Origin of the sequence: Bacillus fungorum, from assembly GCF_002746455.1 — a bacterium.
Taxonomy (GTDB): domain Bacteria; phylum Bacillota; class Bacilli; order Bacillales; family Bacillaceae_G; genus Bacillus_A; species Bacillus_A fungorum.
Genome location: NZ_NWUW01000002.1, coordinates 230,687 through 288,357, shown reverse-complemented (window position 1 = coordinate 288,357; position 57,671 = coordinate 230,687). Strand labels below are relative to the sequence as shown.

The window sequence follows — 57,671 nt, the reverse complement described above, 5'->3', positions numbered from 1 at the left end:
ATGCGTCTATCATTGCAGATACCTCTTGAATGGTAAATCCCTTTAGTAAATTTTTAGGAACTTTCGGCAATTCCACCTTTTTTGCAATATTTTCTTTAAGGTATTCCTCTTTCTGACACCAACTAAAGAAAGCACGAACCATTTTAAACATAGACACTATTGATTGTGGCTGTAAACCGTCTTTATATTTCGTTCTAACGTATTGCTTTAAATGTAGTGTATTGACGGCTTCTAACTCGCTTATCCCCTTCTCATCCATTAGAAACCTTTTTAATTGCTTCATTTCTTGGCGTTTATTCTTCATTGTTTTTGAAGTGAACCCTTTTGCCAGACAGTGATACAAATACTCTTCAATTACATCTTCTAATTCCAAACAAAAAAACCACCTTTCCCATTGGTTGATATTCCAACAGAAAAAGTGGTTTTTAAGAAAAATAAAGCAAATTTCGTAAAAATTTCAGAGAAAGATAAACCAATCAATACATTGAGTTTATTCATTCACACGAAATTAATGCTTATATCAGAGCGATGAAACGCTTGTGGCTCTAAGGATTAGCCATGCGCTTATTTCATTTGTTGCTTGTTCATCGCGCTCATCATTTGATTGATTTTCTTTTGGGAAGGTTTTTGTCCCATTTGCATCATCATCATTTTTAACATTTGTTCGTTAATTGGTGGATTTTTTTGTAAGTAATTCATCATGTATTTGCGGGCAATGAAAAATCCTAACGCCACGCCTGCTACTAGTGCTACTACGCCCACTAGAATACCTAACCAAATTGGCATATATTTTCCTCCTTCATGTTGTCTACCTTACAGTGTACTAAAACCTTTTCAATAAGACAAGATACAATTCGACATTTTTTACACATATGTTCGTACTTGTTTTAGAGGATTCAGCCATCCGTACTTTGTATTTTCATAATCCATAGCTAAGAATGTTAATTCACACTTTCTCAACACCTCAAAGAAAGTCGTTTCCATAGAGACATTTCCAGAGGTATTCATGAGAATATAGTGTGGTTTCACCATTATTTCGCCATATTCCGCTCCAGTATAAAGTGTATGTGTATGATGTGTTCGATCATATTTACCAAGAACGCGCAAAGCTTGTTCTAATTTATGGTGAATTTTCATTACTTGTAATGGCATCGTTATATACATCATCTGTTTATATAACACTTTTTTCTCCGAAAGGGACCCAGATTCTGAAAATCGAGCAAATAAATCAAAAAACAAATATTCACGACCAAAGTAAGCTTTCGCAATATCCTCTTGAATTAAATACAATTCATACGTTTTCATCTTTTACCTCCCAATCTGGACAACCTTTTCTCTTCATTATATAGAAGAAATTTTGCAATGATTGTCTGACTACGGAGAGATAAAAAACTTTTTCTGTCGAAAAAACTCATTTACATAGAAAAATCTCTCCATGCCGGAGAGATTTTTCTAAAATCATTAAAGCATTTCTTTTACTTTACGAACAACGTTCTCTACAGTAAATCCATACTCTTCCATAATCTTCTCACCAGGAGCAGAAGCACCGAATGTATCGATACCTAACACATCTCCTTCAAGACCTACGTAACGGTGCCATCCGAATGTAGCACCCATTTCAATTGCGAAACGTTTTGTTACTGCTTTTGGTAATACAGATTCTTTGTACTCAGCAGTTTGAGCTTCAAAACGATCCATAGATGGCATGCTGACAACAGCTGCGTCAATGCCGTCTACTGCTAGAGCTTTTTGTGCTTCAATAGCTAGACTTACTTCAGATCCAGTTGCAAGTAAGATTACATCAGCTGTTTCTTTCTTGCTTGTAGAAACTACATATGCACCTTTTGCTACTTTTTCATACGTATCGTCTTTTGCGCCTTCTAATGTTGGAAGGTCTTGACGAGTTAATACTAAAGCAGTTGGTTTATTTGTAGATTCTAGAGCTAATCTCCAAGCTGCAACAGATTCGTTACCATCAGCTGGACGAATAACAGATACATTTGGCATTGCACGTAGCGCTGCTAATTGCTCGATTGGTTCATGTGTTGGACCATCTTCACCAACAGCGATACTGTCGTGTGTGAATACATACGTTACTGGCAATTGCATTAATGCTGCAAGACGAATTGCTGGACGTAAGTAGTCAGAGAATACGAAGAACGTACCACCGTAAGTTTTTAAACCGCCATGTAGTGCAATACCGTTCATTGCTGCACCCATTGCGAACTCACGTACACCGTACCAAATGTTTTTACCGCTGTAATCATCTCTTGTAAAGTCTTTTTCGTTATTCATGTATGTTTTGTTAGAACCAGCAAGGTCAGCAGATCCACCGAAGAATGATGGTACAGACTCTGCAATTGCATTAATTACAGCACCTGAAGAATTACGAGTTGCTGCTTTTGATCCTAATTCATAAGTTGGTAAGTTTTGCTCCCAACCTTCTGGAAGAAGACCGTTCATTGCCGCTTGCAGTTCGTTTGCTAATTCTGGGTATGCTTGTGCATATTCACCTAGCATAGTGTTCCACTCAGCTTGCGCAGTTTCACCAACATCTTGTACTGTTTTACGGAAGTTGTCATATACTTCTTCTGCTACATGGAAGTCTTTCTCAGCAGTCCAAGCGTATGCTTCTTTCGTTAACTTTGTTTCTTCTACACCAAGTGGAGAACCATGTGAAGCTGATTTTCCTGATTTGTTTGGAGAACCGAAACCAATTGTCGTTCTTACTTCAATTAGCGTTGGGCGTTTTTCGTCAGCTTTCGCTTCTTCGATTGCTTTCGCGATAGCTTCAATATCGTTTCCATCCTCAACACGGATTACTTGCCATCCGTATGCTTTGTAACGATCTTCTACACTTTCAGAGAATGAACGATTTAAATCGCCATCTAATGAAATATCGTTTGAATCGTAAAGCACAACAAGACGACCTAATTGTAAATGAGCAGCTAATGAAGATGCTTCAGCAGAAACGCCTTCCATTAAATCTCCATCACCACAAATAGCGTATGTATAATGATCTACTACATTATACGCATCACGGTTATATTTAGCAGCTAAATGTCTTTCAGCCATTGCCATACCTACAGCAGTTGCAATACCTTGTCCAAGTGGACCAGTAGTTGCGTCTACACCAGCTGTATGACCGTACTCAGGATGTCCTGGAGTTTTGCTTCCCCATTGACGGAAGTTCTTTAAGTCATCCATTGTTACATCATAACCAGATAGGTGAAGTAGGCTGTATAATAACATTGAACCATGACCTGCAGATAATACGAAACGATCACGGTTAAACCACGTTGGGTTATTTGGATTGTGTTTCATAAATTGAGTCCATAATGTATAAGCCATTGGTGCTGCACCCATTGGCATTCCTGGGTGACCAGAGTTTGCTTTTTCAATCGCATCGATGGATAATGTGCGAATCGTGTTGATAGAAAGTTGTTCGATTGAATGTGACATGCTATTCTTCCCTTCGCTTATATTAGTAAACGTTTTATACATTTATATGATAGCTTCCCACGCAAGATTATACAACATGTATCGACAAATATGTTGATGTTTTTTTGATTTTTTATAAAAAAACCAATGATTTCGGGAATGTATGGGCATTCAATATGACATACTTTTTCATTATTTTTATTTTAAAAAGAAAGGGAATTATCTGTATATTTATTCATCAATTTCAAATTCCATAATGCAAAATATATCCTTCCCCCTTTTTCACTCTCCGAAGCAAATGAATAAACGACTGTAAATCTTGGCATAATTTATCTCGATCAAATACATATCTTTCATATTCTCCATCAGTATTATTATCATTTTCCCATTGAAACTGTCCTGTCAGTTCGATTGTTTCTGGCGCTAAAGAAAACATGCTAACTAGCGAACAAAATAACTGTTCTGCTATCACTGCCCTTGCTGTTCAATTTTTGTAATACCATAATAATGAATTCCAAACCCTTCTGCTCTTTTCGCTGGATAATAGACCGGAATCCATTGGATAAAATCTAATAGATATACGATTAGGTCATCACTTAATACAATACACTCATCTATCGTTGCCTCTTCTTTATATAAAAAACAAAATTCAATCCAATCTACACCTTTAAAATCTAATCTTTTTTCATTTGATATAAATACGAACTCGTGTTGTAAAGCCAAAATCCCCCCCTATTGCCCACATTCATTATTCTTATTATATAAAAAGCACCTTTTATAGGTGCTTCTAAAATAAATTATACAATTTTCTTCCGAATCGAACTTGAAATAAAATCAATAATAATTACCATTAAAATAATGCCCAATAAAATAATCCCCACACGAGACCAATTGCGTGAACTCAGTGCAAAAATTAGAGGCGTGCCAATCCCCCCTGCTCCAATAACACCTAAAATGGCAGCGGATCGTACATTAATTTCGAACCTGTATAACGTATACGATAGAAAATCCGGTAATACTTGTGGCAATACTGCATACCACAGTATTTGAAAGCGATTCGCGCCTGTTGCTATTAACGCTTCCGTCGGTCCCTTATCTATATTTTCAATTCCTTCTGAATATAGTTTCCCTAACATTCCGATAGAGTGTAACCCTAAAGCTAGAACTCCGGCAAAAGAGCCCGGTCCAACAGCTTTTATAAATAATAGAGCCATAACTAATTCAGGAAATGTACGAACAAAACTAAGTACAAATTTCCCAGTTCCTGAAGTTAATTTTCCACTGCTCATATTGGTTGCTGCCCAAAAAGCGAATGGAACAGATAAAAAGGCAGAAATAAATGTACCTAATATCGCAATTGCCAACGTATCAATTAAACCATGTAGTAAATCTTCACCATCTGGTAAAGATACATACGACCAATCTGGATTCAATACCCCTGTCATAATTGCTTTTGTAATTTCTCCTGCCGTATCCTTTATTCCCTCTAGTGGTACTCCTGAAAAAGCCCATACATAAACAAATATAAGTGCTATAAAAATAAACCAGCGATACACACTCGGTTTTTTCGGTTTTGATACGATTATCGTCGTTTTACTCATTATAATTTCTCCCGCAACAATGTACTTACATAATCAATTAACAATACAACAATAAGGGTATAAATAATGATAGATGCAGTTTGTTGATATTGTAAAAATCCAAGTGTACGATCATAATACAATCCAATGCCACCTGCTCCTACTAACCCTAAAACAGCTGCTGCACGTACATTCACCTCAAATGTATAAAGTACATAGGAGACAAAATGCGCTTTCACTTGCGGAATTACCCCATAAACAATCCACTGCACCTTATTTGCTCCTACTGCTGTCATCGCTTCCAATGGACCTGGATCAATTGATTCAATTGACTCATACAACAATTTCGCCACGAGCCCAATTGAGAAAAAAGTAAGAGCCAAAATACCTGGAAGTGGTCCTATTCCAAAAATAGCTACGAAAATTGCCGCTAATAATAAATCTGGTATCGTTCGAATAAAATTTAAAATTAATCGAGCTGGACTGTACAAAAATGTACTAGTAAACACATTATTTGCCGCAAACAGCGCCAGTGGAATAGCTAAAATCGCTCCTAAAGTCGTCCCAATAATCGCCATACGTATTGTATCTAACATCGCTGTTGTAATAACTTGAAAATAACTCCAATCTGGTGGCACCATCTCTTTTAACAAATCCATCATATTAGGAAAACCAACTACTAGTTTTGAAAATGATGCGTCGACCTGTACACTACTTCCCCACAACAGTAAAATAATTAGGATAACCGTTAACATATGTTTCAACTTGCTCGGCGGCTTCGGTATCGATTTCGAATATATCGTCACGTCATTCATTTAGCTGCCACCTCTAATAATTCACTTTTCTGCGCTACATCACCATAAATTTCAGCAAATTTTTCATCCGTTGCCTCTTCTACTAAACCGTCAAAAACAATTTCTCCTGCATGTAATCCAATAATGCGTGTCGCATATTGCCTAGCTAAATCAATAGAATGTAAGTTTACAATTGTTGTAATTCCAAAATCTTCATTAATTTTTTTCAAATCATCTAATACTTGCTTTGTTGTTAGCGGATCTAACGACGCAACAGGTTCATCTGCCAATATGATTTTTGCTTCTTGCGCCAATGCTCTAGCAATCGATACACGTTGCTGTTGTCCTCCTGATAATTCATCAGCCCGCGTATATGCTTTTTCTAAAATATTTACCCTTTTTAACGATTGAAAGGCAAGCTCCAAATCTTCTTTTGGAAATAGACCTAACGTTGTACGCAATGTCGAATGATACCCAACACGCCCAGCTAATACATTCTTCAATACCGTTGATCGCTTTACAAGATTAAAACTTTGAAAAATCATACCAATATCCCGGCGCATGCGGCGTAATTCTTTTCCTTTCGCAGCAGTAATAGACTCACCTTCAATCATGATTTCGCCTTCTGTAATCTCATGAAGGCGATTTACCGATCTTAGAAGTGTAGACTTTCCAGCTCCGGACAGCCCTACCATTACAACAAACTCACCTTTTTGAATTTTTAAGTTTATATTATTCAATCCTTTTGTACCATTCGGATACACTTTAAAGACATTTCGAAACTCTATCACTCATCTTACCTACCTTCAATATATTATCAATAACCTAAAAACGGCAAACTAACCGAAATTACACACCTTCCAGTTAGTCACCATTTCCATATGTATTATTGTGTTTTTACTTTCTTTCCATATTCACGAACGATATCAAATTTACTATCATCAGATTTAACATACCCTTCATGCGAGTATACTTCTTTAATAATTTTGTGACCTTCTTCATTTTTTCCAATTTCAATGAAAGCATCTTGTAATTTTTTACTCCACTCTGCATCTAAATCAGAGCGTACCGAAATTGTATCGTTTGGAATTTTCTCTGTAAATTTCACTATTTTCGTTTGATCAAATATATTCGGATAATCTTTTTTCACAATATTACGTGCATCTTGAAATACAACAGCTGCATCTACATCACCATTTAAAAGAGCAATAAGAGACTGATCGTGACCTTTTAATGTAACAGGTTTCACATCTTTTAACGGGTCAACACCCTCTTTTAATAGTACAGCCGCAGGCCACACATATCCCGCTGATGACGTTACATCTTGATAACCAATTTTTTTGCCTTTTAAATCTTTTACACTATTAATATTTGAATCTTTCTTAACAACAAATTCAGATTTATAAAAGTCTACTAAATCCTTTGTAGGAGCTCCCGTTTCATCATCTACTCCAAAACGTTGTGCTTGTAAAATTACGTTTGCAGCCTTTTTCTCATGCGCTAGCACGTACGCTGTTGGGGGTAAAAATCCTACATCTACTTGCTTAGATGCCATCGCTTCTACAATTGTATTGTAATTCGTTGAAATACTAACTTTTACTGGAATATTTAACTTATCACTTAATAGCTTTTCCAATGGTTTTGCCTTCGCCTCTAACGTATCTGCATTTTGAGAAGGAACAAATTGAACATTTAAAGTCTTCGGTACATACCCTTTTTTCGTATCTTCATTTTTACTTGCGCTTGATTCCTTCGTTCCACAGCCACTTAATAATCCCGCTGCTAGTACAACTGTTGTGCTCATTGCAAAAACTTTTTTCAACATGTTAATGCCTCCATTTTTCATTGTTATAAAATAGCCTTTCGTAAACATGAAGAAATATATCACATATTTTTACAAATAATTGATTATTTACAGAATCTTTACACATTCTATACACTCACATTAAAATTCTCTTCATATATTTGATATGCTTAATTGGTAGATAACAATAGAAAAGGTGAATGATATTGAATCAAAATCAAATTGTAACTTTAAACATCTTATTAACAAGTGATATACATGGTACTGTTTATCCAATTCACTACCAAGATAACTCTCAAGCGGAAATTGGTTTAGCTAAAATTTCTACTCTTATAAAAAAAGAACGGTCCGAAAATACAAACGTTCTTTTAATTGATAACGGTGACTTCATACAAGGAACACCCTTTACTTATCACTACGCTACATACGAAAAAGATAAGAAAAATCCAATGTCTTTATTAGCGAACTATTTACGTTATGATGCTGCAGTTATTGGGAATCATGAATTTAATTATGGAATGGATGTATTAAACAATGCTATTTCTACTGCAAACTTCCCGTATCTATCAGCAAATATTTTAGACAAAAACAGAAAAGAATCTAATTTCGGGAAACCATATATAATAAAACATATTGAAGCGAATATAAAAATTGCTATTTTAGGGGTGACAACGCATTACATTCCCAATTGGGAACAACCCCACCACATTAAAGATTTACAATTTGAAGATGCATTAGAAACAGCAAAAAAGTGGGTTTCTTACATTCGCGAACACGAGAAACCAGATTTACTAGTCGTAGCGTATCACGGGGGATTTGAACGCGATTTACAAACCGGGGTACCGACTGAAGTTTTAACAGGTGAAAACCAAGGATATGCAATGTGCCATGAAATTGAAGGTATAGATATTTTGCTAACAGGCCACCAACACCGGGAAATTGCTCACACCGTAATAAATGATGTAACAGTTTTACAAACCGGATGCAATGGACACTTCGTTGGAAAAGTAACAGTAACATTCGAAAAAACAGAACAAAAATGGGTAAAAAAAGAGAGTTATTCACAATTATTGCCCGTGCAAGGAATTGTTGCGGACCAAGATATTCTTTCCTTGGTTACTGATTATGAAGAGAAAACACAAAATTGGCTCGATCAACCTATTGGACTAATCTATGGGGACATGCAAATTTCAGATGCTATGCAAACTCGTTTACAAGACCATCCTTTTATTGAATTCATAAATAAAATACAGATGGATATTGCCAATGTTTCCATTTCTTGTACAAGCTTATTCCATAATACATCTCCAGGTTTCCCGAAATTTGTAACAATGCGTGACATCGTTTCTAATTATATTTATCCAAATACATTAAAAGTAATTAGAATAACTGGAGCAGATATAAAAGATGCTCTCGAACTCTCCGCTTCTTATTTCACATTAAAAGGAGATGGAACCATCATCGTAAACCCTAGCTACATAGAACCAAAACCGCAACACTATAATTACGATATGTGGGAAGGAATTTCATACGTATTAAACATTTCTAAACCAATTGGCGAGAGAGTAGAATCTTTACAGTATAAAGGCGCCCCTCTAAATATTAAGGAAGAATATGACGTCGTTATGAATAATTATCGCGCAAGCGGCGGAGGGAACTTCTTTATGTTTCAAAATAAGCCAGTAATAAAAGACATACCAACAGATATGTCTGAACTTATCGCTAACTATATATTGAAGAATAAAAAGATAGAAGCAACAGTTAATAACAACTGGAAAGTTATTAAATAACGAATGTAATAAATAAAAAGATGGGCTTCGCCCATCTTTTAGTTTAATTTTGCATTATCTTGCTTTTTTAAAGCTTTTAATTTCGCCGGTGTAACATCAGTACCTTGTTCATTAACGACTTTAATTCCTTTAAGTTCGTTTAACATATTTTGACGAAATCCTTTTAAATATTGTTCACGTAGCGATTGACGCTCACGTTGTTCTTCTTCAGTTAAACCTTCAGCTTTTGCTTTTTTCGCTAAGAAGTTAATGCGTTCAACGAGTTCGTGACTAAGCATCTCGAATCCCCCTTCTAATCAAAACTGATTATTATCATACAATAGTTACTCTTCTTTATCAAGCAATTGCTTTGTATACTCTACATATCTACGATGTACAGTCGCTTTTGAAACATTATGTCCAAAGCCGCGAAGCGTTGCTGCAATTTCTTCGAAAGTAAGTTCACTCTTGCGCAAACGTACAATTTCCTCAATCGGCACTTCTTTCTTCTCTCGTCCTACGCTTAAATGACGATTCTTTAAATTATTTTCTGGGCGATAACCTTTTTCTACTGCGCGTTGCATACCACGTTTAATTTTCAAGTTATGAATCTTTCTTTGATACTCTTCAACAATACCAATAATATCTAAAACCATCGAATCAGAATCCGACAATTGTAATTCTCCATTATGCGTATGCGTATATACTTTTATTCCCTCTTTATGTAAACAGTGCATTAATGCAATCTTTGCATTTCCCCTACCAAGGCGCGTTTCATCTTGTATGAGTAGCACATCGATTTGTTCGTCTCGAATTGTATCTAGCACTTCTAATATGCCGTCACGTTCAATTGTATAGCCACTAGCCTGCTCTTCAATCACCTTAATAACATTCATTTGATAGCGCTCAGCTAAATGCAATAATTCATCTTTTTGACGTAATAATGATGTTTCTTGTGCTTCTTTTGTTGTACTCACACGCGCATAAATAATTGCATTCATTATGAACCCCTCTTTCTCACTATTATTTCCCTCCAGTGTAACATAAATTCGCCTTTTGTTCGAACTTATGTTTGTAGAATGTTTTTTCGCATGTTATACTTATTAATAAGAAAAATGAAAGAAAACGAGGTGTTAGAAAACATGGAAAAGTTAACGAAACGCCAGCAAGACATTCTCGACTTTATTAAGCTAAAAGTACAAGAAAAAGGATATCCACCTTCCGTACGTGAAATCGGTCAAGCAGTCGGCCTCGCTTCTAGTTCTACAGTGCACGGACATTTATCACGACTAGAAGAAAAAGGATATATTCGACGCGATCCAACAAAACCACGAGCAATTGAAATTTTAGGTGACGATCGAATGGATGCAGAAACACAATCTGTTATTCAAGTTCCTATCATCGGAAAAGTTACTGCTGGATTACCGATTACAGCAGTTGAAAGTGTAGAAGATCACTTCCCACTTCCAGCTAGCATTGTTGCTGGAGCAGATCAAGTGTTCATGTTACGTATTTCTGGAGATAGTATGATTGACGCCGGTATATTTGATGGTGACTTAGTTGTTGTTCGCCAACAACAGTCTGCATACAACGGTGAAATTGTAGTGGCTTTAACAGAAGACAACGAAGCAACGGTTAAACGCTTTTATAAAGAAAAAGACCACTTCCGTCTACAACCGGAAAACTCTTCATTAGAGCCTATCATTTTAAAACAAGTGTCAGTTATCGGAAAAGTAATTGGTGTATATCGTGATTTACATTAAAAAATAATAAAAAGAAGATAATCACCTTATTTATATAGGTGATTATCTTCTTTTTTGTATTTTGATAGATTTTCATACATTCTATTTCTTATGAACGAATTTCAATTGTCACATCGCCAGCAGTTGTTTTACCGCTAATCTTTTTACTACCATTTCCAATTGTTATATTTTTATTTTCTTCATTAAAAATCATCACGTCTCCAGCAGCGCTTTGCCCAGTTACAACTACATCTTGTGGTTTTTCCAATAAAGTAATATCTACATCCCCAGCAGTTGAACTTGCCTCCACATCATATTTAGGATCATGATCCATAATATGCACTTCCCCACTAGCCGTTTTAGCTGTTACTTTCCCTATTACTTTTTTAAAGTTCAGCTCACCAGCTTTTGAAGATCCCTCCACACTCTTAGCTGTGACATGTTTCAAATCTATTTCTCCAGCGAGTGTTCTAGCACTTACACGACCACTTTTCACATCACTCATTTCGATTTGTCCAGCAGATGAATTTACTTTTACGTCTTGGTAAGAGCGTTCAGGCACAAGGAGAGTCAATGTAGACGTTTGAAACCTAAAATCGTAAAAGGAAAAATCAAATGAAGCACCTTTTTCTCTTTCCCCAATGATTTTTAATATGTCACCATCTTCAGCAATACGAATCTCTTGTTTACGTGCATCTCCTGATTGCTTTACATAAAAAGAAGAGTCAGGAGATTTTTGGACAACAATATCCCCAGCATCTAACTTAACTTCTATATTTTTTAGTGTTTCGTTTTTAATTACATCTTCTTTGTTTCCTTCTTCTGCAGTTTGCACCGCTTTTTCATATGTTTGTGAAATCCCTATTACTCCAATAATGATACAAGCGATTGCTACTAACAATATTTTTTTCATCATCTACTCCCCTTTTATCATTTTGAAGTTCCATATTACATAACGTACACATAACCTTTTAAACCACTTCGTACTATAATAAGCGATCATACATAACAACAAACCTACCCCAACAAACGTTATACTAACGAATAAATCCAACCATATAAAAGTACCCATAAATACTTTTCCCATAACAAAAAACGGTGTCACTACACTAGCAATACCACCGACCCAAAAAGAAAATATAAAAGCGATAATTGCAACTAACGGGCCTAACACAATAATAAAATTAAACAAACTAAGTCCAATCGCTGCCATGACAGCTCTTGTCACATTTGAAGTTGACGGGTCTTTTTTCATTTCATCGAAACGATATAAAACAAGTAATTCTTTTGCAATTACTTTCGGAGAGCCAAGCCCCTTTATTATTTCCGATTCAGTTTTCCCCTCTTCTATCCCAAACTGAAAATGCTCTTCATAATCAAATAAAATATCTTTCCTCTCTTCGTCTGGTAACTTTCTAAGATGACTTGATAATTCTTTAAGGAACTGTTCTTTACTCATCCCATTCCACCCCTTCAATAATTTCTTGTACGCCTTTTGCAAAATCACGCCACTCCGTTACTAACAAATTCAGTTGCGTCTCCCCTTGCTCAGTTAGTTGATAATATTTACGAGGTGGCCCCTCTGTAGATTCTTTTAAATACGTTTGAAAATATCCTTCTTTCGTTAAACGACGTAATAAAGGATACACTGACCCTTCCGATATTAAAAATTTATTTGAGATTTGCTGAACAAGTTCATAACCGTAGCAATCCTTACGTTTCACAAGTGCCAAAACACACAGTTCTAACACACCTTTTTTAAACTGAACGTTCAAGGACAATCCCCCTTTCTCATTTCAGTACTGTTCAATACATGGTACCTGTTTTATCCACAATATACCACTTAGTATTATTTATTGCAAAGTACTCATTTATATTTACTCCCTAAATTTAGAAACCGCACAAATAAGAGCCCGAATAATGTCCTATTATAACTGACCATTACTCAGGCTTTTATTCGATTTGAACTATATGAATACAAAACTTCATTCACTCTTTCTCCTCTAAGAACCAACTTCCATTTGTGATCCTAACAAACTTCGGAATACACCTTTTCTCTCTTTAGCCAATTGATTAAATTCACCTTTTTGGACAATTTCACCTTTTCCTAAGACAATGACTTGATCTGCATTGCGTATAGTAGATAAACGATGTGCAATCACAACAATAGTCATTGTTCCTTTCAATCTTTCTATTGCTGATTGGATTTTCACTTCATTTTCAGTATCTAATGCACTCGTAGCTTCATCTAATACTAAAATCGACGGCTTTCTTAAAATAGCCCGAGCTAGTACAAGTCGCTGACGTTCACCACCTGAAAGCCTCACCCCACGATCTCCAATCAGTGTATCAAGCCCATTTGGAAACGTTTGTACAAATTCAGCGGCGGCCGCAAAATCTAATGCATCCCAAATTTGTTCTTCACTTGCATGTGGCTCAATCATCAATAAATTTTCTCTTATACTTGCATTAAACAAGAAGGAATCTTGTGGTACATAGCTAATAGCCCGTCTTAATGGCAATAAATTATCAGTTGTAAGAGGCGTACCATCTATTAACACTTGACCTTTTTCTGGCTGGATCAAGCCCATTAAAACATCAATTAATGTACTTTTTCCTGCACCAGAATGCCCCACAATGGCTGTCATACTATTTATTGGAATTTGCACATTAATATTTTGAAGTGCGTATAAAGATTCTTGCTTATTATAACGAAAGTGAACATCCTTACACTCAATACCTTGTTCAATACAAATCGGCTTTATATACTTTTGTTGATGTATATCCTGCATTTCAATCGCTTCCTTACATTCCTCTTGCAACTCCCATAATGACTTAAAAGCAGGAATACTTGCAGCCAGTTGTTCCAAATTTGATTGAATCGTCATGAATCTTGGCCACAGTCTAGAAAAAATGAGAATGATTAATAGCAGTTGGGTGGGTTGCGCTTGAAACATACTTACTGATAATAATATAAAAAATGCAATTAATATAGCCATTGAAACTTTATAAAACAATTGAGAGTTCGATCTTATTCTCATATAGTCCATTTGCTCATTACTCATCTTTTTTGTTACGGATTGTAACCAATTCATACGTGAAACTTCCAAATTATTACTCTTTATATCTTTAATTCCATTAAAATGATCTGTTATACCAGAAAGATAGTCTTTTGCCAATTCTGAGGTCTTACCGCCTAGTATTCGTGCTTTTTTTATAAAAACACGAGAAGCTACCAAGAATAATAAGCCAAAGATCACAACAAATATCGTTATTTGGGGAGATAATAAAAATGCAATAGCTACCTGTATAAACGTAAACAGAATAACAGCTAACAATTGTGAAATTATATTAACTCCATAACTTACACGAGCTAATTCTGTAGTTAATATATTTATTAGATTTGTTTTCCTTTTCTCTAAAAAAAAGCTCCACTTTACTTTTAATATCATACTATATGTTTCTATTCTTAATTCTCGTACAAAAACTTGTTGCGTCCTCGCATCCCTAAGCGTTATATTTCTTTGTAGCAAATTTTGACTTAACACTATTAGTATATATATACCCAAAATGGAAACTAGACTTGTTATTTTGGGAAAACCCTGCAAAAATCTATATACAGATGCAATAAAAGTAGTCTCCTCACCTAAATTCATTATTCCAGTCATACTTATCATAGGAATTAATAAAATAATACCTATCCCTTCAAGTAAACTTATTAAAACCATACCAAATAAATTCACATACAGTATTTTTCCCGCTGAAGAGTATAATTTCTTCATAAAATATATAATATAATTCATCGATGTTCCCCCTATAACAAAGCAAGCTTCTTTGTTTTCCTCCAAAGACATAAAAACGGACGTAAAGGAAAATATAAAAAATGAAGAAATTTTGGTAAGGGTAATGTTTTTGCATCAATTGGATAAGGATATAGTTGGCTCATAATATATAAAACCTTTTGCCGATTAGACATTAGTGAAAATAAATGTCGACTATGATAACTAAATACTTCTTCAGGTACAGGATCTGTATGCAAGTTTATCATTTGCTTGAAATAAAACAACGCATCTTGAGCTAACTGCTTTGAATGTTTTTTCTCTACTAATTGCATCATTTTTTCATCTAGCCGTACACCTAGCAATTGAGCTGCTAAAATTAATGCTTGTCCTCCTAAATGAAGCATTTGATATTTTCTCATTAATTTATGAATCTCACTCCAATTAAGATCTTGATCGACAATTTTTTTTATATCTACTAACCAACGTAATCTGGACCAACCATGTCTAGCACCATGAGATACAAGAAATAAAAATAAATCTCCCTTCCCTAACATATAAACAGAAGTACTCGTAAGAGTACTTTGTCTCTTTCGCTTCCAAAGCTCTTCAAACCCAGGCTCCTTACCAGGTCCGGGATTTAACCTCCAATGAATTTCAATTTTGATCTGCTTTATTGGATGAAAAAATGTTACATGGTGATGCCTCCATTTCCAATCACTTAATATCGTTTCAATATAATCATCTTTTACATACCCCTGCTCTAAAAGTATCATTTCTACTTTTTCTAAATTTTGCATCGGAATAAGAACATCCAAATCACAGGATGTTCTTAAAGAAATATCTCCATATAAATCCTGAGATAGTACAGGCCCCTTTAGAAAAATCATCCGAATCTCATTTTCACTACATAGTTTATTTATTCGTTCCATTTCAGCACTTAAATAAAGCATTTGAAATGTATTTTTTTTATATTTTCTATTCAAGGTTTGTACAATATGTGAAGAAATTAGTTCTTCATCCAACTTTTTAAGTTTTTGATATATCACCGGATAGACGCGATGATGCACAGCTTGCTCAAGAAATACATCCCAATCAATATTCAAAAACCATTCATTATTGTAAGTTTGCACCGTTTCATTATCTTGTAACTTCAAAATTGCAAAAAGAAGTTTCAATTCCTTAGACATGAACTCTACATTAAGACCAAAATCTTTCTCCATTTTATTCTCCTTTAATAGTGTCCTCACTTAGTCTCTTTGCAAATGATCCAACGACAGTAAATTTCTCCATCCCTTCTGATCCAGTAACATAAAAAGAACCGCTCCGTAACCATGCATGCGCAATTAATTCCCCATTATTATCCTTAGCAGTTCCTAAATAAAGGGTACTCTCAATGTGACGTTTTTCAAGCATTTTCATCCCAGCTATAGCTTTAACAAGGCACTGACTTTCCCAAAAAGTATAACGACTCATAATAGAAATAGCCTCAGACACCTTCTTTAGTGTATCTCCTTGTTGCTGAATTTGAGCAACTGATGTTTCGTTCATGTAATCCCCTAAAGAAGGTGCAACTTTGGAAAAGGTAATACTTTTTAGTACACGCGCCCATCCTAAAAAAATAAAAGCCTCTAAAAATAAAAGCTTTGTTTCCATGTTCAGTGCTAAAAATACTCTTAACCTTTTCACAATATTCATTAATCCCTTCCTAACAGTTCTCCTGACATTACGAATCTATCTATTAGATTGATCTTTTATTTGAATTAAGCCTTCTTGAAATAAACACTCTAAAAAGGAAAGAACTTGTTCTTCACAATTTTTTCGTTCAATATCATAGTTGGATACTAGCATAGTAACAAGCTGATTAATTATTATCGGCTTTTCAATAAGCTCCCATATTTCTCCGCCTATTTCACCTAAGTTATAGTAATTTCCTTTCTGGACATTTAACATAACTTTTTCTCCATCCATATCGCTTACTATATTACCTTTACTTTGGACAACGTTATGTTTTAACGATATTTTTCTTGAGTGGACAACCATCAACCATACTTCCTTTCTGTATAGTATTTAAAATAACTTCCACAAGCTCATGAGCTGTAAATCTTGAAGTCGGTCGACTTACTTGAAACATTTCCATTCCACTTGCAATATTAGTTGAAGTTTTAAAATGCCATTCCATCAATCCTAATTTAGAAATCAAAGAGCTCCTAAAGGTATGTCGGTATAATTTATACAGACGTGCGAGCCCTTCTATACGAGTTATCTCAATATCTTCTCCCTGTGTTCTTACTAATTCAATTACACCAGCAAGAGGTAATGGATCAGGAAAGAATTGAGAATTTACAGGAACAGCATACTTCGTCTCTCTTTCAAATAAAGGGCTATATTGCGCTATCTCCATGCCAAACTCGTTTAAACTTTCTTGCCATAACTTTTGTTGCGCGTAAGACGGATAAACTATTGCAGTATTTTTATTTAAAAGAGACACAGCAACTACATCATCACTTAAAAGCTGATAGCCTTTACTCAAAAAAGCCGAAGCTAAAGTTGATTTCCCTGCTCCTGAATCACCAATTAGAGCATACGCTTTCCCATCTATTGCAATTACACTTCCATGCAACGGGAGTATTTTGCGCTGCATTAAAATCGCTCCCATACAAGTTCCCAAAATATATAGTCGTATTTTATTTTCATCTGCCCCTGGCATAGGTGAAAAAATAATTTTCTCGCCAGCTTGGATAGAAAATATTGCAGTTTGAGGAACATGAAACATCACTACTTCATCTTCCACTACAATTGTTTTTTGCTGCGATTCGTCATATTTACCCCATTGTTCAGATAAATCAGTTATTTCAATTTGAATATCTGCCATCGCTTTCTTTTTATTCAGCTGAGACAACTCAGGTAATGGAATTTCACTTACTATTTTTAACCCGAATGCTTTGTATAACACGTTCTCTATAGAATTGATCATCCTATTCACTCCATATTGCCAATAAAATTTGAAAGCTCTTATATAATAAAGCTATATAAGAGCCTTATTTTTCTAATGACTTAACTATACTTCACCGGATCATCTGGATCAGGTTGAACTGCGTCAGGAATTTTATGTCCTGGCCCCGCCATAGTCATATTAATAGTAAGTACTTCTAATACAGGTTGTTTCCATTCCTTTTTCATACATATCACCTCCTCTCATATTATTTTTTTTATAAATCGATAGAAGATTAAGCTACGCATTAAAATTCTAAAATCTAAATCAAATGCATACTCCGACCGGGGTTCTTTACATATTTTTGAGATAGCTTTCTTAATTACTTCTACATTTAGAAATTCAGAGATTATTGGATCTACACTAAGTTCTTGAACTTCCTCAATAAATCCATTCCAAAAAGGAGCCATACGGTAAACACCATCTGCACCCTGAACACCTCGAACGCGTTGATTTAATCGCACTTTATCCGGAAGGAAATTTTTTGTAGCTCTCCGAATAAGAGATCGATCCAAACCATTTTGAACATACTGTTCTTCTGGGACTGACAAACAAAATTGAATAATCCGTAAGTCATTTGTGGGATCACGATCCCATAAAGCATAACGTAACGATAATTTCGTTTCATACGTTCCATTTATGCTCCAATAATATGTTTTTTCAAATTGTTCTCTTTTCATGTCATATGCATTTGTGTTAGAGGTACCTGTTATATCAATATCCTGTTCTTTGAGCTTATCAAAAACTTTCATTTTTTTTGCAAATTGCGGATTGATTATTATAGGAAAAATATCTTGTTCCTCTGAAGAAAGTAACTGATACCAAAACGGAAATGCCTTTCTTCTTATCACTTCAAAAACACGTGATTTTTTCACTCCTATATTTCTACTATATAAATATAGTTCACGATAAAACCGAATCCAATGTAGTTTCTTCAACAACATTACTTGATAATCAAAAATTGGCCCCCATGATACTGTCCAATTACCTCTTTGACCACTAAGGAGTACTCCTATGCCATGCTGAGATGCTTTTTCATAAACTCCCCTCAACCAAAAAGTATTCTCAAAAAATTTATACGGCATCTCCATTGTTTCCAACCAATCATCAATTTCCGATAATGGGCTTCTTTCCGGTAATTCTAAATAATAATCCTGTATATTTCCTACATATTGTACAGTCGATTGAATAAATGGTCTTTCGTCAGCTATCCTACCTTTGTGTGTCCAATCTACAAATCCTTCTGCCGGGACATAACTAAACGTATGTAATTTTTTATTTTCAGCACGTAAGTCTTTTGCAGCAAAGCTAACGACAGAACCAGAGTCTAGTCCTCCGCTCAAATGAGCTCCAACTTGGTGATGTGTTCGTAAACGCGCCTTCACTGCACTTTGATACACCTCTCGAAACGCCTCTTCATACTCTTCATTTGATTTTAAATTAAGCATTTTCCCAGCAATTGGTGTGTAGTATCGCGAAAACTTCACTTCGCCTCCCTTTACCAAAATAGTGTGTGATGGAGGCACCTGTTCTATATATTTATAAACTGTTAGTTGTGGATCTACTGATTCGAAATTTACAGGTATAGCTAAAAATTCAGCAAGCCACTGCTCATTCAGTTTTTTCTCAATATATGGTAGGGTAAATAACGGATTTATAATAGTACAAAAAGCAAACTTTTCCTCACCACGATAAAAATAAAGGGTTCGGCTTCCCGAAAAATCTCTGGCTCCAAAAAGGGTTTGTTTTTTCTCATCCCAAATCATAAAGGCAAAATCGCCTACCAAATACTTCGGCGCCGCTTCCCCCCATTTCTGATAAGAGAGTAAAATCAACTCACTATCTGTCATGTTTTTTCTATCTACATAATCCACTTGTAATTTTTCAAATAACTCATTACGATTATCAATAATAGCATCTGCTGTAATTGCCAGTTGCTTTTCGTAATTATAAAAGGGTAATTGTTCACCAACAGATTCTGGTGTGATCCACTGTGCGTGACATCCTAGAAAAACATTTTCTTTATGCCATATTTGAATATCATCAGCAGGGTACTTTTGCAAATAACTCATTAACTGTGTGCCATGCTGAATCGATATAGTTTCTTCATTAAAATGAATAATACCTGTTATAGCACTCATTTTCCCCACCCCTTATACAACAAGTTACCGCAACGGTTCTTTTTTATTTAATACAACTTTTCTCTTGTTTTAATTCTTTTTAAAGAACAATGTTGCACATTTCAACTCCCGATCCATCACACACTCTAAACCGCCCATAAATATAGGTATATATACGTTTTAAATTATCATTTTATTACTTTTACGTCAACATACAAATGGAGATATACACCAAACCGACAACATTAAAGTTCATTATAATGAACTTTAATGTACTTTCCATTTTATATAATATTTATAATCGCCTGAATAACTCTCCGCTGATCCTCATCCGTCATATTGGACCCAGAAGGAAGACAAATCCCATTTTCAAATAATTTCTTAGATACATCCTTATCTTTCTGATGAGCATAATACTTATATTTTTTAAAAAGCGGCTGCATATGTAGTGGCTTCCAAGTAGGACGCGCTTCAATATTCTCTTCAGCTAAAGCTGTCAATAATTTTTCAATAGTGATCCCAGATTCCTTTTCATCAATCAGCATAGTTGTAAGCCAACGATTGGAGCGAGTATTTTCTAATTCCGGCATAAAATAAAATCGAGGTATGTGAGATAATTCTTCATAATACCGATTAAATATACGCCTTCTCGCTCTCACTCTATCTTCTAAAACTTCTAATTGTCCTCTCCCAACACCTGCTAATATATTACTCATTCTATAATTGTAACCTACTTGACTATGCTGATAATAAGGTGCTGAATCTCTTGCTTGAGTCGCTAAAAATCTCGCTCTTTCTAATGCTTCCACATCATCAGAAACAAGCATTCCACCGCCTGAAGTTGTAATAATTTTATTTCCATTAAATGAATAGATACCAAATTTCCCGAATGTACCACTTGCTTTTCCTTTATATGTAGAACCTAGAGATTCTGCTGCATCCTCAATTATAGGAACATCATAATGATTACAAAGCGAAAGAATTTCATCTAATTTCGCACTCTGACCATATAAATGAACAAGAATAACAGCCTTAGGTAATTTCCCAGCTTTATCAGCATCATGCAACGCACGTGCTAGAGCTTGTAGTGACATATTCCATGTTTCCGGTTCTGAGTCGATAAATACCGGTTCTGCACCCAAATAAACAATCGGATTTGCACTCGCTACAAAAGTAAAACTTGAACAAAACACAGTATCGCCCTCTTGAACGTTTAATAATCGTAAAGCTAAATGAATGGCCGCGGTGCCTGAACTAACCGCAGCCCCACCTTTAACTCCTACAAAAGATGCAAGCTCTTTTTCAAACTCATCTACATTGGGACCAAGAGGTGCAATCCAATTTGAGTCAAAGGCATCTTTTATATATTTCTGTTCATTTCCACTCATGTGCGGAGAGGAAAGATAGATTTTCTCCTTATTTTTTATCATCATTCTTCATCTCCTCTTAATTTACTACATTAATAACTTTTGCTGGAATACCAGCAGCAGTACAATTAGATGGAAAATCATTTATGACAACAGAACCAGCTCCAACAATAGACCACTTACCAATTTGAACACCTGGAATTATAGTAGCTGATGCTCCTATATGTGCTCCCTCTGCTATAGTGACAGAACCTGTAAGTGTAGCATGTGGTGAAATATGAACAAAATCATCAATTATATTGTCATGTTCTATTATTGAGCCTGTATTTATTATAGTATGGTTACCGATGACAGTATCCGCATTAACAACCACATTTGGCATAATTACCGTTCCATTTCCTATATAAGCATTTGAACTTATAATGGCTGTTTTATGAATTAAAGTAGCATATATGCTACTTTGTTGATTTAATATTTCTGAAATTTCTCTCCTTACTTTATTATTTCCTATAGCAATAACGAGCTTTACATCATTAAAATTATTGATAATTTCCCTTGCATCTGCAATTGCTCCAAAATAAAGATTATCTACAATAGTTATACCTGTATACAAATCATCTAAATAACCGACTATTTCATATCCCTCATTTGATAAGATTATATCCCTTACAACCTTACTATGCCCACCACATCCTATTATTAAAATCTTCATTTCCCCTCCCCCTTTATTTCTATTTCCCCTCCAGTAAATCGCTCCATTGTCACATGCCCTACATGATTTATTCCCTCCGTTTTAAATACTTTTAATATTGTAAGTACAATTATTTTCAAGTCTAATAAAAAAGAGTGATTCTCCACATACCATACATCCAATTCAAATTTTTCTTCCCAAGTAATCAAATTCCTACCATTTATTTGTGCCCATCCCGTAATTCCTGGTTTCACATTATGTCTTTTAGCCTGTTTACTAGAATATAGGGGTAAGTATTCCATCAATAATGGTCGTGGACCTACTAAACTTAAATCACCCCTTACAACGTTTATAAGTTGGGGTAACTCATCTAAACTATATTTTCTAAGAATTGCTCCAAAAGTAGTCAGTCTGTTTCGATCTGGAAGTAATTCCCCATCACTACCCTTCTTATCTAGCATAGTTCGAAACTTATAAAGATTAAACGGTTTTCCATGCAGTCCTGGACGCTGTTGTTTAAACAGTACAGGAGATCCTAATTTCAGCCTAACTAAGATTGCTACAACAAGAATAGGAAGCAAACATACAAATAATAATAATAAAGAACTACATACATCAAAAATTCTTTTCATGTACTATCCTCCTTACTTATTTACGTTTAATACTCCTAACACGAAGGACCTTTTAAAACTTTATATACAATTAAACAAAACAAGGGGCAACTAAAGTTAGTTGCCCCTTGTTTTGTTTAATTACGTCACCTAGCATTAATTCCATCTCATCAAATAATCTAAACATAACTATCTCATATAAATATTTCCATGCGGTATTACTATTTACTTGCGAAGGATTTGTTACTCCATTAGTTTCTATAACTTTACACGTACGGATCAAAGACGCCATTAATATAATTATCCTTTTTTATATGTTCATCCCTTAACTTTATAACTACTGTGTCCACAATATTATCTTTAAAAATCAAAGTGATTAAGGATGAAATCTGATTTGCATTCAAACCTATCATACTTTTATTTGACCTAAATATATTATTTTCTATTAACATAAACTCACTCGTAAATGTTTCATTCCAAAAATTAATTATACTGTCTGTCGATTCTGAATTAAGGTATTCGAATGCATTATTATTAAATTCTATTCTTCCCCCAATGTCCCATAAAAAAAATGCAGAACCCCATCTCCCCCCTCTAAAATTACTATTTTTCACCTTTAGCATCGCTATCCTTTGAGAAGACTCAACAGTAAACAGATTATAAGCATCCCAACTAAATGAACATCCATTAAATTCATATTCTGCTTGAGGAGTTTTTGTAACAAATGATATTGTACCGCTGTTCTCAAATTTACATCCCGTATATACTCCTGGTGGTAAATTCGTAATGATTCCTTGCGGGTGTTTCGTATCTATAAAAGAAATATTATTTAATCTCCATCCATTTTTCATACCAGGTGATACACCTGTCAAACTTGTACCCTCTACAGCCCCTCCTTTAATAACACAATCTGATATAGTTTGTGGTTCTGCTGAGAAACCAATTATTGAACCTAACTGTGAAAATGAATGAAATAAATCTCGATCACTAAAAAATTCACATTGGTTGACTTGAATACAATATGCTTTATCTCTTCCCATTAACAATGCGCTATTATGGAAAGTACAGTTACCAATAAGCGCTTCTTTGTCTCCTTGATCTATCGCGACTCGAGTAGCATACATTTGATTATTCGTAAAAGTTATTTCTCCGCTTAAAACACAACTTACTTCCCTTAAGTGATTATTGTTTATAATCACTTTCTCTACATTTTCGCCTATTACTAATGAATTATTAGCTAATTTATTTTGAATGATATTAATATATCTACCACCGACTACAACAACGTTATATCCTTGATTATCATATATGTTATTACGCTCAATATTTATATATTGATTTAATTGATATCCATCTTCAATATCTATTGCTCCCTGAGGTGCTGTACCTTTCATTTTGTAAATTTCACAATCTCTAATATAAATTTGTTTCGCTCCAGATACACTTACCCCAAGCCTTCTACAATCATGTATTTTACATTTCTCAATAAATACATTTCGGGAAAATTCCGGAATTCTAACAGTTATTTTACAACCGTTTTCCGTAGGTATTTCACCTTGGTAAAGAACTATTTTCGCATAATCTGCTTCTTTTGGAACACTCACTTCTTCAAAAAACTTTACTCTCTTAGTAGCCGTTACAAAAGTATTATCAGCCCTATAAAATAACACATCATATAATTCTGTGTATATTTCTGAACCAGTTCCACCATAGCCATCTCCATACAAACCGAAATATCCCCATTTTATAATGCTACCCTGATGTAAATCTATTTTTAAATTCGATCTAATTTTATTATCATCTACTATTAGGGCACCATTGACATCACTAATCCCGCCTACTTCAAATGTACCAGCAAAATCATATTCTCCAATTTGTCCCCATGTACTTTCCATTGCTATACCATCGCCAGTACAATTTAAGATTTCCATATTGTCTATTGAAATGTAATTCATATTACTCCCCTCAGCAGGAGTCGTATTTCCTACTTCAATCCCATATCCCCATTCATGAGTATGAGGAATCGTTGTATAATCGTGTGTATCTTTATCCCCTTCAACCCTTCCATTCGTAACCCGAGAAAATTTTTGATTTCTTTGATATCGTACGATTGCATATTTAACTAATCCATTACTTCTTATTTTTAAAGTTGATCCACCTAAATTTAAAGTCATAAAGCTTTGTGGCTCAATTGGTGTATTTTCATCAATTAAATATGTCCCCGTGGGTAAAACAACTTCTATAAATCCTTGTTGAGATGCCCATAATAATGCATTATTAATCCCTTTAGAAGTATTATCCGCGTCCGTTCCATCATTTTTAACATTCCATCTCTCTAACTCAAGAAAATACGTGCCCGAAACCACATTAGCAGATTCTGTTTCTCCAATCAGTGATTTTCTGGACTTAAAACCTCCAAATGTATTGCTTTTAAGTTTACTTACTAACCGCTCAAATTTATTCTCTGTTGATACTTTTACATTCCCTTTTTTCGTCCCAATAAATAACTCACTAGTATCTATACAAAAACAAAATTCTCCCTCGCTTAACACAGGAAGATTACTTTTCAAAACACATGTCACCTGAAATTTTGCCATGATTTATATATAACCTCCAACTAAGATGCAAGTTTAATTCAGACAGAAAATTCAAACTTATATCAGTTCATGGGGATAAATATTTTATATTCTGCTTACATACGTATCCCTTTAATAGAATACTATGCATTATATAAATACTATGTTAGGGCTAATGATTCATGTTTTCTAATTAAAATCAGGTTTCATTTCATCCTAACAGGCTTCAACAATACTATACTTCCTTAATAATTCAAATCAGTATAATGCCCATACTTTTTTATACCTAAATAACGTTTTGTTTCTTTTTAATTCGTAAAGACATCATACTAAAGATATTCCTTATATATTGAAATTCTGTGCTTTTATAAAAAATTAAAACGTATATTACATTTGGTACTAATAAGCAAATCACACCTTTTCCGACTAACGAAATAAAGGTACTATCCTCTATAAAATAATTACATATACTTGTAGTAATGAAACCTGTCACGACAGTTAAAAATATATAAAATACATATGTTATAAAATACTTCCAAACTGATTTCTTAAAAAGATTTTTATATACAATATAAGGCTGAATCCAAAGTACAGTTGCAATTGTACTAATCGCCGTTCCTATGAATATACCTACCAATCCATACATTTTAGCTAATAGAATAGATAAACTTAAATTAATTATCGCTTCAACTAACGGAATATACTTATCTTGTACAAATAATCCCGCTTTATTTTTAAAAATAGCTATCGCGGTTCGCATCCCTGTTAAATAAAAGTTTATGAGTATCACTACAAAAACTATGTTATTTAATAAATACTTCTTATCAAGCCACCACCCTATAAATGGCTCTAACAGATTAAATAAAAATATGGTACAAAAAGAAAAGATCCAAAAATTTACTAGATAAGTCACTTTAAATATTGCATAATTTTTGTCATTATTCTCAGTTGCAATTAGATTTCCTACACTTGCTTCAATACCGTTTAATATAGGATTTACTACAGCTGCTAATTGATTTATTATCATTGTATAGTTCGAATATATCCCGACCATAGCAAGACCTACAAAAGATGAAATCAGTATATTATCCGTTCCAAATACAATATATCCTCCAATATTATGCAAAAACATTGCTTTTACATTTATAATTAATTTTTCTTTCGTATCATTATCTATAGAATACTTCTTTTTTGTCTTTATATAAGGATAGTTCTTATTCACAACCCTACCGTTTACGACATTTTGAATTACATATATACTCAACTCTATAATTAAATACAGTATATAATTTTTTGTGTACATCAGTATAAATATTTTGAATATTGTAGTTAACACTTGGAATAAGAGATCCACCCTAGCCAATATGTATCCTCTTTGATCAGCTTGTATTAAAGACCTCTTATGAGCATTTAAATAGGTAACTACATTTTTCACCACGAATATCGAATAGATTATCGTAACATTCGATATCGACTCCCCATCTTTCATTAAATTACTTAAAAAGGGATATATCATAACACTTATTACTAAAATAATTATTGCTAAAATCTGATAAATTTTTTTATATAATTGAACAAGGGCTATAATTTTATACTGATTATTTTCTGCTAATGGTTTATACAAATTATATACTATACTCGCTCCTATACCAGCTTCAATTAACGCTAACATGGATAATACATTAATTAACAAACCATCTATCCCTAAATACTCTATTCCTAAGCTATCCAAAAAAACTTTCCTAGATATAAAGCCTAGAATAACAATAACTATTTGAGAAAATATACTTATTGTTATATTCTTAATTGAATACATTGTTCGCATGATTAATCCCCTTCATTAACTAGATCGTTTCTAAGTAGAAAAAATCCTCATGACAATAAAGTTATATTATCCTGGCAATAATTTCACTCTCATAATTCAAGTCACTAATTGCATTCACATTAGTTCCATCATCCACTTCACCAACGTACTTATTTTTTATAGGTTGTTTTTCTGTCGCTTTCTTCAAAAACCATTCATATTCTATATCAATATGACCAATATCTAACGTTTGATATCCAAAAAAAGATAAATCATACGCTAATACTGTAGCTGTTGGGCCTAGTGCACTTAATATTAATTTCGATTTTTTTTGACTCTTTGCTAGCTCTAATATTTCCCTATACTTCGCAAAAGCATTTTTCGATGGGCATATTATTCTATCAATTGTTTTAACATTTTTAAAAAGATCGTTTCCTACCCCTAGTCTACTTTGTTCCCCTTCAATAATGATTATTTCTCTATCATTCCAAATATCTTTCATTTTATCAAAGCGAATTCCAACCATACTCTTATCTTGATGATCTATATATAACCTTGTAACTAATGCATCGTAATACTCTTTATTCATACACATACTCTTATAAATTCTGCTACGATTTAACTCTAAATATTTTTCCCAATACCCTCTTGATTTGTCCGTGCACCAATTTAAATCTTCAAAAATATTCGGAATACAAACTAAATGGCCCACCTTATTACTCTTAATAACTTCATCTAGTCTATCCTTTAATTCTTTTGAATATGGCTGAAAAATTAAATTTTCTCCATTTATAAGAGCAAATTCCCCATCACCAAATCTACTTACTGAACAATTATTATCTATAATATAGTCAAGTGTTTCATCAATACTTTTCACTATTGGCGGCTTCCTTTTCATAGTAATCATCCTATTATATTGAATAGTCACTTTATTTTTTGTCCCAATATATAAATAATATAATTTCAACAAAGACTTCTTCATATCTATCCCCTTTTTGCAAAATTATTAATTAAAAATTTATACAATAATGGATGTAGCTTGGTCGCCAACAATAAAAACTTTACACTTTTCCCATACTCTTTTAAACGCATTGTTTTATAAAAATAACGATTCAATATACCAATAACCTTATAATATTTACTCTTATGCTCATTAAGTTTTCCACTCACTGATATTAAATTTAAAACTACCATCGAACAATTTCCTAGTTTTAATATAACTAGGTTATATAATTCCTTATAATATCGCTCCATAAATTTACACATCTCATCATAAATTAAGACTGAGTCAATCTTAATCTCTTTTACAGCCTGATCCATCATACTATTATCACGCTTTATATAATGATATTTAGGTTCTCCTATGAAACATACTTTTTTACACTTATGAATAACTTTATACGTAAATGCTGTATCTTCATATGACATACCTACTGGAAATTTAATATCCTCTAATAACTGTCTTTTGAAAAGTTTAGTCCAAACAACTTCATCATACAGATTCCCTTCTAGCATCGCTTTCATCGCACTATATCTATCATGAATAACAAAAGAATGGCTGCTTGAAATTACCGTTTTATCATTGTAATGAATTTCACTACTACAAATAGCTATATCACAATCCTGTTCTACACACATACCATATAACAATTCATACATATCCATTTCTATCCAATCATCACTATCAACAAATCCTATATAATCTCCCTGCGCTATTTCTAATCCAGCATTTCTTGCAGAAGATAATCCACCATTATCCTTATGGATTACCTTAATCCGACTATCTTGAGTCGCATACCCATCACAAATCTCACCACAACTATCAGGAGATCCATCATCAACAAGTATCAACTCAAACTCTTTGAACGTTTGCTTTAATATAGAATCAATACATTTATGAATATATTGCTCCACTTTATAAACGGGAACAATAATACTAATTTTAGGATTCATAATTGCACCCTTTCATTTGCAATTAACTTAGAAAACTATTTACCTTTTCTAAGTTGTTAAATTCCTCTTCTAACAAGTTAGTCGTTACCCCTTCACGCACTCTTTGCTGATCCAAAAGATATTTAATCTTGTTATATATACTTTCCTCATTACATTCAGCAACAAAACCATTATATCCATCTATTATTTGCTCATTTGCGCCTGTAAAATTAGTCGTTACAATAGGCTTTTTTAAGCATTTTGCCTCAGCTAATGTAAGACAATACCCTTCATGCCGAGAGGTTTGAACATATATATCTGATCGATGTATATAAGGATAAGGATTCTGTGTTGATCCAATTAATACAAAGTCCTTTTCTAGATTGTATTTACAAATTAACGTCTCATAATACGTTCTATTTTCCCCTTCTCCGATACAGTACCATCGTACTTCATACCCCTCCTTACGTAACATTGACAAAACTTTAATTGCAATGTCTTGACCTTTTTCTTTCGAAAGTCTACCTACGGTTACTATCTTCATACCTTTGTATCCATTATCAAATTCTACTTTTTCTTTCGCCATTTCATTTATTAAATCTGGAATTATAATATTTAAAAAGACACTTGTCTTACTTTTTACTTTAGGAAACTTTTCTATTAAACGTTTTTGTGCTTCTGTAGAAACTACAAAAATATTATCCAACTGATCATATAATTTCTCATATAATTTTGTATTAATTTGATGTTGAAAAACATCAAAATGTATCCAAGAAATTTTCTTTTTTGAAGTTACTCTATTAACTATATAATAATCAATTATGTCAGTAGGTCCTTGATATGCTATTGCAATATCATATTTATTCTTATTATGCGGAATGTCTTTAAAAATCTCTTTATAGAAAATATATCTATCCTTTAAATTTTTTGATACCACATAAGTGAGTAAAAAATTTAAACCCTTAATATACCTTGCATTTTCAAAGTACTCTTTAATCGTTTTCTTTGGGGGTTGCATAATTTTAGGTTTTATATTTTCAAACCATGTAACTTCTTCTATCTTTACCCAATTTGGTAATTGTTTTAAAAATCCCCCTCGTTTCTCCAGCATCAATACTGTGACATCATAATTTTCTTTTGGTATTACAGATAACAAAGAAAGAAGTGATTTTTCTACACCACCTATATTCATACTACTTACCATAAATAGCACTCTCTTCATAACTATCTCCTTCTACCACCTAAAAGTTTTATATCAAAATAAAAAAACACCCTCTCGAAGATGTTTTCACAAAAAATATAATTTATAATAGCGAACCGCCCATATTTCTGTAATACGATAATAATACCTTCTAAAACAAGTTACATATTAGAATTTGCTATTCTATATAACTTTTTTAACTCTTCTCTCGTATCTACCACTTCTTTTTCTATATTTTTTCTCAACCGTCCATCCAGCAATTTATCACTTAATATTTGTAAAATAGAATCATACATTTGCTGCTCATCAAATTGAACTATTAATCCATTGTGGTTATGGATTATCTGTTCACTTGCTCCTGTAAAATCTGTACTAATAATTGGGTTATTAAAACATCTAGCTTCTGCAAGTGTTATGCAGTATCCCTCATATCGAGACGGTTGTACATATATATCACATTGTCTCATAAATGGATAAGGATTCGAAACTGCTCCTAAAAATATATAATCACCCTGAACATCGTAATTTTTCACAAGCTTTTCATACATTCCTCTTTCCTTTCCATCTCCTATACAATACCATCTAACATTGTAGCCAGCTTCTTTAAGCTTAGCTAACACAGATATTGTTAAATCCTGTCCCTTCTCTATACTCAATCTACCAACAGTAAGGATTCTTACTCCCTCAAAATCATCCGTAAACCCAATTCCTTCATTTGCCATCTTACATATCATTTCAGGCGAAATAATATTTAAAAAAGTTTCTGCCTTATTTATCAATTCTGGGACAGTTTGAGTAAGTTTCATCTTTCCTAAATCTGAAACTACAAAAACATGTTGAAATTTTTTATATACTTTGTTAACAAAATGCTTATTAAAATATATCTTTTCAATATCGAAATGGATCCATTGAACCTTTCGTCTAGCCTCTATTTTATTTGCCACAAAGTAACTAATAAAATCCATTGGTCCAGCATAAGCTATAGCAATATCATAATTTTTATAAACATCTTCATAATTTTGCAAACAATATTTTAAAATAACACTCCGTTCTTTCATAATCTTAGAGATTACGTACAACACTGCCAGTTGCAATGCTTTTACAATTTTTCGTTTTTTGATAAGATCCGCTATAACTAATCTTGGTGGTTTATTTAATATATATTGCATTTCCTCGTAATCCTTTACATACTCAATATGAACACCCTTTGGAATAAAATTTAAAAAATCTCCTTTTTTCTCTAACATTAAAATTGTCACTTCATATTTGTCTTTTGGGATTTCTGCTACCATATTTAATAGGGCCTTCTCCGTACCACCTATATTCATATTTATAACCATAAAGAGTATTTTCTTTTTCATAGTTCCACCAATTCTTTCTCTTGTTCCTCAATAAACTTTTGTTAACCTTTCTCTTTATAAAACCCTTTAATTGAAAGACGTATATATCTTCTCAATTTCCTCTTCCGTTCCAACCTTTTCTGTCTTTAAATTTTCACATAACCGTTTTTTTAGCAAACCGTTTTCTATAATTTCTTTCACTCCTTCATATATTGCTTCCGAATCCATCTTCACTATTAAACCATTCTCTCTATGTTTGATTTGATTATGAACTGTAACAAAATCGGTTACTACTATAGGCTTTTGAAATATTCTAGCCTCTGCTATTGCTAAGCCATATCCTTCATACCTGGAGGGTTGTACATATATATCACTTTGTTTTATAAAGGGATAGGGATTCTTGTAAGTACCTAATAATATAAAAGTATCGTGTAAATTATATTTACTTATCCTATCCTCGATTTCACTTTGAAGATTGCCTTCTCCAATTACATACCACTTAAATCTATACCCTTTTTGCTTCAATTTATAACAAGCTTCTATGGCCAATTCATATCCTTTTTCATACACTAACCTACCAATCGTTAATATTCGTAATCCCTCAAACTGATCACTAAATCCTTTATTCTCATTTGCCATCAATTTAATTAACGTCGGCGATATAATATCATAGACAACCTGAATTTTAGACTCTATTTTAGGAATTTCTTGAATCAATACGTCCTTACAAACATCGGACACAGCTACTATTTCATTAAATTCTTCATAATAGTTCAAATCAAAATCTTTATTATATGCAGCTAACCTATAATCCGTATTCACCCAAGCGATTTTTTTGCGCGCGTAAACCTTATTTGCAACAAAATATGTTGGCATTCCTTGACTATAAGCTATGGCAACATCATATTCCATCTTTAAACTATCCATCCCTTTAGATACCCATCTCCAGACTACTTGAGCTGCATGTAACTTTTTATTTATGTATGGATTTCTAAGAGATATAGAAGCCCCCACTCTAAGAAATAACTCTTTAAAGTATTTATGTTTGATTAAATAATTAAATTTCTCAGCCTGTCTTTTAATAATTGTCGGTACTTCTAAAACATTTACCTGTTTTGGAAGTAATGGTAAATACAATCCACTTGCAGAGAACATTAACAAATCAACTTCATATTTTGTATAATCAAATAAAGAAAGTAAAGAAACCAAACTTTTTTCAGCTCCTCCACTTTGTAGCGAATCTATAACGAATAAAATTTTTTTCTTCATAACTATCACTACCCTAAAGTGTTTTTATTGCGCTCAAAATATTAAAAATCATTTACTTATTCTCCCTTTACGAAAATAATGCATATAATTTATTAATTTCATTACGATTTCCATATTCACCTTTAAGAGTATTTTCTACCAGCGTTTCCCTTAACTCTTTATCTTCAATAAGTCTCTTAATTCCATTTACTATCCCGTTTATTCCCATCTCAGTTATTAATCCATCAATTCCATCCTGCACCTGACTTTTAGCAGTTGAAAAATTAGTAATAAGTACTGGCTTCCCAATGATTTGCGCTTCACGAACTGTTACAGCTTTCCCCTCATACCTCGATGGCTGCACATATATATCACATGCTTTTATATATGGATAGGGATTTGTCTTTTTACCCAATAAAAAAAAATATTTTTCCAGGTTAAGTTCAGCTAATAACTTTCTAAGTTCAGCTTCTAGTGCTCCATACCCAACTACATACCATTCAATATCATATCCCTCATCTAATAACTTTCTTAAGGCATGCATAGCAACGTCTATTCCTTTTGCATATGATAACCGCCCTACAGTAACAAGCTTTATTTTTCCTGATTTCATCTGTAGTTCTTTCATAACATCTTCCCTGTGTGCTTGCTCACGTACGAACTCAGGAGATAATATATTTTCTATAATTTCAACATTTTTATTTACATTTGGTAAAATACTAAGAAATGAATCTCGACAACCTTCTGAAACTGCTACGATGTTATCCATTTTGCTCCACATTTTATACTCCATGTTTGCATTAAGATTTATATTTGAATAATCTGTATGAATCCAACCAATCTTTCGTTTCGCTCGAACTTTATCTCCAACAAAATAATGGGGCCATAAAAAACTAATTGCTACATCATACTCCTCTTCCAGTTTCGGTATAAAGGGTAAAGTTATTCTCCATCCATACTGAATAACGAAATATCCAACCTCTGCACTTTTCACATATCTCCCATGCATATCTCCTAAAATTTTCCCCAAAGTCCTTGCCATTCCAATTGTAATTTGCCCTTCTTGCAATATTTGTTTAATTGATTTTCTAAACGTAGTATATTGTTTTACTTCCTTTAACAAATTAGGCAGTTTAGGTAATAAAAAAAGAAACTCTCCCTCATGTTTAAATAACATTAAATCTACATCATATTTGCTATAGTCGATTGTATTCAATAAACCAATTAAACTTCTTTCTACTCCTCCAATTGCCATATCAAATGATGTAATGAGAATTTTTTTCTTTTTCATTTCTTACTCCCTCATCCGATTTATTTTACTAGTTTTATTCTTATGAAAGTAATTACATTTAACTATGATTCCCTATATTCTAATCCATATAATAATAACCACTCAGGAATATTACTCTTTATATCAAAACCGAGCTTCGAGATCGTATCAGCTATTATTTCTGTATTTAATTTTTCTTTTTCCAAAACCCTTTGAATTTCTGCAGACCATATTTTAAGATTTTCATCTAAGCTAACAAATGATATTATCCCTAATCCCATATCAACATTTTTAGTTATTGTATTTGCCACTACACACGGAACACCTGCACACTGTGCTTCTAATGCAACAATTCCAAATCCCTCAAAAAGTGATGGAAAAAGAAAAACATCAAACATCCTTATAATTCTTGGAATGTCTTTTCTTACTCCTAAAAATCTAACTTTTTCATAGATACCTAGTCTTTTGGATTCTAGCTCAATAGAATTCTGTAACGGACCCTCTCCTACTAAAACAAGCATAAAATTAGGATCATATTTTAATACCTCATTGAAAACTTTCAATATAAATATATGATTTTTAGATTCAGAAAAACGCCCAATATGACCAATCACTTTCTTTTCGACTGGTATATTGAATTCATTCCTTACTTTATTATCATCCTGTATATTTACATTAATAAATTGATTAATATCTATTGCGTTTTTCATTATCTTTACCTTTGAATTACCAATGTTTTTTTGAAATAAAAAACGTGCAGATTCCACACTGCACGCACAATAATTTGTTCCAGCATAAGTAATAATTGTTCGTAAAAAACTCAATAAAACTTTCCCTTTTACCCCCGATCCCATCGGCCAATTATTACTATGCGAATGACAAATCCTTATTTTTATACCAGCTATTTTAGCAGCAATAGCCACAAATCCCCCTTGATAATCAGTATGTGCATGGGCCGCCACATATTGATTATTAGACATTACCTTAACAAGCTCTTTAATGTATGAAAGAGGGCCTAACTGTCCTAAGCTAGATATTCGGTGTATTTTCCCACCCAACGCAATGATTTCCTTATCATAATCACTTTCTTCACTTTTATGGGAAACAAAATCAAATTGCACCTTTTCTCTATCTATATTCCTATATACATTCATTAATAATGCCTCAGCGCCACCTCGGTCCATCGCACTAACGATATGCAACACTCTTTTTGGTCGTTCTTGTTTAAACATTGAAAATTACTCCCATCTAAGAATGTTTTTCAAATATATATTTTATCCCCAGAAACTACTCTTATAAACTATTCCCAAAGTAATAATATGTTCATATACAAAGTAAACAAAATAACATAATATTACTGCATAGTAAATTAACTTTTGATCCTTTGCTATAAATAACTTTATAACCCATGATATCAATATCAAGTGATATAACCCAAAATATATGGAGAATCTTGCAAAAATCCAATTTTGAGTTGAAATAATCATAAATACTAGACCTAACAATGCCATATTTACGATATAATCACTTTCCGGAAAAATCTCTCTTAATTTATGTCTTCCAATATAAGCGAGAATGAGCGGTATTGCATCCACAGCAACCCGAAGAATATTAGCTCCTCCTTCTTGAAAATCCTTATAGTGACCATATTGTGTATCCCCTATAGTTGCAAAGAAAATTTCTGCAAACTGATTAAACCCTATTACTATAAGTACCGCAATAAAGAGAAGTATAAATGTTATTGTCGACCACGCTTTTCTTCTGACTACAAAATAAATAGGAATTAATACAAGTGCGCTTTGATGAAAAGTAGAAGCAAATAGTACAATCAAAAAATATCTTTTCCAATTCCCATCTAAAATATATTTTGTTGCAGTAAAAATAATCGCTGCGGTTAAATACTGTCTTACTCCATTCATTGAAACTAAATACATACCGGATGCGATATACACATATAAACTTAACTCAATCATTCTTGAATATTTATATAGAACTACTACTATTAATATATTTGTTATTAGAGCTGTTATAAAGATCAAAACTTGCGGATCATTCGTATATGCTTTTAAAATCATTTGCAAAATACTAAATCCAACATCCTTACTACTTTGAATATAACCCCAATTAAAATCAGTAACTGTAAAAGCATGCATATAAAAATACGTATCACCAATATTATTTCTAAAACCAGATACTAGTACAAGAGAGGTTGTCGCCATTAAAATCAATAGTCGATTCGGTTTTAACCTCACCATTTCTGAAGCTACTGGCATAGCAAAATACCGTGCGAAAAACGCTAGTATGAACACTATAAAGAAATTCATCCAAAGTATAGTCATTATTCTTCCCTCTTATCAATCCTAAGTAAATCCCTATATATTTATTTTTATTCTTGTTTTCAATGTAATGTAACTATATAGAATAACCCCAAATGGCACTGCGCAAAGGGTAAGTACTTTGCATGGTGACTCTTTTATAAATTTTTTATTTTTTGCTATAAAGCTACTTGAGACATAATGTACAGCTTGTCTATATTTAAATAACCTATTTGCAAATGGTAGCTTCATCAGTTCCTTACGATAAAAAGCAAAACCTTTTGGATTTTTACGATACTGACTTAACATATTCATCGAAGAACCATCAGGCATATATTCAACATAACAAAGTGCTTCGTTCATGAGTAACATCTCATATCTCTGATCCAACATATAGTATTTATATGCCAAACCTACATACTTTTCATTTTTAAAAACCGGATAAGGATACTTTCTAGTTAGTTCTGTACGATATACTAATTTCTTATCTCCAGTTACACCATGTTTATTGTATAGATTGAAAAGTGTAGAACGTTTAAGATTTAATGGTAGTTTTGAACCAATTACTTTCCCATCTTTATATAAATCAAGAGCAATGATTCCGCTTACTTGATCACTCCCATTTTCATCCCAAAACGAAATGATTTTCTCTACGGCGTCACTAGGCATTGAGTCATCTGAATCAATGCACACATTAAGTTCAGTATCTATCATCTCGTAAGCTGTATTATGAGCACCATGCATCCCTTGATTTACTTGCCAATAATACCTTATACTTATGCGATCTTCAGAAATCCAAGAATGCACTAACTCCTTTGTATAATCATCAGACCCATCATCTATAATTAACCATATAAAATCTTTACACGTTTGCTGCTTCAAACTTTCATAACACCCCTCAAGACAATATGCTCGATTATATGTAGGGGTAAAGATTGTTAGCTTTTTCAATATGCTCACCTCGATACTTCAACATAAAACTTTTGTGTAAATCCTGTAATATTTTTTATATCGTATCCTTTTTCAGCTAATACATATTGTTCCACACTTCTTGATACCTGCTTGTTTGCTATACTTTGTAATAGACCTACCCAGTTTCTTATATGTAACAAAGAACACTGTTCAACTAAATTCAACCCCAAATCCACTTCTTGTGTAATAGTGTCCGATATAATACATGGCAAACCCGCCCCTTGTGCTTCAATAAGAGTAACTGGTAAACCTTCATAAATAGATGGAAATACAAATGCATCAAATGCTTGTAATAAACGATTAATATCACTGCGTATTCCTAAAAATTTCACTTTATCTGTTAGATTCAGTTTCTCTACTTTTTTCTCCATTTCTAATCGAAGCGGTCCATCTCCGACTAATAGAAGAATAGAGTTCGGCCTATATTCTATTAATTGAGCAAAAATATCAATTAAAAAAGCATGATTTTTTGGATGTGCAAATCTTCCCACATGTCCAATCACAAAAACATCCCCATGAAGTTTGAGTTCTTTTCTTACTTGCTCTCTAATGTCTGGATTAAATGCAAATTCATCACACTCAATTCCATTTTTTAATATTTTTGTTGTACTTTCTCTATTGGCAAACAACCATTGCGCTGCAGATACTGAACACGCTAAAAAATGTGTAGCACACGACGTAATAAATACTCCTGCATACCATTTATATATTTTGGCTATAGCCCCCCCCTCACTGCTTGTACTATGACTATGTGCAACCCTAACTGGCACTCTTGCTTTTTTAGCTGAACGAAGTATAAAACCACTCATTTTATCCATATGTGAATGAACGATTTTATACTTCGGATGAACACTAAAAAAAGTATCTAGAGCCTTTATATAACCTCTATGACCAACGTCTGTAACGTATGGAATTCTATGAACTTTCCCGCCTAACTTTACTATCTCTTCATCAAATACCCCCTCTTTACAAGTTAAAAAATCAAATTGTACTTTTGAGCGGTCTATATTACGATACAAATTCATAATTAAAGTTTCGGCTCCGCCTCTATTCATATTTACGACTACATGTAATACTCTTAATGGAGTGCCCAATTTAAATCCTCCATTTCATCCATATATGTTGTATAAATTTCTTGTTTCTCTTTCAAAACTTCATTAACTGAATATTTATTCGTAATAATAGTACGCCCACACTGTCCAAACTGAGCTTGTAATTTAATATTTTTAGAAATAGAATTTATTCTTTCAGCCATCATCTTTATGTCATCGTGATCTATAATCCAACCATTTTTATTATTAATAATTAACTCCCTATGCCCACGGTTATCAGTAGCTACAACCGGAAGTCCACAAGCCATAGCTTCCATAATATTAACGGGTAAACCTTCTCGGTAACTCGATGCAACTGCAAGATCACACATTTGTAGTAAAGAGGCTATATCATTTCTATAACCAAGAAAGTGCACCTTATTACTCACCCCAAGTTGAGTAACTAGTTTTTTGCATTCTTCCATTAACGGCCCTTCACCAGCAAGTAAAAGCTTCGCATGCGGAATTTCATTTTTCAATTGTGCTAATACACGAATTAAAAAACTTTGATTTTTATTCTTATTAAATTCAGCTGCATAAAACATTAAAAAATCTTGTGGATTATAGTTAAATTTTAGCTTTAATGCTTGTTTTTCCGTTTCAGTTACTGGGGTAAATCTTTCTATATCTACCCCTACACCGTGAACGAATTTAATATCTTTCGCTTGAAAGCGATGTTTAACTGCTAAATTGTAATCTTCTTGGTTAATTGTTATAAGACAATCTGTATTGATCGCTAAACTTCTCTCAATTGGATAATATAGAAGCCAATTTATGAATGATGCTCCTTTACAAAAGTGGAATCCATGCGCCGTATATATGACCTTCGTCCCTTCCCTCCGTGCTTTCCGAGCAGCTAGACGAGCAATTGCCCCTCCCATAGGCGTATGACAATGAATGATTTTATATTTATTTTGATGAATAATTGATTTTAGCTTTTTATATGCATGGAGGTTTTGTATGCTAAGGGGTGATCTTTGAATAGGAATATTATACTTTTGAGTTACGTACGGAAGATGTATATTCCCATTCGCTGCAACATGTACTTCCCAACCTTGGTCTGCAAACCATTTCAAATACGGTAAATGAAAAGCTTTAAAATGATAATCCACAGTTGCACAAAATAGAACTTTTTTAGACACCATCTCACGCACCCGTCTTATTATAAATTTTTGCCGTTAACCTGATACTGGTATTAGTAGTTTTAAAGTTTTACGCTGATTCACTAAATGTAACAATCGCTTTCTTAGTTCAAACTCATCTAATTCTGTATATTCAGAAATTATTTTTTCTATTTCTTCTATACGAACATTCATTTCTTTTCCTACATAAATTCTTGGGTGGACTTGCTTCTCATTCATTTCATCTTCTTTTAGTAATTCTTCAAAAAGTTTCTCTCCAGGGCGTATACCAGTAAATTCTATTCCTATTTCATCTACGGAGTTTCCTGATAATCGAATGAGGTTTTTAGCAAGATCCACTATTTTTACTGGTTCCCCCATATCCAGGACAAAAATTTCTCCACCTTTTGCTAACGCACCAGCTTGTACTACAAGTCTAGATGCCTCCGGAATAGTCATAAAATAACGAACCATATCTGGGTGAGTAACTGTAACTGGTCCCCCCTTTTGAATCTGCTTCTTAAATAACGGGATAACACTCCCTCTACTTCCTAAGACATTTCCAAATCGTACAGTAACAAACTTTGTATGACTTATTTTATCTTTATGTTGTATTACCATCTCAGCTAATTTCTTTGTCGCTCCCATAACACTCGTTGGGTTCACTGCTTTATCCGACGAAATCATAACAAACGTTCCTACTCCATGAGTTCTTGCCGCCTCTGCTATATTCATAGTCCCAATCAAATTATTTTTAACTGCCTCTTCAGGATTGTTTTCCATCAATGGTACATGTTTATGTGCAGCAGCATGATATACAACATGAGGCAGATGTTTATTCATTATTACATGCATCTTCTTTTCATCTTGAATATCTGCGATTTCTGGAATAAACACGCCTTTTCTATCATTATGTTTTTCATTTAATTCCATTTCTATTGAATATATACTGTTTTCTCCGTGCCCTAATAAAATCAATTTTTTCGGCTTAAATTTCGCAACTTGTCTACAAATTTCTGAGCCTATCGATCCACCTGCACCAGTAACTAAAATGACTTTATCAGTTATATAATCTGAAATGATATCCACATCTAACTCTACAGGATCACGTCCTAATAAATCTTCTACTTGAACATCTCTGAATTCATTCACTGAAACTTTACCTGTTACTAAGTCTTCTAACATTGGAAGGATTTGCGTTTTCACATTTGTTTTTAAACAATCTTTTAAAATAATATTTCTTTCTTTTTTATTTAACGAAGGAATTGCTAAAATTATCATTTCAATATTTAGTTTGTTAATAACGTAATCAATTTGGTTCATACCACCAATTACTGGAATCCCCCAAATATCAAGATTATGTTTTTTGACATTATCATCAATAAACGCGACTGGCATTAATTCCGTAGCACTATTCTTCAACAACTGTCTGGCAACCATTGTCCCAGCGGATCCAGCACCAACAATTAACGTTCTTTTCTTATCACCTTTTTTTACATAATAAATATCTCTATACATTCTCCAAATAAAGCGAGAACCACCTATTAATAAAATATGAATCATCCAAGTAACAACTAACAATCGAAAATACATTTTCCCCATGACTAGTTGCTGCACAGCCGCTGTAGTAAGTATAGAAAATGTAACAACCTTGCATATAATTAGCAATTCTCCTATACTTGCATATTCCAATGCCTTTTTATACAACTTATAAATAAAAGCAAACAAATGATGACTAACTAATAAAGTAATAGAGCTAATAACTGATGATAAAGTGATAACACTGAAGCTAGCATTTACAAAAAAATAACTAAAAAAAATAGCAGTTAACACTATCAATGAATCCATTAAAAGCAATAACGATATCCTCCGGCGATACGTCATATAACTTCCTCCTTTAATCAATTCCTTACTTAACTCTTTCAAACTTAAAGTTTCTAACTATATTCTCTTTATTAAAAACACATAGTTAGAAACTTTAATAAAATATGGGCATCTAACCCTCCCTCACATTACACTTTTGACGACTGGCATCTAAGGTTATTTTCACAACCCACAGCATAATCGAGTGCCTCCATTGATAGTGGTCAGGAGACATCACCACATTACATTTCTATTGATTTTTCTTTATAACGAACAATTTTACGTACGAAAGTTTAATTTAAAAATATCCTTTATACTTTCCCATTCAAAATCGCACCCAATATTCTACTTTTCGTAAAACTTAATGCCCTTTTCGTTTCAAGTGCATCTTCGTTCACAGTACGATTATACCGGATCACCAAAAGCACTCCTTCACACTTATCAGCTAATACGCTCGTATCTGTTACTTCTAATACAGGCGAAGAGTCAAATAATATGATATCATACCGTTCCATCGCCTTTTGAATTAACATATCCATTGCATCTGAACTAAGTACTTCTGATGGATTGAATGGTACTGGGCCGCTAGTTAATACATCGAGACTTTCCATCCCTGTTTTTTTCACAGCACCTACCAAATTTATTTTTCCGTTCAATATGTCAGTTAACCCAATTGTATTTTCTACTCCAAACATTTCATGAATTGCCGGTGTTCGTAAATTCGCATCTATTACCAATACTTTTTCACCTTTTTGCGCTATTGAGACTGCTAAATTAACTGTAATTGTTGATTTTCCTTCACCGTACCTTGGAGAAGTAATCACTATCGTTCTGCTTTTATGAATAGACGAAGATAATTGAATGTTTGTTCGAAGCGAACGATACTGCTCCGAAATTTTCGACCTTGGAGCGGTATACGCAATTATACTTTCTCCTTTAACTTTATTTGTTTTCCCTCTATTTTTGTATGCCACTCTGTTCCCTCCCCTAATAACACTGTATTTTTACCACTATATTTATCTTTCATATTCTTCTTATTCATTTTAGAAATCCCACCCAAAACAGGAACATCTAACAATTGTTCAATTCGTCGTTCTGATTTGATTCTCTCATCAAGTGAATCCAATAAAAAAATAAAACCGATACTGAGCACCATACCTAACGTGAATGCAATTAGTATCGTCTTAAAGTGATTTATATTTATGGGCATAGAATATTTTTGAATCGGATCCTCTGGTAATATACTCACATTATTAAAATTCAGTATATTTGCTACTTCTTGCTTATACACAACAGCTGTAGTATTAGCAATTTTATGCGCAAGCACAGGATCCATATCCACTACATTTATCCTCATAATCTGAGAGCCTTGTACACTTTCCGTACTTATTTGTCCACTTAATGCACCTGCTGATCTGTTTATATTCAATTCAGCAGCTACTTTTTCTAATATTACAGGCTCAGTTACCATCGCTTTCAATGTATTCATCGTTTCAGCGTTAGCTTGAACAATTACCCTTGCTGAAGAAGCATACAAAGGCGTTTTCATATACATACTATACAGGGCTCCTCCTACCGTTGTGAGGGTTGTAAACAATAGTAGTATCCAAATCCTTTTCCATATTACAGTAACTAGGTTTTTTAAATTTATTTCCTTATCCATTACTTCTCCCCCTCATTTAATACCAATGAGATTTCAGTTGGAATTTTCATAATAAAACCTTAAATAAAAGTAATATTTTTATTTTTTAAATATACAAACATTACTAATTAATGTCATTTTAGTTCTTTATATAGAACGAGTCAATATAAATTATTGTCGTTAAATTACTTCTAAATTACACCACAAAAATTACGACAATATTCATCGTAATTCGTTGTAGATAAATGACGAAAATACCCTAATGCCGTAGTATCAAGGATATTTTTCTTTGTATTAAGATGTATTTCAGCAAGGGATTTTCAATCCATTTAAATAGATCTTATGTATTAAACAATCCTATTAACCGAAGAACTTTACCATTAAATTATAACGGTAATGCTATAATTAGACGAGTTATGGACAGAGGATCAAACAGGGATTCAGATCCGAAAAAATACTGTAATTATTTCGAAAAAAGATAACCAAAGAAGTTTCATTATTACAGGATATACAGAAAAGCAGGGGAGAGAATTTATATGGAAAATCATTACGAGAAATTCGTGAACAACTCGGTATAAAGAGTAATGCTCAGATTATAGTGTGGGTAAAACGTGCTCAACAGGGAGAATCATTTGACGATCAACGTGGTGTTTGGAATCGAAAAAATTTTAATAGTCTTGAAGCAGAAAATTCTTATTTAAAAAAGTCTATCATCTTACGAAAGAATTAGGGTTAAAATGTCTGGTTCGTATGAAAAAATGTCACTCTTACAAAAAGATAGTTGAGAAAATTACGCCGAATATTTCACATCGCAACTTCCAAGCTGAAAAACCAAATGAGAAATGGGTTACGGATATTACGGAGTTTAAGTTATTTGCAAAGAAGTTATACCTATCGCCAATGTTAAATTTATTTAATGGTGAAATTATCACATATACAATTGGGTCAAGACCGACCTATTCCCTTTTTTCAACAGTGTTAGACCAAGCCCTTGATTTTGTAACCGATCCGGATAAATTCCTCATTCACTCTGATCAAGTGATAAAAGAATTAAGGCAAAATTAAAGGGTATGAGCCGGTACAATACCGGACTCATACCCTAGAGGTTGCCTAGTGAACGACCTGTCTAACTTTCATGGTCACTTCCTTTCCATAGGTAGACCTTTTGTGATTTTGAATTTGTGCACGATGATATTATAACAAAACTTCTTAATCCTCAAGCTTCCTGATCGTTCTTCTTTAATACAATTAGGATGGTTCTATTTTTATTAGTCTAAAGTACGAGCAGCTGCATAAAATGATCCAGAACCACCATTTCTGTGAGTAACTTTAAGCTTATATTTACCTTTTGAAAGATTATAGTACGTATTTGTAAAACCCTTTCCTGCTGCTAACGCTCCTTCATCAATAAGATTGCCTTGTGAGTCTTTTAAAGACCAATCAAGCGTGCCTTTAGTATTGTTTGTCATATGAACTCTCATATCCGCTTCTTTTACATGCTCAAATGATACTTCTCTTTCTCCATTTATCAGACTGAAATTATCTTTAAGTATTTGAGTACGCTGGATAATTGACGCTGAATTTTTAGTATTATCTATACCTTCTGTACTTGCTGATGCGGCTCCAATTCCTCCTGTTAATACAATACTCGTTGTTAATACTCCAACTACTAATTTCTTGAACATAAAAATTCCCCCTTAATATTTTTTATAACTTGCACCTTAAATGTATCACTTTTGTAATTTTTGTAAATATTTTGGATTTTTAGAAATATTTATTTAAATTTTGCTAATTTTGGAATTTTATTTTATCAATTAGAAAATAGAGGGAGTCAAAAATATGTAATAATATATAATAAGTCAATCAGATATTATGATATACTCACAAAGAGTTGATACAAAATTTCTTTAGATTAGAAAACTAAATCTTATCTACCTAAAAGGAAGGCACCTAATGGCCATAGGCATCAACTTAAAAAAATAAATAAAATAACGAAATTAGGGTATAAACAATGACCCACCAGTTGAGGAGCTACGCATGTTAGGTTAAGAATTCCAAAACAAATTTTCTATTCATCACCTACAGGAATTTGCATATCAAACAGGTATGATTCAACGAAAGCGAAAATTTCGGGAGAATTTCTCAGAATGACAGCTGATCACGCTACTAAGCGCGACAGTATCGACAAACAACACCGTTTGAAATCATACCTAGTCTCGAAATTCATTCTCTAAGACACACGCATGCCGTCTTATTATTGGAGTCAGGGGCAAACTTAAAATATATTTAAGAACGATTAGGTCACAAGAGTAGCGAAATGATATCCAATATTTACTCTCATATTAGTGACAAACTTAATAAAGATTCTATTTCTGAATTTGAAGAGTATATGAGTAATGTTTTAGAGTAGAAATTTTTTTGCGATTTTTCGTGGTTGTTTTTCATTTCGTAACCACACAAAAGGGCGATAATAGGAAAATAAAAAACCCTCAACACGTTATGTGTCAAGGGTTTAAGTCTCTTAGTATAGAGACATATATTGATCGCGTTCCCATTGGTGAACTTGCGTTCTAAAGATATCCCACTCAATCTCTTTCGCTTCGATGAAGTGCTCAAGTAAATGGTCACCTAGTGCACCACATACTACTTCATTAGATTGTAATGTAACTAATGCTTGCGCTAATGTTGCTGGTAAGTCAACAATACCTGCTTCTTCGCGCTCTTCTTTTGTCATTACATAGATGTTACGATCTACTGCAGCTGGTGGAGTTAATTTGTTTTTAATTCCATCAAGACCTGCTGCTAATAATGTAGCCATTACTAAATATGGATTTGCAGCTGGGTCAACACTACGTACTTCTACGCGTGTACTAATACCACGAGATGCAGGGATACGTACTAATGGGCTACGATTTTGTGCAGACCATGCTACGTAACAAGGAGCTTCGTATCCAGGTACTAAACGCTTGTAAGAGTTTACAGTTGGATTTGCTACCGCTGTAAATGCTGGTGCGTGTTTTAAAATACCTGCAATGAAGTGACGAGCATCATCACTTAATTGTAAGTCACCGTTTTGATCGAAGAATACGTTCTCACCATTTTTGAATAGTGATAAGTTACAATGCATTCCTGAACCGTTCACACCGTATAATGGTTTTGGCATAAATGTTGCGTGTAAACCGTGTTTACGAGCAATTGTTTTTACAACAAGTTTGAATGTTTGAATGTCATCACATGAGCGAATTGCATTTGCATATTTGAAGTCAATTTCGTGCTGCCCTGGAGCAACCTCATGGTGAGACGCTTCAATTTCAAAGCCCATTTCTTCAAGTTCAAGAACGATATCACGACGACAGTTTTCCCCTAGATCCATCGGCGCAAGGTCGAAGTATCCACCGTTATCGTTCAATTCTAATGTTGGATTTCCTTTTTCATCTACTTTAAATAGGAAGAATTCTGGCTCTGGTCCAAGATTGAAATCTGAGAATCCTAAAGCTTCCATTTCTTTTAATACACGTTTTAAGTTGTTACGTGGATCCCCTTCAAATGGAGTGCCATCTGCATTGTAAATATCACAGATTAATCGAGCTACTTTACCCTTTTCTGCTGTCCAAGGGAAAATTACCCAAGTATCTAAATCTGGATATAAGTACATATCAGATTCTTCAATACGTACGAAACCTTCAATAGAAGATCCATCAAACATCATTTTGTTATCAAGAGCTTTTGTTAATTGGCTCACTGGAATTTCTACGTTTTTAATTACTCCTAAAAGGTCCGTAAATTGTAAACGGATATACTTTACATTCTCTTCTTTCGCCAAACGGAAAATATCTTCTTTTGTGTACCTAGCCATTATAAATTCCTCCTTAGTCCCTCTAAACACCTTCAGAATCAGTTATCTTTAGTGAAAAAACCTTGAAATGTCACCTTGTCGCAATGAAGTTCGATTAAATCTACCTGTATGTTGTAGTTCGTCTCGAAGTATTTTGCGAAGCTCAGTTTTTGAAATTTCTTTCGTTTCTTCTTTTACTTTCACTGCTTCTGTTTGAGTTTCTTTCATTAGTAACACTTGTTTAATACCAGCCATATTCAAGCCTTGATCTAATAAATCCTTAATCTCTAACAACTTATCTACATCGTTAAATGAAAATAATCTACGATTCCCCTTTGTACGGGTTGGAGAAACAAGATTATGCTCTTCATAGTAGCGAATTTGACGTGCAGACAATTGTGTTAAATCCATAACAATACCAATAGGAAACAGCGGGGCAGAACGTCTATCTTCTTTCATTGTTTCAGTTCCTCCTTCGCCTTAACTGCTTCTCATTTTATACCATGTTATGTTTAGTGTCAATAGATGTTAGTTTTTCTTACATGATTTTTTTAGAAATTTTTTCATTCTTTTTTCTAATGAAACAAATCATTACTTTTACACGAAAAAAAGCTGTCGAAATCGACAGCTTCCCTTTAAGAAATTGTTAATAATTCCTTTTCAATTAATGCATCAATTGCAGAACAAATCGCAATCTTCACATGCGAATAAGTTAACCCACCTTGCACGTAGGCAACATAAGGCGGACGAATCGGACCATCAGCTGACAATTCAATACTTGCACCTTGAATAAACGTTCCCGCAGCCATAATTACATCATCTTCATAACCCGGCATATAATTGGCATATGGCGTGAAGTGAGAATTAATCGGAGATGCATATTGAATTGCTTGGCAAAACGCAATCATACGATCTTTATCATCAAATTGAACAGACTGAATTAAATCCGTTCTTGGTGCATTCCACGCTGGTGATGTATTCATTCCTAACTTTTCTAAAAATGCAGCTGTAAAAATCGCACCTTTTAGCGCTTGTCCCGCTACATGCGGCGCTAAGAAGAAACCTTGATACATTTCTTGGAGACTGTATAAAGATGCCCCTGCTTCCGCACCTATCCCTGGAGATGTTAAACGATATGCACACGCTTCAACATACTGTTCTTTACCAACAATGTAACCACCAGTTTTAACAATTCCACCACCTGGGTTTTTAATAAGCGAACCTGCCATTAAATCTGCACCAACATGACATGGCTCTTGCTCTTCAATAAACTCGCCATAACAGTTATCTACAAACACAACAACATCAGGTTTAATTTCTTTAACAAACGCTATCATCTCTTTAATTTGAGAAATAGTAAACGACGGACGAGTAGCATAACCTTTTGAGCGCTGAATACCAATCATCTTCGTATTACTATGAATTGCAGCCGCAACAGCTCCAAAATCAACAAGCCCCTCTTCTGTAAGCGGAACAGCATTATAACCAATATTATATTCTTTAAATGAACCTACACCTTTTCCGCGTACACCAACGATTTCTTCTAACGTATCATACGGCTTGCCAGTGATGTACAACAACTCATCTCCGGGACGTAAAATACCGAATAACGCTGTAGAAATAGCGTGAGTGCCTGAAATAATTTGCGGACGAACAAGACCAACTTCCGCTCCAAACACATCCGCATACACTTTTTCTAACGTATCACGACCAATATCATCATAACCATAACCTGTCGTCGGAATAAAATGCGAATCACTAATTTTATGTTTACGAAAACTTTCTAATACACGGAACTGATTACTTTCAATTACTTCATCCGCACGTTTATGTACTTCTGTAATTTGACTCTCTACTTCTTTTACGATTGGAGCAATTTTTTCTCCATTTTTCAAACGATCAAACATTTTTATTTTCTCCTTCTTCCACTAAAAATCTCTTTAATTGCACATTAAGCGATGAATACGCAAAAATATACCCTGCACAATCATATACAAATTTATCTTCCAAAAACTCCATCTTTGTTAATAATGTCTCCGTCTTTAATAGCGTTAACAACTTACCTTCACTCGGAGGAATTTCCACTTGATAACGATTCATTTCTTCTTTCATTTTCGTTTCTATCGCTTCTTTTATATGTAATAAATCATTTTCTTCAAAAGCACTAGTCATTAAGAAGTCATTTTTCGGAAACGGAATAAAGTTTTGATGTAATTTATCTTTTTTATTATATAGCGTAATAATAGGAATATGATTAATTTCAAGTTCCGACAATAATTGTTTTACTGTTTTCTCATGCCCTACGTAATTAGGATCTGCAGAATCAACTACATGTAAAATAACATCCGCTTCACCAGCTTCTTCTAATGTCGAACGAAAAGCAGCAATTAATGACGTAGGTAAATCTTGTATAAAACCAACCGTATCAGTTAGTAATACTGTATAACCAGAAGGCAACGGCATCTTTCTTGTCGTCGGGTCTAGCGTTGCAAACAACAAGTTTTCTTCAAATGTATCAGCTTCCGTCAATCTATTAAACAGTGTAGATTTTCCCGCATTCGTATATCCTATTAATGAAACTTGAAATACTTTATTATCTTTTCTTCTCTCACGATATCTTTTTCGATGTTCCACAACAACTGCAAGTTGTTTCTTTATTTCATCAATGCGTGATCGAATATGACGACGATCCGTCTCAAGTTTCGTCTCACCCGGCCCCCTTGTCCCAATACCACCACCAAGACGTGATAAAGACAATCCTTGCCCCATAAGACGTGGCATTGTATATTGCAACTGAGCTAATTCTACTTGAAGCTTACCTTCCCTCGACTTCGCACGTTGCGCAAAAATATCTAATATGAGTTGTGTTCGATCAATTACCCTCGCATCTAATACTGAGGATAAATTCCGAATTTGACTTGGCGTTAATTCGTTATTAAATACGATAACATCCGGTTCTAATTCTTCAGTTAACATTGTAAGCTCTTCTAATTTACCTTTACCTATATAAGTCGCCGGATGAAACTTCGGTCGTTTTTGAGTTGTAGACACTAACAATTCTGCTCGTGCAGTCTTCGCTAGTGATGCAAGCTCTTTCATGGAATGCATAAACTTTTCATCATCATCTTGCGGCAATTGACAGCCCACTAATATGACTTTTTCTTTTTCTTCCATCAAATATGTTCACTCATCCTTTTCGAAATTTAAACCTTCTAATATAATAGCAGAGGAAGCACATTTCATCTAGTTAGCGGGGGAGAAAATTCATGGCATGGGAGATTTTTAGCATCATTGGCACAATTGCTTTCGCACTAAGTGGAGCCATTGTTGCAATGGAAGAGGATTATGATATTTTCGGAGTGTATATTTTAGGAATGGCAACCGCATTTGGGGGAGGTGCCCTTCGTAATTTATTAATCGGTTATCCGATTATCGCTTTTTGGCAACAAGACATGTTATTTCAAATCGCGCTTCTATCAATGACAATTATTTTTCTTTTTCCAAATAAATTAATTAGACACTGGAAAAAGTGGGAAAATATCACTGATGCTATCGGCTTATCAGCATTTGCCGTACAAGGGGCATTATACGCTCAGAAATTAAATTTACCAATTAGCGCTACAATCGTAGCAGCTGTTTTAACTGGCATTGGCGGCGGTATTATCCGCGATCTTTTAGCCCGTAGAAAACCTCTCGTTCTTCGAGCTGAAGTATATGCTTTTTGGACGATTCTAGCAGGTTTCTTAATCGGTGCTCAAATTATTGTTAGCGATTGGGCTCTATACACCTTATTCATTTTAATTGTTTGCTTCCGCATGGTTTCTATTCATTACAAATGGCATTTACCGCATCGACGCATCGACACAAACGAGCGTTCAATGCACAAATAGCAATCCAACCTCTTTACAGATCGTAAAGAGGTTTTTCTTTTCTAACGAGTTTTTCTTTACATAATGTTTATACTAATCCTCAAAGCGAGGTGAATACAAATGACAAACCATGTGAATAAAGGTGCTCAAAAAAGCTCGGTAGGTCAAATTGGACACGATCCTAATTCTGCACACGAAAAAAGCGCTAAAATGGAACGTTTCCATAAATCTTATAAAGACAAAGCAAAAAAATAGTAAAAGCACTTATACAAAAAAAAAAAAAAAAAACAGACGCACAGTTTACGTACTGTGCGTCTCCTCTTCAAGCATCAAATCACTACTTGATATCCCAATTAAATCATATTTATCATACGTATCCTCTTGCAACAACCGCATAGCCTGTGTACGAATCGATTTTTCAACAATATTCCGTACATATCGCCCATTACTAAACGACGTAATTTGCGATGAGTACTTTACAGCATGTAAATGATCTCTAAATTTCCATTCAGCCTCTTTCGATAACTGGTATTCACGCTCTTCATACATCCTCTTTCCAATTTCTAACAGCTGATTCACTGAGTAATCCGCAAATTCAATTATAAACGGAAAACGGGATTGCAGTCCTGGATTTAATGAAAGAAAGTGATTCATCTCTCTTGAATATCCGGCTAAAATCAATACAAAACCATGTTGTTTATCTTCCATATGTTTTACAAGCGTATCAATTGCTTCTTTCCCGAAATCTTTTTCTCCCCCTCGGGCTAATGAATACGCCTCATCGATAAACAAAATACCTCCCATTGCTTTTTTTATTAAATCTCTTGTTTTTTGAGCTGTATGACCGATGTACTCTCCCACAAGATCCGCACGTTCAGCTTCAACTAAGTGCCCTTTTGATAAAATATTCATCTCAAACAATAATTTTCCTATCATTCTAGCAACAGTTGTCTTCCCTGTACCTGGATTCCCTTTAAACAACATATGGAGCACTTGCTTCTCAGACTTCAACCCTATTTCTTGTCTTTTTTTATTTACATAAATCCAAGCATATATTTCTTTTATTATCTTTTTTATATCATCCATCCCAACGAGCTTCCCCATCTCTTCTTCAATTCTTTGCAGCATCTCATGTTTCGTAGCAGTTTCACTTGAAATTACTGTTTTATTTTCTGTGGCTGGTAAAGAAATTTTCTTTCGATGATTTAACACAATGTTAATTTGATTATTATTTTTCTTTCGCATCGATTGTTCCATACAATCACCTCATTTTATCCACTCACCAAATATTATTATTCCTGTCTCCCTTGCAAATGACTATTTTCAGAAAAGTTTGCTATAATATAAGAAATAATGAAGGTGGTGGGACTATGGAGACAACGGAATTCCATGATACAATACAAGCCTTTTCTATTTTTTTATTAAATAAAGGCCGAAAACCTTCAACCATTAAACGTTATGTTTATGACATTGAAGATTTCGGACATTGGTTAGAAAGAAACAAAAAGCTCCCTTCCAGTAATATATGGGCTACACTTTGTACAAAAGACTATGAAGATTACTTTTCCGACTTAAAAAGGAATCGACATTACTCAGAGAAAACGATGCACCGTGTATTTATTGTATTAAATAGAATGCATCACTTTCTAAACATCCCTAACCCATTAAAGAACATGGAAATTTCTATTCAACCAGATCGCACACTTCGCAATGAGGATTTCATTTCATCTGATGAAGAAAAAAGATTAAAACATATAGTCACTTCATTAGAAGGACTTTCAGAAAAACAACGTCCTGTGCGCCCCTTATTGATGGATCGTAATATCGCTATTTTAAACTTATTAATTGACTATGGATTATCCTTACAGGAACTTACAGCATTAACTATGCATCACGTTCACTTTGAAACGAACACATTATCCATCCCAGCAACCGCAGGAGTAGAAAGAACAATTACATTAACTAACGAAGACAAAAAACAACTATATACTTATTACAAAAGCATCCCTGAACCCGTTCGTCCAAAATATCATAGTAATGATCCATTATTTATCGCATTTGATTTTAATCGTGGAACATACAGATGGGTATACGAAAATGATGCCCCGAAGGGATTAACAGAAATCGCTATCCAAAAAATGATTCGCCTTGAAGTATCTAGAGCTAATTTACGCAAAGGAATCTCAGGACAGCACTTTCGTAACACCTATATTTTAAACTTAATAAAAAAAGAAACTCCGGAGTCAGAAATTATAAAACTAGCTGGATTCAAATCAAAAATTTCACTAAAACGATATTATCAATACGCAGAAAATAAAAAAAACGCCTTATCATAAGGCGTTTTTTCTATTTTCCCCTAAAAAAAAACGATTTTATTATGACCATTTAACTAATTTCTGCATCTACTATGATGAGTTTCGTTCACATTTTCATTAGAAAGGAGAGATTTAATGTCTCGTTATAACGACAACCAAAACAAATTCTCCAGCCCATGCTTTCCAAGCAGTGCCGGACGAATTCCAAATACCCCATCAATCCCAGTTACTAAAGCACAACTTAGAAAATTTCGCGCAATCATTATTGATTTAACAAAAATAATCCCAAAACTTTTCGCAAATTCATCTCCACAAAATATTGAAGATCTAATCGATACATTGAACCTGCTAAGTAAATTTATTTGTTCGCTAGACGCTACTTCCTCCCTAAAAGCACAAGGGTTAGCTATTATTAAAAACTTAATAACTATATTAAAAAATCCAACCTTCGTAGCAAGCGCTGTATTTATCGAGCTTCAAAATCTAATTAATTATTTACTATACATTACAAAATTATTCCGAATCGACCCTTGCACACTTCAAGAGCTTCTTAAATTAATAGCAGCATTGCAAACCGCTCTAGTTAATTCTGCTTCATTCATTCAAGGGCCTACTGGGCCTACTGGACCTACTGGGCCAGCAGGTGCTACGGGGGCTACTGGCGTCACTGGACCTCGAGGAACTACTGGGGCTACCGGCGCTACTGGACCTCGAGGAACTACTGGGGCTACTGGCGCCACTGGACCTCGAGGAACTACTGGGGCTACTGGCGCCACTGGACCTCGAGGAACTACTGGGGCTACTGGCGCCACTGGGCCTCAAGGCGCTCAAGGTAATACAGGTGCCACTGGACCTCGAGGGGCTCAAGGTCACACGGGGGCTACCGGTGCCACTGGGCCTCAAGGCCTTCAAGGACCAACGGGGGCTACCGGCGCCACTGGACCTCGAGGGGCTCAAGGTCACACGGGGGCTACTGGCGCTACCGGACCTCGAGGGGCTCAAGGTCACACGGGGGCTACTGGTGCCACTGGGCCTCAAGGCCTTCAAGGACCAACGGGGGCTACCGGCGCCACTGGACCTCGAGGGGCTCAAGGTCACACGGGGGCTACTGGCGCTACCGGACCTCAAGGTACTCAAGGTAATACAGGTGCCACTGGGCCTCGAGGGGCTCAAGGACCAACGGGGGCTACTGGCGCCACTGGGCCTCAAGGCACTCAAGGTCACACGGGTGTTACTGGCGCTACCGGACCTCAAGGTACTCAAGGTAATACAGGTGCCACTGGGCCTCGAGGGGCTCAAGGACCAACGGGGGCTACTGGCGCCACTGGGCCTCAAGGCCTTCAAGGACCAACGGGGGCTACCGGTGCCACTGGACCTCGAGGGGCTCAAGGACCAACAGGCGCTACCGGACCTCGAGGGGCTCAAGGACCAACGGGGGCTACTGGCGCCACTGGGCCTCAAGGCCTTCAAGGACCAACGGGGGCTACCGGCGCCACTGGACCTCGAGGAACTACTGGGGCTACTGGCGCCACTGGACCTCGAGGGGCTCAAGGTCACACGGGTGTTACTGGCGCTACCGGACCTCAAGGCACTCAGGGTAACACGGGCGCTACTGGGGCCACCGGACCTCGAGGGGCTCAAGGTAACACGGGTGTTACTGGCGCCACTGGGCCTCAAGGCACTCAAGGTCACACGGGGGCTACTGGTGCCACTGGGCCTCAAGGCCTTCAAGGACCAACGGGGGCTACCGGCGCCACTGGACCTCGAGGAACTACTGGGGCTACTGGCGCCACTGGACCTCAAGGTACTCAAGGCAACACGGGCGCTACTGGGGCCACCGGACCTCGAGGGGCTCAAGGACCAACAGGCGCTACCGGACCTCGAGGGGCTCAAGGACCAACGGGCGCTACTGGGGCCACTGGGCCTCAAGGCACTCAAGGTAACACTGGTGTTACTGGCGCTACCGGACCTCAAGGCACTCAGGGTAACACGGGCGCTACTGGGGCCACCGGACCTCGAGGGGCTCAAGGTAACACGGGTGTTACTGGCGCCACTGGGCCTCAAGGCACTCAAGGCAACACGGGCGCTACTGGACCCCAAGGTATTCAAGGACCAACGGGGGCTACTGGCGCCACTGGACCTCGAGGGGCTCAAGGTAACACGGGCGCTACTGGCGCCACTGGGCCTCAAGGCACTCAAGGCAACACGGGCGCTACCGGTGCCGCTGGACCTCGAGGGGCTCAAGGACCAACAGGCGCTACTGGTGCTACTGGACCTCGAGGGGCTCAAGGACCAACAGGCGCTACTGGTGCCACTGGGCCTCAAGGCACTCAAGGTAACACTGGTGTTACTGGCGCTACCGGATCTCGAGGGCCTCAAGGACCAACGGGCGCTACCGGACCTTCTGGTGGACCTACTGGGCCTACTGGACCTACTGGACCTAGCTTCCCTGTAGCAACAATTGTTGTAACAAACAATATTCAACAAACAGTACTGCAATTTAATAATTTTATTTTTAGCACTGCAATTAACGTAAACAATATGATTTTCAACGGCACAGATACAGTTACTATTATTAACGCTGGTATTTATGTCATTAGCGTATCCATTTCTACAACTGCGCCAGGATGCGCTCCACTTGGAGTAGGAATTTCAATTAATGGAGCAGCCGCAACTGATAACTTCTCTTCAAATTTAATAGGCGACTCACTTTCATTTAATACAATTGAAACATTAGCAGCTGGTGCAAACATTTCTGTCCAATCTACTCTTAACGAGATTACGATCCCTGCAACAGGAAACACTAACATTCGTCTAACTGTATTTAGAATCGCTTAATTTTCGCTATTTATTGTTTATGGCAAATAAAAAAAGAGCGAGAAACTCGCTCTTTTTTGCTATGTACAATAATTCATTACTACTCTAATTCAATGGAAACATTTTTTTGCGGTACAAATGTAGAAATTGCATGTTTATAAATAAGCTGTTGCTTACCTTCTGTTTCCAGTAGGACTGTAAAATTATCAAATCCTTTAATTAATCCACGAAGCTGGAAACCATTTAATAAGTACAACGTAACAAACGTATTCTCTTTACGGAGTTGATTTAAAAACTGATCTTGAATATTGATTGATTGCTTCATGTCGAATCCTCCTCTTTTTCTCTACTTACTATTATTCGACTTTAGTTGTAACTTTCCTTCTATGTATCGTAAAATTTCTGACGTTTTTTCACCGTCTGTAACATCAAACCATGTGACATCCATCTTATTACGGAACCACGTTAATTGACGCTTTGCATAACGACGCGAATTCGTCTTTAATTGTGATACCGCTTCTTCTAAAGAGACACGATCCTCAAAATAATCATATATCTCTTTATACCCAATCGCTTGAATAGATTGACAATCTCGTATCCCTCTATTATACAATCCTTCTACTTCTTCTAATAAACCTTGTTCCATCATTATATCAACTCGTAAGTTAATGCGATCGTATAGCATTTCTCGATCCATTGTCAAGCCAATCAAGGAAACATCGTATAATAACTCGTTTTCTTGTTTTTCAAGTTGATCACTCATTTTTTCACCCGTCGTGCGGAAAATTTCTAACGCTCTAATGACACGGCGTACATTATTTGCATGAATACGCTCAGCGCTTTCTGGGTCTACTTTTTGTAATTCTTTATGTACATATTCCACACCACGTTCTAATGCTAACTTTTCCATTTGTTCTCGGTATCTAATATCACCAGCATCATCCGTAAACTGATAATCGAATAAAACAGATTGTATATACAGACCAGTTCCACCAACGATAATCGGCAATTTATCACGCTCTGTAATCTCTCGAATATGCTCACGAACACGTTCTTGAAATTCGGCAACAGAAAATGACTCTTCCGGATTTTTTATATCGACCATATAATGCGGAATTCCGTCCATCTCTTCTTTCGTCACCTTTGCAGTTCCAATATCCATCGTACGATAAATCTGCATGGAATCTCCACTTATAATTTCACCATTTAACGCTTTGGCAAGATCAATACTTAACTTTGTCTTCCCAACAGCAGTTGGTCCAATGATGACAGCAACTTTTTCACGTTGCACTTCTCCCATATCATTCAACTCTCTTTATGTAATGTACTCCATCTATTGATTATATCCAATCTTACCAATTTTAACGGTATGATTGCAAGTCCTTTCATTGCGGTACATGAAATTATAAAATGAAACTTTAATCAGTGGGGGTCTGTTCATCCCCACACTGATTATTAGCCCGAACCAATCGGGCTGCCCGGCAAATAGCGGGATAAATAAAAAAGAACATAGTTTGTCCAATTCCGCATATACATGATTAAAAATACCTTCGAGAGGATGAGTTGACTATGAAACAATCGACCATTAATTTTTCATCTTTAACAAAAGACCTCATTTTAGCTACTGCTACAAAAGAACAAAATTGTTCACAAGAAGAATTATACTTCGCCTTAAATTGTTTGCTACGTTCTTTTCATTCTACTCTCCAAGAAACAACATTACATCCAGAAAATAAAAATACAGAGTATATGCAAAATCAATTTTGC

General features: G+C 34.8%; 55 protein-coding genes and 4 pseudogenes (2 of these 59 running past the window's edge). 10 read left to right on the top strand and 49 right to left on the bottom strand.

Features of this window, described 5'->3' with window-relative positions:
- The 9 genes and pseudogenes from CO726_RS04205 to CO726_RS04165 form a co-directional block, all read right to left on the bottom strand.
- Positions 1-373, bottom strand: the start of a protein-coding gene (locus CO726_RS04205) for a tyrosine-type recombinase/integrase (RefSeq protein WP_088328080.1). It extends 542 nt beyond the left edge of the window; 373 of the gene's 915 nt are visible here — the first part of the coding sequence; it begins with the start codon at positions 371-373; its stop codon lies off the left edge, out of view.
- 191 nt (positions 374-564) lie between these two features.
- On the bottom strand, positions 565-786 hold the full coding sequence (locus tag CO726_RS04200; protein WP_001123317.1) for a YneF family protein: 222 nt from the start codon (positions 784-786) through the stop codon (positions 565-567).
- 78 nt (positions 787-864) lie between these two features.
- A complete protein-coding gene (gene sirA, locus CO726_RS04195) occupies positions 865-1,305 on the bottom strand; it encodes a sporulation inhibitor of replication protein SirA (RefSeq protein WP_099683401.1) in 441 nt (146 codons plus the stop codon).
- A 156-nt stretch (positions 1,306-1,461) separates the two neighbouring features.
- The gene (tkt, locus tag CO726_RS04190; protein WP_099683400.1) at positions 1,462-3,462 is read right to left on the bottom strand and encodes a transketolase; all 2,001 of its coding nucleotides are present in this window, start codon (positions 3,460-3,462) and stop codon (positions 1,462-1,464) included.
- A gap of 223 nt (positions 3,463-3,685) precedes the next feature.
- Positions 3,686-4,164 (bottom strand): annotated as a pseudogene (locus CO726_RS32940) (coproporphyrinogen III oxidase).
- A 74-nt stretch (positions 4,165-4,238) separates the two neighbouring features.
- On the bottom strand, positions 4,239-5,042 hold the full coding sequence (gene phnE / locus CO726_RS04180) for a phosphonate ABC transporter, permease protein PhnE (protein WP_099683399.1): 804 nt from the start codon (positions 5,040-5,042) through the stop codon (positions 4,239-4,241).
- Entirely contained in the window at positions 5,042-5,836 is a 795-nt protein-coding gene (phnE, locus tag CO726_RS04175; RefSeq protein ID WP_099683398.1) for a phosphonate ABC transporter, permease protein PhnE, read from the bottom strand. Before phnE (CO726_RS04175) ends, phnE (CO726_RS04180) begins: the two co-directional genes overlap by 1 nt.
- Positions 5,833-6,606, bottom strand: coding sequence for a phosphonate ABC transporter ATP-binding protein (phnC, locus tag CO726_RS04170; RefSeq protein WP_099683397.1), 774 nt, complete (start codon positions 6,604-6,606; stop codon positions 5,833-5,835). The genes phnE (CO726_RS04175) and phnC overlap by 4 nt, the downstream gene beginning before the upstream one ends.
- A 95-nt stretch (positions 6,607-6,701) precedes the next feature.
- The gene (locus CO726_RS04165; protein ID WP_099683396.1) at positions 6,702-7,640 is read right to left on the bottom strand and encodes a phosphate/phosphite/phosphonate ABC transporter substrate-binding protein; all 939 of its coding nucleotides are present in this window, start codon (positions 7,638-7,640) and stop codon (positions 6,702-6,704) included.
- Between the two features lie 185 nt (positions 7,641-7,825).
- Here CO726_RS04165 and CO726_RS04160 point away from each other — a divergent pair, with 185 nt between their 5' ends.
- The gene (locus tag CO726_RS04160) at positions 7,826-9,409 is read left to right on the top strand and encodes a bifunctional metallophosphatase/5'-nucleotidase (RefSeq protein ID WP_099683395.1); all 1,584 of its coding nucleotides are present in this window, start codon (positions 7,826-7,828) and stop codon (positions 9,407-9,409) included.
- A gap of 38 nt (positions 9,410-9,447) precedes the next feature.
- Here the strand turns inward: CO726_RS04160 and CO726_RS04155 are convergent, their stop codons facing one another.
- Together CO726_RS04155 and CO726_RS04150 are read right to left on the bottom strand one after the other, a co-directional pair.
- Positions 9,448-9,687 (bottom strand): DUF896 domain-containing protein, encoded by a 240-nt coding sequence (locus CO726_RS04155; protein ID WP_000948565.1) that lies wholly within the window; start codon positions 9,685-9,687, stop codon positions 9,448-9,450.
- A 45-nt stretch (positions 9,688-9,732) separates the two neighbouring features.
- Entirely contained in the window at positions 9,733-10,389 is a 657-nt protein-coding gene (locus CO726_RS04150; RefSeq protein WP_000991464.1) for a YneB family resolvase-like protein, read from the bottom strand.
- Between the two features lie 141 nt (positions 10,390-10,530).
- Here CO726_RS04150 and lexA point away from each other — a divergent pair, with 141 nt between their 5' ends.
- The gene (lexA, locus tag CO726_RS04145; RefSeq protein WP_000413735.1) at positions 10,531-11,151 is read left to right on the top strand and encodes a transcriptional repressor LexA; all 621 of its coding nucleotides are present in this window, start codon (positions 10,531-10,533) and stop codon (positions 11,149-11,151) included.
- An 88-nt stretch (positions 11,152-11,239) separates the two neighbouring features.
- Here the strand turns inward: lexA and CO726_RS04140 are convergent, their stop codons facing one another.
- From CO726_RS04140 to CO726_RS04000, 30 genes are all read right to left on the bottom strand, one after another.
- A complete protein-coding gene (locus CO726_RS04140) occupies positions 11,240-12,046 on the bottom strand; it encodes a DUF4097 family beta strand repeat-containing protein (protein ID WP_099683394.1) in 807 nt (268 codons plus the stop codon).
- Positions 12,047-12,589 (bottom strand): DUF1700 domain-containing protein, encoded by a 543-nt coding sequence (locus tag CO726_RS04135; protein WP_099683393.1) that lies wholly within the window; start codon positions 12,587-12,589, stop codon positions 12,047-12,049.
- Complete coding sequence (locus CO726_RS04130; RefSeq protein WP_001102620.1) at positions 12,582-12,905, bottom strand: PadR family transcriptional regulator; 324 nt, start codon at positions 12,903-12,905, stop codon at positions 12,582-12,584. Before CO726_RS04130 ends, CO726_RS04135 begins: the two co-directional genes overlap by 8 nt.
- A gap of 228 nt (positions 12,906-13,133) precedes the next feature.
- Complete coding sequence (locus CO726_RS04125; protein WP_099683392.1) at positions 13,134-14,933, bottom strand: ABC transporter ATP-binding protein; 1,800 nt, start codon at positions 14,931-14,933, stop codon at positions 13,134-13,136.
- A gap of 11 nt (positions 14,934-14,944) precedes the next feature.
- Positions 14,945-16,132: a nucleotidyltransferase domain-containing protein gene (locus CO726_RS04120; protein WP_099683391.1), complete on the bottom strand. Its 1,188-nt coding sequence runs from the start codon at positions 16,130-16,132 to the stop codon at positions 14,945-14,947.
- A 1-nt stretch (position 16,133) separates the two neighbouring features.
- Positions 16,134-16,607, bottom strand: coding sequence for a lasso peptide biosynthesis B2 protein (locus CO726_RS04115; protein ID WP_098760020.1), 474 nt, complete (start codon positions 16,605-16,607; stop codon positions 16,134-16,136).
- A 36-nt stretch (positions 16,608-16,643) separates the two neighbouring features.
- Entirely contained in the window at positions 16,644-16,952 is a 309-nt protein-coding gene (locus CO726_RS04110; protein ID WP_098760019.1) for a lasso peptide biosynthesis PqqD family chaperone, read from the bottom strand.
- Positions 16,915-17,886 (bottom strand): HPr kinase/phosphorylase, encoded by a 972-nt coding sequence (locus CO726_RS04105; RefSeq protein ID WP_099683390.1) that lies wholly within the window; start codon positions 17,884-17,886, stop codon positions 16,915-16,917. The genes CO726_RS04110 and CO726_RS04105 overlap by 38 nt, the downstream gene beginning before the upstream one ends.
- 80 nt (positions 17,887-17,966) lie before the next feature.
- A complete protein-coding gene (locus CO726_RS31395) occupies positions 17,967-18,092 on the bottom strand; it encodes a paeninodin family lasso peptide (protein WP_136699351.1) in 126 nt (41 codons plus the stop codon).
- Positions 18,093-18,107: 15 nt separating this feature from the next.
- Positions 18,108-20,045 (bottom strand): lasso peptide isopeptide bond-forming cyclase, encoded by a 1,938-nt coding sequence (locus CO726_RS04100; RefSeq protein WP_099683389.1) that lies wholly within the window; start codon positions 20,043-20,045, stop codon positions 18,108-18,110.
- Between the two features lie 263 nt (positions 20,046-20,308).
- The gene (locus CO726_RS04095) at positions 20,309-21,454 is read right to left on the bottom strand and encodes a DegT/DnrJ/EryC1/StrS family aminotransferase (protein WP_099683446.1); all 1,146 of its coding nucleotides are present in this window, start codon (positions 21,452-21,454) and stop codon (positions 20,309-20,311) included.
- Between the two features lie 16 nt (positions 21,455-21,470).
- Positions 21,471-22,103, bottom strand: coding sequence for an acetyltransferase (locus tag CO726_RS04090; RefSeq protein WP_099683388.1), 633 nt, complete (start codon positions 22,101-22,103; stop codon positions 21,471-21,473).
- Positions 22,100-22,714 (bottom strand): sugar transferase, encoded by a 615-nt coding sequence (locus CO726_RS04085; protein WP_099683387.1) that lies wholly within the window; start codon positions 22,712-22,714, stop codon positions 22,100-22,102. Before CO726_RS04085 ends, CO726_RS04090 begins: the two co-directional genes overlap by 4 nt.
- 70 nt (positions 22,715-22,784) lie before the next feature.
- Positions 22,785-22,985 carry a hypothetical protein gene (locus CO726_RS04080; RefSeq protein WP_099683386.1) on the bottom strand — a complete coding sequence of 67 codons (201 nt, stop codon included), beginning with the start codon at positions 22,983-22,985 and terminating at the stop codon, positions 22,785-22,787.
- Positions 22,960-25,290: a right-handed parallel beta-helix repeat-containing protein gene (locus CO726_RS04075; RefSeq protein WP_099683385.1), complete on the bottom strand. Its 2,331-nt coding sequence runs from the start codon at positions 25,288-25,290 to the stop codon at positions 22,960-22,962. Before CO726_RS04075 ends, CO726_RS04080 begins: the two co-directional genes overlap by 26 nt.
- A 265-nt stretch (positions 25,291-25,555) precedes the next feature.
- Positions 25,556-27,094, bottom strand: a complete 1,539-nt coding sequence (locus CO726_RS04070) for a lipopolysaccharide biosynthesis protein (RefSeq protein WP_099683384.1) — start codon at positions 27,092-27,094, stop codon at positions 25,556-25,558.
- Between the two features lie 61 nt (positions 27,095-27,155).
- Positions 27,156-27,950 carry an SP_1767 family glycosyltransferase gene (locus tag CO726_RS04065; RefSeq protein ID WP_245916545.1) on the bottom strand — a complete coding sequence of 265 codons (795 nt, stop codon included), beginning with the start codon at positions 27,948-27,950 and terminating at the stop codon, positions 27,156-27,158.
- 107 nt (positions 27,951-28,057) lie between these two features.
- Positions 28,058-29,026 carry a glycosyltransferase family 2 protein gene (locus CO726_RS04060; protein ID WP_099683382.1) on the bottom strand — a complete coding sequence of 323 codons (969 nt, stop codon included), beginning with the start codon at positions 29,024-29,026 and terminating at the stop codon, positions 28,058-28,060.
- A gap of 22 nt (positions 29,027-29,048) precedes the next feature.
- A complete protein-coding gene (locus CO726_RS04055) occupies positions 29,049-30,227 on the bottom strand; it encodes a glycosyltransferase (RefSeq protein ID WP_099683381.1) in 1,179 nt (392 codons plus the stop codon).
- A gap of 140 nt (positions 30,228-30,367) precedes the next feature.
- The gene (locus tag CO726_RS04050; protein ID WP_099683380.1) at positions 30,368-31,567 is read right to left on the bottom strand and encodes a glycosyltransferase; all 1,200 of its coding nucleotides are present in this window, start codon (positions 31,565-31,567) and stop codon (positions 30,368-30,370) included.
- 66 nt (positions 31,568-31,633) lie between these two features.
- Complete coding sequence (locus tag CO726_RS04045; RefSeq protein WP_099683379.1) at positions 31,634-32,815, bottom strand: glycosyltransferase; 1,182 nt, start codon at positions 32,813-32,815, stop codon at positions 31,634-31,636.
- A 67-nt stretch (positions 32,816-32,882) separates the two neighbouring features.
- Entirely contained in the window at positions 32,883-34,085 is a 1,203-nt protein-coding gene (locus tag CO726_RS04040) for a glycosyltransferase (RefSeq protein WP_099683378.1), read from the bottom strand.
- A 62-nt stretch (positions 34,086-34,147) separates the two neighbouring features.
- Positions 34,148-35,296, bottom strand: a complete 1,149-nt coding sequence (locus CO726_RS04035; RefSeq protein WP_099683377.1) for a glycosyltransferase family 1 protein — start codon at positions 35,294-35,296, stop codon at positions 34,148-34,150.
- Positions 35,297-35,338: 42 nt separating this feature from the next.
- Positions 35,339-36,403, bottom strand: coding sequence for an EpsG family protein (locus CO726_RS04030; RefSeq protein WP_099683376.1), 1,065 nt, complete (start codon positions 36,401-36,403; stop codon positions 35,339-35,341).
- 33 nt (positions 36,404-36,436) lie between these two features.
- Positions 36,437-37,330, bottom strand: coding sequence for a glycosyltransferase family 2 protein (locus tag CO726_RS04025; RefSeq protein ID WP_099683375.1), 894 nt, complete (start codon positions 37,328-37,330; stop codon positions 36,437-36,439).
- Positions 37,331-37,335: 5 nt separating this feature from the next.
- Positions 37,336-38,445, bottom strand: coding sequence for a glycosyltransferase family 1 protein (locus CO726_RS04020; protein WP_099683374.1), 1,110 nt, complete (start codon positions 38,443-38,445; stop codon positions 37,336-37,338).
- Positions 38,430-39,587 (bottom strand): glycosyltransferase family 4 protein, encoded by a 1,158-nt coding sequence (locus CO726_RS04015; RefSeq protein WP_099683373.1) that lies wholly within the window; start codon positions 39,585-39,587, stop codon positions 38,430-38,432. The genes CO726_RS04020 and CO726_RS04015 overlap by 16 nt, the downstream gene beginning before the upstream one ends.
- A 33-nt stretch (positions 39,588-39,620) precedes the next feature.
- On the bottom strand, positions 39,621-41,447 hold the full coding sequence (locus tag CO726_RS04010; protein WP_099683372.1) for a polysaccharide biosynthesis protein: 1,827 nt from the start codon (positions 41,445-41,447) through the stop codon (positions 39,621-39,623).
- A 290-nt stretch (positions 41,448-41,737) separates the two neighbouring features.
- Complete coding sequence (locus tag CO726_RS04005) at positions 41,738-42,400, bottom strand: CpsD/CapB family tyrosine-protein kinase (RefSeq protein WP_099683371.1); 663 nt, start codon at positions 42,398-42,400, stop codon at positions 41,738-41,740.
- Complete coding sequence (locus CO726_RS04000; RefSeq protein WP_099683370.1) at positions 42,349-43,089, bottom strand: YveK family protein; 741 nt, start codon at positions 43,087-43,089, stop codon at positions 42,349-42,351. The genes CO726_RS04005 and CO726_RS04000 overlap by 52 nt, the downstream gene beginning before the upstream one ends.
- Positions 43,090-43,606: 517 nt before the next feature.
- Between CO726_RS04000 and CO726_RS33105 the strand changes: the two are divergent.
- Together CO726_RS33105 and CO726_RS03995 are read left to right on the top strand one after the other, a co-directional pair.
- Positions 43,607-43,780: pseudogene (locus CO726_RS33105) on the top strand (IS3-like element ISBth8 family transposase); the annotation flags it as partial.
- Positions 43,768-44,106, top strand: a pseudogene (locus CO726_RS03995) (DDE-type integrase/transposase/recombinase); the annotation flags it as partial. The pseudogenes CO726_RS33105 and CO726_RS03995, both read left to right, overlap by 13 nt.
- 230 nt (positions 44,107-44,336) lie before the next feature.
- Here CO726_RS03995 and CO726_RS03990 read toward each other — a convergent pair.
- Positions 44,337-44,753: a hypothetical protein gene (locus CO726_RS03990; RefSeq protein WP_099683369.1), complete on the bottom strand. Its 417-nt coding sequence runs from the start codon at positions 44,751-44,753 to the stop codon at positions 44,337-44,339.
- A gap of 521 nt (positions 44,754-45,274) precedes the next feature.
- On the opposite strand from CO726_RS03990, the pseudogene CO726_RS32755 reads away from it, so the two are divergent.
- Positions 45,275-45,478, top strand: a pseudogene (locus CO726_RS32755) (tyrosine-type recombinase/integrase); the annotation flags it as partial.
- A gap of 111 nt (positions 45,479-45,589) precedes the next feature.
- On the opposite strand, the gene glnA reads toward CO726_RS32755, so the two are convergent.
- From glnA to hflX, 4 genes are all read right to left on the bottom strand, one after another.
- Positions 45,590-46,924: a type I glutamate--ammonia ligase gene (glnA, locus tag CO726_RS03980; RefSeq protein ID WP_098759997.1), complete on the bottom strand. Its 1,335-nt coding sequence runs from the start codon at positions 46,922-46,924 to the stop codon at positions 45,590-45,592.
- A 48-nt stretch (positions 46,925-46,972) separates the two neighbouring features.
- A complete protein-coding gene (glnR, locus tag CO726_RS03975) occupies positions 46,973-47,362 on the bottom strand; it encodes a transcriptional repressor GlnR (protein WP_099683368.1) in 390 nt (129 codons plus the stop codon).
- 176 nt (positions 47,363-47,538) lie between these two features.
- Entirely contained in the window at positions 47,539-48,810 is a 1,272-nt protein-coding gene (locus CO726_RS03970) for a methionine gamma-lyase family protein (protein ID WP_099683367.1), read from the bottom strand.
- Positions 48,803-50,077, bottom strand: coding sequence for a GTPase HflX (gene hflX / locus CO726_RS03965; RefSeq protein WP_136699349.1), 1,275 nt, complete (start codon positions 50,075-50,077; stop codon positions 48,803-48,805). The genes CO726_RS03970 and hflX overlap by 8 nt, the downstream gene beginning before the upstream one ends.
- A 92-nt stretch (positions 50,078-50,169) precedes the next feature.
- Between hflX and CO726_RS03960 the strand changes: the two genes are divergently transcribed.
- Both CO726_RS03960 and CO726_RS32750 read left to right on the top strand, forming a co-directional pair.
- Positions 50,170-50,793: a trimeric intracellular cation channel family protein gene (locus CO726_RS03960; RefSeq protein WP_098759994.1), complete on the top strand. Its 624-nt coding sequence runs from the start codon at positions 50,170-50,172 to the stop codon at positions 50,791-50,793.
- A gap of 99 nt (positions 50,794-50,892) precedes the next feature.
- Complete coding sequence (locus CO726_RS32750) at positions 50,893-51,027, top strand: hypothetical protein (protein WP_281259824.1); 135 nt, start codon at positions 50,893-50,895, stop codon at positions 51,025-51,027.
- Positions 51,028-51,072: 45 nt separating this feature from the next.
- Here the strand turns inward: CO726_RS32750 and spoVK are convergent, their stop codons facing one another.
- A complete protein-coding gene (gene spoVK, locus CO726_RS03955) occupies positions 51,073-52,029 on the bottom strand; it encodes a stage V sporulation protein K (RefSeq protein WP_099683365.1) in 957 nt (318 codons plus the stop codon).
- Positions 52,030-52,142: 113 nt separating this feature from the next.
- On the opposite strand from spoVK, the gene CO726_RS03950 reads away from it, so the two are divergent.
- Together CO726_RS03950 and CO726_RS03945 are read left to right on the top strand one after the other, a co-directional pair.
- Positions 52,143-53,108, top strand: coding sequence for a tyrosine-type recombinase/integrase (locus tag CO726_RS03950; RefSeq protein WP_099683364.1), 966 nt, complete (start codon positions 52,143-52,145; stop codon positions 53,106-53,108).
- A 114-nt stretch (positions 53,109-53,222) separates the two neighbouring features.
- Complete coding sequence (locus CO726_RS03945; RefSeq protein ID WP_099683363.1) at positions 53,223-55,925, top strand: Gly-Xaa-Xaa repeat protein; 2,703 nt, start codon at positions 53,223-53,225, stop codon at positions 55,923-55,925.
- A gap of 79 nt (positions 55,926-56,004) precedes the next feature.
- Here the strand turns inward: CO726_RS03945 and hfq are convergent, their stop codons facing one another.
- Together hfq and miaA are read right to left on the bottom strand one after the other, a co-directional pair.
- Positions 56,005-56,229 carry an RNA chaperone Hfq gene (gene hfq / locus CO726_RS03940; RefSeq protein WP_000813896.1) on the bottom strand — a complete coding sequence of 75 codons (225 nt, stop codon included), beginning with the start codon at positions 56,227-56,229 and terminating at the stop codon, positions 56,005-56,007.
- A 21-nt stretch (positions 56,230-56,250) separates the two neighbouring features.
- Positions 56,251-57,204 (bottom strand): tRNA (adenosine(37)-N6)-dimethylallyltransferase MiaA, encoded by a 954-nt coding sequence (gene miaA / locus CO726_RS03935; RefSeq protein WP_099683362.1) that lies wholly within the window; start codon positions 57,202-57,204, stop codon positions 56,251-56,253.
- Positions 57,205-57,473: 269 nt separating this feature from the next.
- Here miaA and CO726_RS03930 point away from each other — a divergent pair, with 269 nt between their 5' ends.
- Positions 57,474-57,671 carry the 5' portion of a hypothetical protein gene (locus CO726_RS03930; RefSeq protein WP_098079194.1) on the top strand. Its footprint extends 48 nt past the window's final position, so 198 of the gene's 246 nt are visible here — the first part of the coding sequence; it begins with the start codon at positions 57,474-57,476; its stop codon lies off the right edge, out of view.

Excerpts from the sequence above, each read along its gene's own strand:
- CO726_RS04060 (WP_099683382.1), bottom strand. The coding sequence starts at position 29,026 with ATGAATCCTAAAATTAGTATTATTGTTCCCGTTTATAAAGTGGAGCAA.
- CO726_RS04120 (WP_099683391.1), bottom strand. The coding sequence starts at position 16,132 with ATGGAGAAAGATTTTGGTCTTAATGTAGAGTTCATGTCTAAGGAATTG.
- CO726_RS04030 (WP_099683376.1), bottom strand. The coding sequence starts at position 36,403 with ATGACTATACTTTGGATGAATTTCTTTATAGTGTTCATACTAGCGTTT.
- CO726_RS31395 (WP_136699351.1), bottom strand. The coding sequence starts at position 18,092 with ATGAAAAAGGAATGGAAACAACCTGTATTAGAAGTACTTACTATTAAT.
- spoVK (WP_099683365.1), bottom strand. The coding sequence starts at position 52,029 with ATGGAACAATCGATGCGAAAGAAAAATAATAATCAAATTAACATTGTG.
- CO726_RS04045 (WP_099683379.1), bottom strand. The coding sequence starts at position 32,815 with ATGAAGAAAAAAATTTTATTCGTTATAGATTCGCTACAAAGTGGAGGA.
- CO726_RS04040 (WP_099683378.1), bottom strand. The coding sequence starts at position 34,085 with ATGAAAAAGAAAAAAATTCTCATTACATCATTTGATATGGCAATTGGA.
- CO726_RS04105 (WP_099683390.1), bottom strand. The coding sequence starts at position 17,886 with ATGATCAATTCTATAGAGAACGTGTTATACAAAGCATTCGGGTTAAAA.
- CO726_RS04135 (WP_099683393.1), bottom strand. The coding sequence starts at position 12,589 with ATGAGTAAAGAACAGTTCCTTAAAGAATTATCAAGTCATCTTAGAAAG.
- CO726_RS04015 (WP_099683373.1), bottom strand. The coding sequence starts at position 39,587 with ATGGTGTCTAAAAAAGTTCTATTTTGTGCAACTGTGGATTATCATTTT.
- CO726_RS04080 (WP_099683386.1), bottom strand. The coding sequence starts at position 22,985 with ATGGCGTCTTTGATCCGTACGTGTAAAGTTATAGAAACTAATGGAGTA.
- lexA (WP_000413735.1), top strand. The coding sequence starts at position 10,531 with ATGGAAAAGTTAACGAAACGCCAGCAAGACATTCTCGACTTTATTAAG.
- CO726_RS04075 (WP_099683385.1), bottom strand. The coding sequence starts at position 25,290 with ATGGCAAAATTTCAGGTGACATGTGTTTTGAAAAGTAATCTTCCTGTG.
- CO726_RS04095 (WP_099683446.1), bottom strand. The coding sequence starts at position 21,454 with ATGATAAAAAATAAGGAGAAAATCTATCTTTCCTCTCCGCACATGAGT.
- CO726_RS03950 (WP_099683364.1), top strand. The coding sequence starts at position 52,143 with ATGGAGACAACGGAATTCCATGATACAATACAAGCCTTTTCTATTTTT.
- CO726_RS04155 (WP_000948565.1), bottom strand. The coding sequence starts at position 9,687 with ATGCTTAGTCACGAACTCGTTGAACGCATTAACTTCTTAGCGAAAAAA.
- tkt (WP_099683400.1), bottom strand. The coding sequence starts at position 3,462 with ATGTCACATTCAATCGAACAACTTTCTATCAACACGATTCGCACATTA.
- CO726_RS03945 (WP_099683363.1), top strand. The coding sequence starts at position 53,223 with ATGTCTCGTTATAACGACAACCAAAACAAATTCTCCAGCCCATGCTTT.
- CO726_RS04055 (WP_099683381.1), bottom strand. The coding sequence starts at position 30,227 with ATGAAGAGAGTGCTATTTATGGTAAGTAGTATGAATATAGGTGGTGTA.
- CO726_RS04035 (WP_099683377.1), bottom strand. The coding sequence starts at position 35,296 with ATGTTTAAACAAGAACGACCAAAAAGAGTGTTGCATATCGTTAGTGCG.
- CO726_RS04140 (WP_099683394.1), bottom strand. The coding sequence starts at position 12,046 with ATGATGAAAAAAATATTGTTAGTAGCAATCGCTTGTATCATTATTGGA.
- glnR (WP_099683368.1), bottom strand. The coding sequence starts at position 47,362 with ATGAAAGAAGATAGACGTTCTGCCCCGCTGTTTCCTATTGGTATTGTT.
- CO726_RS04150 (WP_000991464.1), bottom strand. The coding sequence starts at position 10,389 with ATGAATGCAATTATTTATGCGCGTGTGAGTACAACAAAAGAAGCACAA.
- CO726_RS03990 (WP_099683369.1), bottom strand. The coding sequence starts at position 44,753 with ATGTTCAAGAAATTAGTAGTTGGAGTATTAACAACGAGTATTGTATTA.
- miaA (WP_099683362.1), bottom strand. The coding sequence starts at position 57,204 with ATGGGAGAAGTGCAACGTGAAAAAGTTGCTGTCATCATTGGACCAACT.
- glnA (WP_098759997.1), bottom strand. The coding sequence starts at position 46,924 with ATGGCTAGGTACACAAAAGAAGATATTTTCCGTTTGGCGAAAGAAGAG.
- CO726_RS04050 (WP_099683380.1), bottom strand. The coding sequence starts at position 31,567 with ATGAAAAAGAAAATACTCTTTATGGTTATAAATATGAATATAGGTGGT.
- CO726_RS04100 (WP_099683389.1), bottom strand. The coding sequence starts at position 20,045 with ATGAGTGCTATAACAGGTATTATTCATTTTAATGAAGAAACTATATCG.
- hflX (WP_136699349.1), bottom strand. The coding sequence starts at position 50,077 with ATGGAAGAAAAAGAAAAAGTCATATTAGTGGGCTGTCAATTGCCGCAA.
- CO726_RS04000 (WP_099683370.1), bottom strand. The coding sequence starts at position 43,089 with ATGGATAAGGAAATAAATTTAAAAAACCTAGTTACTGTAATATGGAAA.
- hfq (WP_000813896.1), bottom strand. The coding sequence starts at position 56,229 with ATGAAGCAATCAATCAATATTCAAGATCAGTTTTTAAATCAACTCCGT.
- CO726_RS03970 (WP_099683367.1), bottom strand. The coding sequence starts at position 48,810 with ATGTTTGATCGTTTGAAAAATGGAGAAAAAATTGCTCCAATCGTAAAA.
- CO726_RS32750 (WP_281259824.1), top strand. The coding sequence starts at position 50,893 with ATGACAAACCATGTGAATAAAGGTGCTCAAAAAAGCTCGGTAGGTCAA.
- CO726_RS04090 (WP_099683388.1), bottom strand. The coding sequence starts at position 22,103 with ATGAAGATTTTAATAATAGGATGTGGTGGGCATAGTAAGGTTGTAAGG.
- CO726_RS04125 (WP_099683392.1), bottom strand. The coding sequence starts at position 14,933 with ATGAATTATATTATATATTTTATGAAGAAATTATACTCTTCAGCGGGA.
- CO726_RS04110 (WP_098760019.1), bottom strand. The coding sequence starts at position 16,952 with ATGGTTGTCCACTCAAGAAAAATATCGTTAAAACATAACGTTGTCCAA.
- CO726_RS04070 (WP_099683384.1), bottom strand. The coding sequence starts at position 27,094 with ATGCGAACAATGTATTCAATTAAGAATATAACAATAAGTATATTTTCT.
- CO726_RS04085 (WP_099683387.1), bottom strand. The coding sequence starts at position 22,714 with ATGAAAAGAATTTTTGATGTATGTAGTTCTTTATTATTATTATTTGTA.
- sirA (WP_099683401.1), bottom strand. The coding sequence starts at position 1,305 with ATGAAAACGTATGAATTGTATTTAATTCAAGAGGATATTGCGAAAGCT.
- phnE (WP_099683399.1), bottom strand. The coding sequence starts at position 5,042 with ATGAGTAAAACGACGATAATCGTATCAAAACCGAAAAAACCGAGTGTG.
- CO726_RS03960 (WP_098759994.1), top strand. The coding sequence starts at position 50,170 with ATGGCATGGGAGATTTTTAGCATCATTGGCACAATTGCTTTCGCACTA.
- CO726_RS04165 (WP_099683396.1), bottom strand. The coding sequence starts at position 7,640 with ATGTTGAAAAAAGTTTTTGCAATGAGCACAACAGTTGTACTAGCAGCG.
- CO726_RS04010 (WP_099683372.1), bottom strand. The coding sequence starts at position 41,447 with ATGACGTATCGCCGGAGGATATCGTTATTGCTTTTAATGGATTCATTG.
- phnE (WP_099683398.1), bottom strand. The coding sequence starts at position 5,836 with ATGAATGACGTGACGATATATTCGAAATCGATACCGAAGCCGCCGAGC.
- CO726_RS04200 (WP_001123317.1), bottom strand. The coding sequence starts at position 786 with ATGCCAATTTGGTTAGGTATTCTAGTGGGCGTAGTAGCACTAGTAGCA.
- CO726_RS04115 (WP_098760020.1), bottom strand. The coding sequence starts at position 16,607 with ATGAATATTGTGAAAAGGTTAAGAGTATTTTTAGCACTGAACATGGAA.